48 protein-coding genes and 3 pseudogenes (2 of these 51 running past the window's edge) are annotated in these 57671 nt (G+C 52.0%); 26 read left to right on the forward strand and 25 right to left on the reverse strand.

All coding sequences use genetic code 11. From position 1 onward, the window contains the following. The 4 genes and pseudogenes from Q3Y66_RS17830 to Q3Y66_RS21005 form a co-directional block, all read right to left on the reverse strand. Positions 1 to 577 carry the 5' portion of an NADH:flavin oxidoreductase/NADH oxidase gene (locus tag Q3Y66_RS17830; RefSeq protein ID WP_083832166.1) on the reverse strand. Its footprint begins 599 nt before the window's first position, so 577 of the gene's 1176 nt are visible here — the first part of the coding sequence; its start codon is at positions 575 to 577; its stop codon lies beyond the left edge, outside the window. A gap of 280 nt (positions 578 to 857) precedes the next feature. Then, a complete protein-coding gene (locus tag Q3Y66_RS21000) occupies positions 858 to 1058 on the reverse strand; it encodes a transposase domain-containing protein (protein ID WP_139041494.1) in 201 nt (66 codons plus the stop codon). A 604-nt stretch (positions 1059 to 1662) separates the two neighbouring features. Then, positions 1663 to 1950, reverse strand: coding sequence for a transposase (locus Q3Y66_RS17835; protein ID WP_139041493.1), 288 nt, complete (start codon positions 1948 to 1950; stop codon positions 1663 to 1665). 921 nt (positions 1951 to 2871) lie between these two features. Continuing rightward, positions 2872 to 3351: pseudogene (locus tag Q3Y66_RS21005) on the reverse strand (transposase). 792 nt (positions 3352 to 4143) lie between these two features. Between Q3Y66_RS21005 and Q3Y66_RS17845 the strand changes: the two are divergent. After that, a protein-coding gene (locus tag Q3Y66_RS17845) for an IS3 family transposase (RefSeq protein ID WP_085942797.1) occupies positions 4144 to 5231 on the forward strand; the annotation gives its coding sequence in 2 pieces (ribosomal slippage) (positions 4144 to 4399 and positions 4399 to 5231; 1089 coding nt in all). Here the strand turns inward: Q3Y66_RS17845 and Q3Y66_RS17850 are convergent. The 9 genes from Q3Y66_RS17850 to Q3Y66_RS17890 form a co-directional block, all read right to left on the reverse strand. Further along, the gene (locus tag Q3Y66_RS17850) at positions 5228 to 6199 is read right to left on the reverse strand and encodes an IS110 family transposase (RefSeq protein WP_303319509.1); all 972 of its coding nucleotides are present in this window, start codon (positions 6197 to 6199) and stop codon (positions 5228 to 5230) included. The genes Q3Y66_RS17845 and Q3Y66_RS17850 overlap by 4 nt on opposite strands. Before the next feature lie 401 nt (positions 6200 to 6600). Beyond that, on the reverse strand, positions 6601 to 6894 hold the full coding sequence (locus Q3Y66_RS17855) for a hypothetical protein (protein ID WP_050805291.1): 294 nt from the start codon (positions 6892 to 6894) through the stop codon (positions 6601 to 6603). 509 nt (positions 6895 to 7403) lie between these two features. Beyond that, positions 7404 to 9119, reverse strand: coding sequence for an FAD-dependent oxidoreductase (locus Q3Y66_RS17860; protein ID WP_008957229.1), 1716 nt, complete (start codon positions 9117 to 9119; stop codon positions 7404 to 7406). A 2-nt stretch (positions 9120 to 9121) separates the two neighbouring features. Continuing rightward, positions 9122 to 9892, reverse strand: a complete 771-nt coding sequence (locus Q3Y66_RS17865; protein WP_008957228.1) for an SDR family NAD(P)-dependent oxidoreductase — start codon at positions 9890 to 9892, stop codon at positions 9122 to 9124. A gap of 10 nt (positions 9893 to 9902) precedes the next feature. Beyond that, positions 9903 to 10637, reverse strand: coding sequence for an SDR family NAD(P)-dependent oxidoreductase (locus tag Q3Y66_RS17870; RefSeq protein ID WP_008957227.1), 735 nt, complete (start codon positions 10635 to 10637; stop codon positions 9903 to 9905). 51 nt (positions 10638 to 10688) lie between these two features. After that, positions 10689 to 11807, reverse strand: coding sequence for a C4-dicarboxylate TRAP transporter substrate-binding protein (locus Q3Y66_RS17875; RefSeq protein ID WP_008957226.1), 1119 nt, complete (start codon positions 11805 to 11807; stop codon positions 10689 to 10691). A 68-nt stretch (positions 11808 to 11875) separates the two neighbouring features. Then, positions 11876 to 13177, reverse strand: a complete 1302-nt coding sequence (locus Q3Y66_RS17880; protein ID WP_008957225.1) for a TRAP transporter large permease — start codon at positions 13175 to 13177, stop codon at positions 11876 to 11878. Positions 13178 to 13181: 4 nt separating this feature from the next. Then, positions 13182 to 13691: a TRAP transporter small permease subunit gene (locus tag Q3Y66_RS17885; protein ID WP_008957224.1), complete on the reverse strand. Its 510-nt coding sequence runs from the start codon at positions 13689 to 13691 to the stop codon at positions 13182 to 13184. Next, positions 13691 to 14449 carry an SDR family NAD(P)-dependent oxidoreductase gene (locus Q3Y66_RS17890; protein ID WP_202945533.1) on the reverse strand — a complete coding sequence of 253 codons (759 nt, stop codon included), beginning with the start codon at positions 14447 to 14449 and terminating at the stop codon, positions 13691 to 13693. The genes Q3Y66_RS17885 and Q3Y66_RS17890 overlap by 1 nt, the downstream gene beginning before the upstream one ends. Before the next feature lie 189 nt (positions 14450 to 14638). Here Q3Y66_RS17890 and Q3Y66_RS17895 point away from each other — a divergent pair, with 189 nt between their 5' ends. The 3 genes from Q3Y66_RS17895 to Q3Y66_RS17905 all read left to right on the forward strand — a co-directional run bounded on the left by Q3Y66_RS17895 (position 14639) and on the right by Q3Y66_RS17905 (position 16551). Then, complete coding sequence (locus tag Q3Y66_RS17895) at positions 14639 to 15340, forward strand: GntR family transcriptional regulator (protein ID WP_008957222.1); 702 nt, start codon at positions 14639 to 14641, stop codon at positions 15338 to 15340. Positions 15341 to 15371: 31 nt separating this feature from the next. Further along, the gene (locus Q3Y66_RS17900) at positions 15372 to 15989 is read left to right on the forward strand and encodes a glutathione S-transferase family protein (RefSeq protein ID WP_008957221.1); all 618 of its coding nucleotides are present in this window, start codon (positions 15372 to 15374) and stop codon (positions 15987 to 15989) included. A gap of 250 nt (positions 15990 to 16239) precedes the next feature. After that, positions 16240 to 16551, forward strand: coding sequence for an AAA family ATPase (locus Q3Y66_RS17905; RefSeq protein WP_008957220.1), 312 nt, complete (start codon positions 16240 to 16242; stop codon positions 16549 to 16551). A 157-nt stretch (positions 16552 to 16708) separates the two neighbouring features. Here Q3Y66_RS17905 and Q3Y66_RS17910 read toward each other — a convergent pair. Beyond that, positions 16709 to 17720: pseudogene (locus tag Q3Y66_RS17910) on the reverse strand (IS630 family transposase). Between the two features lie 348 nt (positions 17721 to 18068). Further along, positions 18069 to 20114 (reverse strand): phenylacetic acid degradation bifunctional protein PaaZ, encoded by a 2046-nt coding sequence (paaZ, locus tag Q3Y66_RS17915; RefSeq protein ID WP_008957216.1) that lies wholly within the window; start codon positions 20112 to 20114, stop codon positions 18069 to 18071. A gap of 530 nt (positions 20115 to 20644) precedes the next feature. Between paaZ and Q3Y66_RS17920 the strand changes: the two genes are divergently transcribed. Next, a complete protein-coding gene (locus tag Q3Y66_RS17920; protein WP_035586507.1) occupies positions 20645 to 21259 on the forward strand; it encodes a phenylacetic acid degradation protein PaaY in 615 nt (204 codons plus the stop codon). A gap of 241 nt (positions 21260 to 21500) precedes the next feature. Next, the gene (gene paaX / locus Q3Y66_RS17925) at positions 21501 to 22430 is read left to right on the forward strand and encodes a phenylacetic acid degradation operon negative regulatory protein PaaX (RefSeq protein WP_008957214.1); all 930 of its coding nucleotides are present in this window, start codon (positions 21501 to 21503) and stop codon (positions 22428 to 22430) included. A 116-nt stretch (positions 22431 to 22546) separates the two neighbouring features. On the opposite strand, the gene paaN is transcribed toward paaX, so the two are convergent. Further along, entirely contained in the window at positions 22547 to 24223 is a 1677-nt protein-coding gene (paaN, locus tag Q3Y66_RS17930; protein ID WP_008957213.1) for a phenylacetic acid degradation protein PaaN, read from the reverse strand. Between the two features lie 366 nt (positions 24224 to 24589). Here paaN and paaF point away from each other — a divergent pair, with 366 nt between their 5' ends. From paaF to paaE, 11 genes are all read left to right on the forward strand, one after another. Then, positions 24590 to 25363 (forward strand): 2,3-dehydroadipyl-CoA hydratase PaaF, encoded by a 774-nt coding sequence (gene paaF, locus Q3Y66_RS17935; protein ID WP_008957212.1) that lies wholly within the window; start codon positions 24590 to 24592, stop codon positions 25361 to 25363. Between the two features lie 16 nt (positions 25364 to 25379). Next, positions 25380 to 26171, forward strand: coding sequence for a 2-(1,2-epoxy-1,2-dihydrophenyl)acetyl-CoA isomerase PaaG (paaG, locus tag Q3Y66_RS17940; RefSeq protein WP_008957211.1), 792 nt, complete (start codon positions 25380 to 25382; stop codon positions 26169 to 26171). A 1-nt stretch (position 26172) separates the two neighbouring features. Further along, entirely contained in the window at positions 26173 to 27720 is a 1548-nt protein-coding gene (gene paaH, locus Q3Y66_RS17945) for a 3-hydroxyacyl-CoA dehydrogenase PaaH (RefSeq protein ID WP_008957210.1), read from the forward strand. Then, a complete protein-coding gene (gene paaI, locus Q3Y66_RS17950) occupies positions 27713 to 28180 on the forward strand; it encodes a hydroxyphenylacetyl-CoA thioesterase PaaI (RefSeq protein WP_008957209.1) in 468 nt (155 codons plus the stop codon). The genes paaH and paaI overlap by 8 nt, the downstream gene beginning before the upstream one ends. Further along, positions 28177 to 29382: a 3-oxoadipyl-CoA thiolase gene (pcaF, locus tag Q3Y66_RS17955; RefSeq protein ID WP_008957208.1), complete on the forward strand. Its 1206-nt coding sequence runs from the start codon at positions 28177 to 28179 to the stop codon at positions 29380 to 29382. Before paaI ends, pcaF begins: the two co-directional genes overlap by 4 nt. A gap of 122 nt (positions 29383 to 29504) precedes the next feature. Then, positions 29505 to 30818, forward strand: coding sequence for a phenylacetate--CoA ligase PaaK (paaK, locus tag Q3Y66_RS17960; protein ID WP_008957207.1), 1314 nt, complete (start codon positions 29505 to 29507; stop codon positions 30816 to 30818). A 276-nt stretch (positions 30819 to 31094) separates the two neighbouring features. Next, positions 31095 to 32081 carry a 1,2-phenylacetyl-CoA epoxidase subunit PaaA gene (gene paaA / locus Q3Y66_RS17965; protein WP_008957205.1) on the forward strand — a complete coding sequence of 329 codons (987 nt, stop codon included), beginning with the start codon at positions 31095 to 31097 and terminating at the stop codon, positions 32079 to 32081. 125 nt (positions 32082 to 32206) lie between these two features. Next, complete coding sequence (paaB, locus tag Q3Y66_RS17970) at positions 32207 to 32488, forward strand: 1,2-phenylacetyl-CoA epoxidase subunit PaaB (RefSeq protein WP_008957204.1); 282 nt, start codon at positions 32207 to 32209, stop codon at positions 32486 to 32488. 11 nt (positions 32489 to 32499) lie between these two features. Then, on the forward strand, positions 32500 to 33279 hold the full coding sequence (gene paaC / locus Q3Y66_RS17975) for a 1,2-phenylacetyl-CoA epoxidase subunit PaaC (RefSeq protein ID WP_035586537.1): 780 nt from the start codon (positions 32500 to 32502) through the stop codon (positions 33277 to 33279). A 7-nt stretch (positions 33280 to 33286) separates the two neighbouring features. Then, positions 33287 to 33847, forward strand: coding sequence for a 1,2-phenylacetyl-CoA epoxidase subunit PaaD (paaD, locus tag Q3Y66_RS17980; RefSeq protein WP_035586504.1), 561 nt, complete (start codon positions 33287 to 33289; stop codon positions 33845 to 33847). Positions 33848 to 33877: 30 nt separating this feature from the next. Beyond that, a complete protein-coding gene (paaE, locus tag Q3Y66_RS17985; RefSeq protein WP_008957201.1) occupies positions 33878 to 34957 on the forward strand; it encodes a 1,2-phenylacetyl-CoA epoxidase subunit PaaE in 1080 nt (359 codons plus the stop codon). A 1088-nt stretch (positions 34958 to 36045) separates the two neighbouring features. On the opposite strand, the gene Q3Y66_RS17990 is transcribed toward paaE, so the two are convergent. The 4 genes from Q3Y66_RS17990 to Q3Y66_RS18005 form a co-directional block, all read right to left on the reverse strand. Further along, entirely contained in the window at positions 36046 to 37341 is a 1296-nt protein-coding gene (locus Q3Y66_RS17990; protein ID WP_008957200.1) for a TRAP transporter large permease, read from the reverse strand. Then, positions 37334 to 37876: a TRAP transporter small permease gene (locus tag Q3Y66_RS17995; RefSeq protein ID WP_008957199.1), complete on the reverse strand. Its 543-nt coding sequence runs from the start codon at positions 37874 to 37876 to the stop codon at positions 37334 to 37336. Before Q3Y66_RS17995 ends, Q3Y66_RS17990 begins: the two co-directional genes overlap by 8 nt. 33 nt (positions 37877 to 37909) lie before the next feature. Further along, positions 37910 to 38956: a TRAP transporter substrate-binding protein gene (locus Q3Y66_RS18000; RefSeq protein ID WP_008957198.1), complete on the reverse strand. Its 1047-nt coding sequence runs from the start codon at positions 38954 to 38956 to the stop codon at positions 37910 to 37912. A 412-nt stretch (positions 38957 to 39368) separates the two neighbouring features. Then, positions 39369 to 39881 (reverse strand): MarR family winged helix-turn-helix transcriptional regulator, encoded by a 513-nt coding sequence (locus Q3Y66_RS18005; RefSeq protein WP_008957197.1) that lies wholly within the window; start codon positions 39879 to 39881, stop codon positions 39369 to 39371. 293 nt (positions 39882 to 40174) lie between these two features. Between Q3Y66_RS18005 and Q3Y66_RS18010 the strand changes: the two genes are divergently transcribed. The 7 genes from Q3Y66_RS18010 to Q3Y66_RS18040 all read left to right on the forward strand — a co-directional run bounded on the left by Q3Y66_RS18010 (position 40175) and on the right by Q3Y66_RS18040 (position 47541). Next, positions 40175 to 41143, forward strand: a complete 969-nt coding sequence (locus tag Q3Y66_RS18010) for an MBL fold metallo-hydrolase (protein ID WP_035586524.1) — start codon at positions 40175 to 40177, stop codon at positions 41141 to 41143. 79 nt (positions 41144 to 41222) lie between these two features. Next, a complete protein-coding gene (locus Q3Y66_RS18015; protein WP_008957195.1) occupies positions 41223 to 42944 on the forward strand; it encodes an FAD-dependent oxidoreductase in 1722 nt (573 codons plus the stop codon). Next, a complete protein-coding gene (locus Q3Y66_RS18020) occupies positions 42931 to 43146 on the forward strand; it encodes a DUF2783 domain-containing protein (RefSeq protein WP_008957194.1) in 216 nt (71 codons plus the stop codon). The genes Q3Y66_RS18015 and Q3Y66_RS18020 overlap by 14 nt, the downstream gene beginning before the upstream one ends. Before the next feature lie 19 nt (positions 43147 to 43165). Beyond that, positions 43166 to 44476, forward strand: a complete 1311-nt coding sequence (hmgA, locus tag Q3Y66_RS18025; protein ID WP_008957193.1) for a homogentisate 1,2-dioxygenase — start codon at positions 43166 to 43168, stop codon at positions 44474 to 44476. A 76-nt stretch (positions 44477 to 44552) separates the two neighbouring features. Beyond that, the gene (locus tag Q3Y66_RS18030; protein WP_008957192.1) at positions 44553 to 45572 is read left to right on the forward strand and encodes a fumarylacetoacetate hydrolase family protein; all 1020 of its coding nucleotides are present in this window, start codon (positions 44553 to 44555) and stop codon (positions 45570 to 45572) included. Between the two features lie 21 nt (positions 45573 to 45593). Further along, entirely contained in the window at positions 45594 to 46238 is a 645-nt protein-coding gene (gene maiA, locus Q3Y66_RS18035; protein ID WP_008957191.1) for a maleylacetoacetate isomerase, read from the forward strand. Between the two features lie 112 nt (positions 46239 to 46350). Beyond that, positions 46351 to 47541: a multidrug effflux MFS transporter gene (locus Q3Y66_RS18040; RefSeq protein ID WP_008957190.1), complete on the forward strand. Its 1191-nt coding sequence runs from the start codon at positions 46351 to 46353 to the stop codon at positions 47539 to 47541. 69 nt (positions 47542 to 47610) lie between these two features. On the opposite strand, the gene Q3Y66_RS18045 is transcribed toward Q3Y66_RS18040, so the two are convergent. Continuing rightward, a complete protein-coding gene (locus tag Q3Y66_RS18045; protein WP_008957189.1) occupies positions 47611 to 51126 on the reverse strand; it encodes an indolepyruvate ferredoxin oxidoreductase family protein in 3516 nt (1171 codons plus the stop codon). Positions 51127 to 51303: 177 nt separating this feature from the next. Here Q3Y66_RS18045 and Q3Y66_RS18050 point away from each other — a divergent pair, with 177 nt between their 5' ends. Beyond that, positions 51304 to 51786 (forward strand): Lrp/AsnC family transcriptional regulator, encoded by a 483-nt coding sequence (locus tag Q3Y66_RS18050; protein WP_008957187.1) that lies wholly within the window; start codon positions 51304 to 51306, stop codon positions 51784 to 51786. Positions 51787 to 51887: 101 nt separating this feature from the next. Here Q3Y66_RS18050 and Q3Y66_RS18055 read toward each other — a convergent pair whose 3' ends face one another. Continuing rightward, positions 51888 to 52124: a hypothetical protein gene (locus Q3Y66_RS18055; RefSeq protein WP_008957186.1), complete on the reverse strand. Its 237-nt coding sequence runs from the start codon at positions 52122 to 52124 to the stop codon at positions 51888 to 51890. A gap of 5 nt (positions 52125 to 52129) precedes the next feature. Next, positions 52130 to 53809: an FAD-dependent monooxygenase gene (locus tag Q3Y66_RS18060; protein ID WP_008957185.1), complete on the reverse strand. Its 1680-nt coding sequence runs from the start codon at positions 53807 to 53809 to the stop codon at positions 52130 to 52132. 171 nt (positions 53810 to 53980) lie between these two features. On the opposite strand from Q3Y66_RS18060, the gene Q3Y66_RS18065 reads away from it, so the two are divergent. Next, positions 53981 to 54766 carry a LuxR C-terminal-related transcriptional regulator gene (locus Q3Y66_RS18065; RefSeq protein ID WP_035586521.1) on the forward strand — a complete coding sequence of 262 codons (786 nt, stop codon included), beginning with the start codon at positions 53981 to 53983 and terminating at the stop codon, positions 54764 to 54766. Positions 54767 to 54900: 134 nt separating this feature from the next. On the opposite strand, the pseudogene Q3Y66_RS18070 reads toward Q3Y66_RS18065, so the two are convergent. Together Q3Y66_RS18070 and Q3Y66_RS18075 are read right to left on the reverse strand one after the other, a co-directional pair. Next, a pseudogene (locus Q3Y66_RS18070) lies at positions 54901 to 56361 on the reverse strand (sodium-dependent transporter). 327 nt (positions 56362 to 56688) lie between these two features. Beyond that, positions 56689 to 57671, reverse strand: the 3' portion of a protein-coding gene (locus Q3Y66_RS18075) for a sigma-54-dependent transcriptional regulator (protein ID WP_008957183.1). The gene runs 580 nt beyond the window's last position; 983 of the gene's 1563 nt are visible here — the last part of the coding sequence; the start codon falls outside the window, past its right edge; the stop codon is at positions 56689 to 56691.

Below are 57671 nucleotides of genomic sequence, written 5' to 3' on the forward strand. Positions count from 1 at the left end.
GCTCTATTACATCAACGTCCGCCTGGTCGGCCCTTTTGGCCGCTGCCACGAAATCCTCCCGTATCTCTTCAATCTCACTTTGCGTCAACATCTCGGGTTCGGACCATTCGCCGCTAGCCGCGATGGCACTTGGCCCCACGCGTCGCCATTGAAGGCCGCTGGCATCGAGCGCCTCAATGCTTAGCGCCCTTCCCCCTTCCCATAGCGGCTCTGAAAATGCTTTACGTCCAGCATGAGCTAGTTGGAGGCCGAAGGCCGTATTATTGGCATGGGCAAAATCGCTCAGCCGTTTCAGCCCCGGCACATGATCGTCGGACCAGATACCTAGGTCCGCCACTCCGACTCTGCTGTCGCTTCTGACGGCTGTGCTTTCGGTTAGCACTAGCCCTGCACCGCCCAAAGCGAACTTACCATAATGGACGATGTGCCAGTCCTGCACAGCACCGTCCACCGCCGAATGCTGGCACATGGGTGAGACGGTCATCCGGTTCTTAAGCTTCAATCCCCTTAGAGATAACGGCTGAAGAAGGGACGGTTGATCCTGGGTCGAGACATCACAAGTATCAAGCACCGACATACTGTTTCCTCATTCACATGGCGAAGATTGTCAGTAATTTACTACCCACATGATTTTACATTAACTAATAAAAACACCATTATCAAATTTTAATGCACGTATAAATCACAAGCCTGAGTCTTACCAAACCCTGAGCACCAACATGAGGTTGATGAACAGGAATAGAGAGAACCGCCCTGCTTGCGAGATGTCCACTATAGTGGATAAAGTGGCTATCGAGGCCAACTGGCAGGAAGAGAACTGTAAGAGCCCTTTAATTAGCCCACTTGGCCTGATCGCATTACGACACTTTTTTGTCGGCCTCAAGAATCTCTAGTCGGGGCAGTAACGCTTTCAATGCCTGCAACGTACCCGTCGTGGCAATGTGGGTCAGCACGTGATAGAGGTACGCAGCAGAACCCAGTTCATTGACCTGGGCTGTTTCGACTAAAAAGTAGCAGGTAGCGCTGGAGTGAGCACAGCACGAGATATCACCGAACAGTCATGTTTTGCGCTTAAGGTAACTCTTCCATAACTTAAGTCCTGGGATAATCCTTACCCAGCTGGATAGGGCGCCGGATCTGTTCTAGTTAGCTGGTGTCCGACCGGACGTCCGGGTCTCCAGGTATACCCGGATGGACCCACTCGCTGCTAAGCACGCAGTGAAAGGCTTTGATCAACCTTTCACTGAAAAGCAGGCCACCTTGTTCCAATTGAGCTCGGCACCACTTAAAGAAGTCGCAGACCACCGACTACGGTGTGTTCCCGCCGACGGTACTAGCATTTTATCAACGTTCAGTGCCTTCTCCTTAAGGGTCCTTTCTACCTAGTACAGTGTCGCGAACTGTTGCAGGACCTCTGTCGTCGGCTCCGGCTAATCGTCCAGGGCGTTGACAAAGTAATGGCGGCTATGTACCCAACAATAGGCGTGGGTGATGCTTTTCTTTGCCGCCACATAGCTGGCACATCGACGTAACCGTCGCTGATCAGAGTGCTCGTGAACTAGGCGTTCAATACCTATTCATAATGGGGGCGCCCACAGCTGTTCGAGTAGGTGCAGACCACCTCGCCGGTATCGACGTATAGCGACTAGAACCAGCTGGCTTTCATCTTGCCTTTTTGCGGACTTGTCCGGTCCTGGTGACAGACTTCAATGGGCGCTTCGCCAATGGACAGCATCCGACTGCGCAGGACACTGTCAGTTTGGGCATCCACAATGACCCGCAACAGATCGTGGCCCGCTTGACCAGATTGGTCAGGATGCTGCGGCTGAAGGTGACACCTGCCTGCTGGATGCGATGATATTGGCGATACAAAGGTAGGTGGAACTGGAACTTGTGACGTGTATGGATGAAAGGGAGCGGCCCACCAACAGTCCGGTCAGAGGCTGGCATTAGTCAGGCTGTTGAGCGACGCTGGCGTATTCACCGGCTTCTTGGTTCCTATTTTGCTTCTTGCCGGTACCGTCTTGATAGGCCCGAACCGGGAGTTGTTTACCATCGGCAGGCTTATCGGAGATAAGGACATTTTCTGTCTGGAACAGCGTGTCTTGTCACTGCAGGCCAGCCACCTGCTTCTCCGATATAGGGCCGAAAAGTTGCTTCTTGGACCAACTCATCTTTAGAGTTAGCTAACGAATAGCCATAGTCTAGGCCTCCAGCTGCTCCCGCAACAAGACATTTTTCTTTTGGAGGAAGGTGCGCTGGAATGAGAAACTTAACCCTTTGAATTCATTGTTCATATGATACCAGAAGTCGGTTAAAAATACCTTCGAAAACGCTTGAGCTGGCGGTATATTTACACTTTCATGCCATTGATCAGCAACTGCAGATCCTAGAGGATCAGGGCACGCTGACCGGAGGTGGATAACGATACCCCGAATAAACCCCTGCTACCTCAGCATGATCTTCCAGCCCGACCCAAACTATGGGGACTCGACCATTATTGACGAAAGATTCAGGACACGTGTCTCACTGGCATTCGAAGCTTCATTGGGTGGATCTCGGTCAGCCGCTTTTCCAATTACAGAATCTGGCATAGTTTATGCCTCCCTACTTACAAAACTGTGGAGAGAACAGGCCGCTATCACGCTACTGACTAGCACGGGTAGCCACTGTCTCGGGGCCCGGCGCCTTCTCAATCGGGTATCCTAGCGTTGGAAAATGTGAGATCACTTAAGGGAGATGTTCACCAGGGTGGCAAGACGCCTTGGAATGAAAGCTAACCCTTGAACTTGCGGCGTGCATGAATCCAACACCCAACACGAGTGAAGCCATTGGCATGGCGCACCTGGCGTTACCAGCGAAGCCATCAGCTTACAAGACACCTGAGAAGTCGTCGAGCAGGCACACGGGTATCTCTCTCCAAAGAGACGGATCATACGCAAAGAGCACCGTGCGCTGATTGGGTGGCCCTCCCCGTGTGACCCACATCCAATTATCCAACTTTGCCGATTTGCCGCTTTCCTTGATTACTTGCAAGCGGACTCATCGGCCTAAAGATAAGCGCTGCTGTTCTGTCCCCCTTATCAAGTTGGTCAAGGATCCGAAGCTGTTATCCAGGCAAATGATCTAGGTTACCATCTGAGTACGGCTCACTTCATGCCCCGAGCGCTTTAGTATGCCCTCCAGCCGGTACAGCGGTAAATCGTCGGCGTACTTGGCGGTGATCAGATATGTAAGCAATGACGTTGAGGCGGTATGTTTGCCGAGCATGGACACTGGGCGGGATACGGAATTCATACGCCCGTCGCCGCCTTGCACGAACACGGCCTTTTCCTGCCTGTATTCGAGCATTTTCAGTTGAGCGGGGATCGACTGCAGCTCTTCGCTCACCTAAGCAAAGAACGTTTTGATATTCAATATGCTCTCGCACCAGCGTGTCGGAGAAGCCGTGCTGACGGCGCTAACGGGAGGCACAAGGCGGCTCTCCTTTTCATTTGGCTCGGCAGTTGATCGCGCAGGGCGTCAATCTTAACATCCTCTTTGGCCTCATTGAGCATTGGATCTGGTGAACCAACTTCTCGCTGATAGCCACTTACTGCTGGATCTTTTCAGGAGCGGCAACTCTTCTATAATAGCAAGATCTTGCGGCCTCTCTGATCCTGAATTCAAACATTAAGCACATATATGGTCTCCTCCCGGCTTGCAAGGCCTCAGGCTGAAGAAAGGGACAGGTTGGCTTTCATATATCCGGCCTGTTGTTGAAGCCTGAGGCTTCTGGCCTTGATGAGACATTCGCGCATACCGTCCTTATCAACACCTCGGCATTGGCTGCCGCTGCACTTATCAGGTTTTCAGTATGCCGGTCTGACCTGTTTTTCATCGTGCCTGTTGCCTTCGCAACCTAGACATTGAAGCGCTTTACTTCGCCTCGGCAAATTAAAATACGGGTATGTAAAGGATTTTTTATGCTGCGCTGGCTAGCCTCACGCAGTAATTTTCTCCGCGACTGATGATCACCCAAGCGATTCGAAGTAACTTGTTGGCCAAGGCGACGGTGGCCTTGTTAACACCCCGGTAATCCCCCCGAAAAATAATCGCGGTGATAAGTGGAATTTTGTACTCTGAACAGACAGGAGATTCCACATGCGAAAATCACGTTTTACCGACAGCCAGATCATGGCGATTCTGAAGCAAGCCGAATCTGGCGTGCCGGTTCCTGAACTTTGCCGCGAGCACGGTATGAGCAGTGCCACGTTTTATAAATGGCGTTCGAAGTATGGCGGTATGGACGCGTCCATGATGAAGCGCCTCAAGGACCTGGAAGACGAAAACCGTCGACTCAAGAAGATGTACGCCGAAGAGCGCTTGAAATCCGAGCTTCGCCAGGAGGCCCTTGAGGGAAAGTGGTAAAGCCATCTCAACGCCGAGAGATGGCAAAAAATGCAGTTGATGCCGATCGCTGCAGTGTACGGCTGGCCTGTGTGGCCTTTGGTATCAGTGAGACCTGTTATCGCTACCGGGCAAAGCTGAGCCATGAGAACGCGGTGATTGCCGACTGGCTGGTGCGTTTAACCCATAACCAGCGTAACTGGGGGTTTGGGCTGTGTTACCTGTATCTGCGCAACGTGAAGGGCTTCGGCTGGAACCATAAGCGCATCTACCGGATTTACCGGGAGCTGGAGCTTAACCTGCGGATCAAGCCCAAGAAGCGACTGGTGCGGAAAAAGCCGGAACCCTTGTCGGTACCGCAGGTTCTGAACGGCTGTTGGTCTATGGACTTCATGCACGACCAGTTGGCAGACGGCCGAACGTATCGATTGTTCAACGTGCTCGATGACTACAACCGGGAAGGTCTGATCATCGATGCAGACTTCTCGCTGCCGGCAGAGCGCGTAATACGCTCTCTCACGCAGTTGATCGAATGGCGCGGCAAGCCAAAAGCCATTCGCTGTGACAACGGCCCGGAATACATCAGCGGTAAGCTCGTTACCTGGGCAAGGCAGGAAGGCATTGAACTTCGATATATCCAGCCGGGGAATCCGCAGCAGAATGCTTATGTTGAACGCTACAACCGAACAGTCCGTTATGATTGGTTGAGCCATTATCTTTTCGACTCGATCGCTGAAGTACAGGATTTTGCCACACGCTGGCTCTGGACGTACAACCACGAGCGACCGAACATGGCATTGGGTGGGATAACACCGAAACAGAAGGTGGCCATGGCGGCCTAACCAACTCTACTTATCGCTTCGGTTATAAATGGGGGGATTACCCCCCGAGTAGCCACGAGACGATTGATCCACTGATGAAGAGGGTCGTCTTTTCCTGCCGCACACCTGACAGCAGCCCTGGCACCATGGATAACCAGACCTCGAACGTAAGGATCGCCCCGTTTCGTGATGCCCAGTAGTACATTGCGTCCGCCCGTACTGAACTGCTTAGGCACCAACCCCAAGGCGGCCGATGCATCCCGTCCGCGAACAAACTGCTTGCCATCACCCATCCAGCTTTTCACCGCTTTGCTGACAATGGGGCCAAATCCGGGGATTTTTAGTAACCGTTGGCAGACGGCGTCCTGCCGAGTGTCGTGCTTCAGTTGATCATTGTACCAAGCCAACTCCTCGTCTACCGCGACCAGTCGTGAATACTGGCGATGCAGCAAGGTTCGCATTCTCTCGGTCAAATCATTGCGCGTATCATCCAGGATACCGGGTAGTGCTTTTCTCAAGACGCCATTTCCTTGCTTCAGAACCAGGCCATATTCTGCGAGTAGCCCGCGAACATGGTTGATCAATCGCGTGCGCTCTGCCGACAGATGCCTGCGCATCTGCAAGAAGGTCTGTTCATCTTGATGCTCGATAGTCTTGATGGCCACTGGCCGGATGGCCCCATGTTGGCTGGCTTCGGCAATCGCCTGCGCATCGTTGTAATCGTTTTTCTGACCGCGTAGGTACCCTTTGACATGTTGAGCCGGTAGCAGCTGTACACGATGGCCGAAATGTTGAATCTCACGTGCCCAGTAGTGAGAGGATGCACAGGCTTCCATGGCCACCGTACACACGGGTTGCTGAGCCATGAAATTCAGAAGTTTGGCTCGAGTGAGTTTGGTTCTTCCTTCACGCTTGCCTTGCGGGCTGAGAGTCACCAGGTAGAAGCTGCTTTTGGCCAGGTCAATGCCGATTGTCCTATGCTTATTCATGGTCTTCTCCTGCTCATGCAGATAGTGGATGTCACCTCTATCTTGGCGCACTATGACGCCGGTTTGGAGTGGGAGGAGACCATCTCATCAGTACCTGCGGTCAAGCCTCTTGAGTATTCCCCCTGTAGCACCTGTGCCGATGTTCGATAGCCGCGACGCTTTCTAGGCCGGTCATTTAACTTATTGACCACTCGTCGCACCTCGGCATTCGCGATCTGTTGTAAGCCCGACCCTTCGGGGAATACTGTCGTATCAAGCGGTTCGTATTTTAGTTGGCGCCTCGTTTTCCCGAGCAGTAGCCATCACAGAAGTAAACTAACGCGCTAACGGCCTTGGCAACCTCCTCGTGACATGCAAACTCCGAACCGTTGTTCAGCGTGATGCTCTTCATCGCACCGAGGCTAGAGTAGCCGAATCATGGCCTTCTCGCTCAGTTCTGCTGTTATCTTTGGCAAACGCGCTGTCATTAAATAGCCACTGCGGCGCTCCACCAACGTAACTAAGCCCGACTGGTTATGCCCCTTAAGCAAAGTGTCGCCCTCCCGATGGCCGATAATGAGTCGATCATCGACTTCAGTGGGACGGTGCTCAATACCCACATGGTTGGGATCTTGCTCTTGGCATGAGCACGGTCTTGCTGCGCCGCTTAGGCTGGCGAAGGTACCGCCAGAGACCGCTTCCGCGCGCCTTGTCATTCCAATTCAAGGCGTAGATCCATTGGTAATTGACACCTATGCCGTTCAAAGGCGCCATGAAACCGCTAATCTGCTCAGGACTCCACCCCTCACTCAGTTTCTTAGCGACGATTTTGATCATGCTGGGTAGACCGCTTCGTCCACGTCCAGGCGGTACGTCGCCGGTTGTTGCTACGGTGCTGAGCCAGCTCAGGTTCATAACCGTCAGCGGTCGTGTTACGACACAGTTCGCGGATAATCGTACTGTTATGAATTCCAAGGTCTCTGGCGACCTGTCACTGCTCATTCCTACCCCAATATAAGAGTGAATCTGGTATCGTTGGGTCTGAGTCAGCTATCGGTATCCCATGCTCTGCTTCACTTTGGTCGGTAAAGCAGGGGGGGGTACCGGCGCGGCCCTTCTGCTTCTACCGAGTGGCTCAAAGTGCTGCAGTTATTCTATGAACCCAGGCATACAAGCAATTAAATTAGAACAATAATCACATAGGCAACACCGCAACAACATTAATTTAAACAGCCTCTTCTTTGTAATTTTCTGAGGCTCTTTTAGCTTCAGAAGCATCACGGCCTACAATATAGCCAAATGCCAATGCGGGCCCCAGGGTAATGCCAGCACCTGGGTAAGAGCCTGCCATAATAGAGTTCATATCATTACCACAGGCGTAAAGCCCAGGGATAACTTTATTTTCTTTATCCAGAACCCGTCCTTTTTCGTCGGTTGCAAGACCCATGGAAGTCCCGATATCCCCTGGATATATCTTGATAGCATAAAACGGTGCTTGCTCAAGAGGTTTCAGGCAAGGGTTAGGCTCATGCTCAGCATCGCCCAAATAGGTTTGATAGTCTGTAGAGCCCTTTCCGAATTCTTGGTCAGTCCCTGTGCAAGCATCTAAGTTGAAACGCTTAACAGTCTCAATTAAGTTATCTGAAGGCATGCTTAGCACCTCAGCCAATTCCTCGAGCGATGTTCCCCTCTTCAAGTAACCGGTGCGTAATTGATTCTTGAAAGGGGAAGGGAATGGCCGGACTGGGCCCAAACCATATCTTCTCAATGTCTGATGATCACACACCAGCCAAGCTTCATGAACCTCTTCTTCAATCATGCCAGTCACGAAGTCATGGTAAGACACCGCTTCATTAACAAAGCGTCTACCATCCAAATTCACAGCAATAACACCCGGTTTGGCTCGATCGAGAAACAAATGGGGAAATGGTCGTTCACCGTGCTGACTGGGAATTAGTGATACTGGCGCCCAGAATCCGGCATGTTTATTAGTCTTGACGAAGTGAGCTCCAATGGCTTCAGCGGCTTCAATTGCAGTCCCTATCGCCGGCTTGGGTGACATTGAGTAATGCTTAGAGCCAGCCTGGACATGTGGCATAACACTCTTACTTAAATCACCATTTCCAGGAAATCCTCCAGTGGCAAGCACTACGCCATGCTTGGCGAGAATCTCTCGTCCATCATTGGTATGAAAGCCCACAACTTTATCGGCTTCGACCTTGAGAGAAGCCAGCGCCACTTCGGTGAATATCGGGATTTCTTTTTCTATCGCTGAATAGGCCAGTCGCCCTGCAATCGCCTGACCCAACGTAAGCCGGGTGCCACGTGAATAGAGTAATCGGTCCCGAGCATGTCTAAGGAGAAGGCGGAACGCATGCCACGCCGATGCTGGCTTCCTCGTAATGTTCATGAAGTGACCAATGTCAAACCGGTTAAGCATCATGCCACCGAAAATAGTAAAATCTTCAATTGGAGGCTTAAGGCGATTGAATTGCTTCTTTAAGAGGCGCCCATCAAAAGTCTGCGCATCTAATACTCTACCGCCAAGCGAAGCTCCAGGTTGGTCTGAATGATAATCAGGAGAAAAAGTCCTGTGTTCGAATTTTAGGTAAGTATTCTCCTCCATGAAACCCACCATTTCAGGGCCCGCCTCCAGAAAGGCCCTTACCAAACTAGGATTCAGCAGTTCGCCGGTCTCATTAGCAATATAGTTATAGGCCTCGTCTCGATTATCAGTCATTCCAGCTGCACGCATTTTGGGGTTATCCGGTATCCATATCGCCCCTCCAGATACAGCCGTCGAACCACCAAAGTAAGAATCCTTCTCGAAAACAGCAACTTTCATACCTCCGAAGTGAGCGACTAGAGCTGCAGTCATACCAGCTGCTCCAGAACCGATCACTACTAAATCATATTCGCTGTCTGGAAAGTCATTGCACATGCTCACAGCTCCTCCTCCGGCCTTGGGTATCGACCCATCCCCCAGCCTCCATCAACCCGTAAAATCTCACCATTTATGAAACTGGCATCTTCGCTGGCCAAGAATACTATGGCACGCGCAACCTCATCGGATTGACCGACACGACGAAGAGGCGACTGCTCAACAAAAATTTGCTTGCGCCAGCGTTCCGTACGAATACGCTCCGCTGTCAGAGGAGTCTCGATGAGGCCGGGAGCGACAGCATTGACACGAATGCCACTGGGTCCATAATCGGTTGCCATCTGCCTAGTCAATGACGCAACGGCCCCCTTGGAGGAAGAGTAGGCAGAACTAGAAGTTGCGCCTACTTCCGCATAGATGGAAGCCACATTGACGATGGCACCATGTGACTGTTTTTTCATTTCGGTGATAGCTAAACGACTCAATCTGAAAAGCGATACAATATTAATTTCAAGAAAATTTCTGAGCGATTCATCCGATGTACTGAGAACACTATCCCCGCCTCCCATCCCTGCATTATTGACGAGGATCGACAGCTCACCACCAATGACATGCAGGGCCTCAGCAACCTTGATTTCTAAGTCAGTATCCGTCAAATCGGACTCTAGGGTGTAGATCTTGTCAGCGGAGGAATTTCTCAAAAGCATCAATCCATTTTCGTCACGATCAATTGCAATAACGCTCATTCCTTTATCCGCTAAGAATGATGCTGTCGATTTTCCAATGCCAGATGCTGCTCCGGTGACGATGGCAACTTTATTTTTACTGCTCATTTAAGGTTCCTCATATATTCGTAACGCCGCCAAGAGAACGACCACCATCTACTAACATTACTTGTCCAGTTATGAATCTGGCTTCGTGTGAGGATAGGAAATTCACTGCTCCCGCAATGTCATCCGCAGATCCCAGCTGTCCCATTGGCTGCATGCTCCTCAAGGCATCAAGATCAGTATCCGATCTAGATTTGAGCATATCGGTCTCTATTACTCCTGGGGCTACGGCATTTACTGTTATACTTTTGTTCGCCAATTCAAGAGCCAAAGACCGAGTAAATCCTACGACAGCCGCCTTCGATGATGAATAATGTATATATTCTTTAGCGCCCAACATTGCGCGAGAGGCAATATTAATTATTGATCCACCCTCAGGCATTCTAAATGAAGCCTTTTGAGCCATATCAAACATGGCGACTAGATTAACCTCATACATGGACCTGAAGTCGTTAACCGTCAGTTCAGCAAACTTTTTTACATTAAAAGTCCCCGCATTATTGATAAGGCAGTCCACTTGCGGGATAGAGTTAAAAAATTTCTCTACTGCAATACCATCTGTTATGTCAAGAGCATAGGATTTGCCTTCTCCGCCTGCCTCTTTAATAAGCTGAGCTGTTTCATTTGCTTGATCTTCGTTTAGATCTACAGCGATGACATTGTAGCCTGACCGTGATAGCCGCAATGAAATAGCTCGCCCAATACCGGCGCCACCACCTGTAACCACAGCTGTACCTGGCTTAGACATGCACTCCTCCAATAGTTAAACAGAGGGCCGGCTGATGCCGGCCCTACTTAATCAATAACCGAAACTAGCCAGATCAACCTCATCATAGATCTCAGCACGGATGAGCTGGGCGATAGCATCCGGATCTGTACGGTCGACAGTATCTAGACGCACACTCCATTCTTCCTGCTTGGCGATGAATTCGTCTATGAGAGAAGATGGATCCTCTATTCCTCTTCCTTCCATAGCCATTTGTGGGAGCGTTTCAATAAACGATTTCTGGAACTCAGCAAGTGCCTCAGTGAGGTCTTCATTAGGCGAAAGAATTTCAAGGCCTCGCTCGCGAGAGCCGTCGAGTGCCGCGTCCACATCGGCAGCATAGGTAACCTGGGTGCGAGCAACCCCAGATGCTAAATGATCAAGAAGGATATTTTTTTGTTCTTCATTTAACCCCTGCCAGAATGAAGGATTCATGACATAAGTTGCCCCCATTACCACACCCATAGGTAACGTGGTGACACTTTCAGCAACTTCCCAGAGTTTGTTTCCCTTATCCAGATTAGTAGGATCTGAAAGAGTACAGTCGATAGACCCGCGACTTAAGCCTGAATAGACATCCCCAATCGGAACAGATACCGGTACGCCCCCGAGGCTATTCACCCAATCAGTCTGTGCTCCACCGGCTGTGCGGATTTTCTTTCCCTGTGCATCATTCAGACTGCGGATCGGATCCATACAGATGAAATTATAGACCGGTGTAGAATAGCCCCCTACGAAAATCCCCCCGTTCTCATGCCACTCCTCCCTAACCAACTCATTGTTTATCCCTATGTCCGTATAGGCAATAGCGGCAGCCAAGGCATCACTGGATGTAAAAACCAAATCATTCAGTACATTATTGATAGGTAGCTCGGATGGCGTATAGCCGGGATAAACAACACCTAGCTGCGCCACTCCATCCCTAATACCTTGCATGGTTGTCTTGGCAGGGACCAGAGAGCTACTGGAATATACTTCGAAGGACATTTCACCATTAGTGCTCTCCGATATCTCTTCAGCAAGCTTTTGATATGGCTGTTCATTAAGGATATGAACGGGAGACATCCAATTAGTAGCTATATATGAATTCGCCATTGCTGGAAAGGCTACTACACCAGCCAGTGCGACAGCAGAACAAGTGAGTTTTTTCATTATTATCTCCTGAGTTTACCTGATTAAAACTGCGTTGAATTATACTTATTGTTGCATTACCACATCACTCAACCTGCGATTCCTGGCAACCAAAGCGTTAACACAGGAAAAGCAACCAGTAGAGTTATAGTAAAGGCGTCTGCCAGAATGAACCATGAGACGCCAGAAAAGATAGTTCCCAAAGGTATAGTGTTGCCGAGACTCGATCTAATAACATATACATTCATCCCCACAGGGGGTGTAATAAGCCCAGTTTCCAGTAGCTTGATTGCTAACACACCGAACCAAATCAGATTAATATCCATCCCCGTCAAGAGAGGGGCAAGAACAGGCACTGTCAAAAGAATGATGGATATGCTTTCTAAAAAGCATCCAAGAACTATATAGAGGAGGCAAATTAATATTATCACCCATATAGTATCAAACTCAGCAAGTTGTAATGTTACCCAACTTGGTAAAGTTGACAGCGCAATAAAGCTGGAGAAAAGTGCTGCCGACATGACTATGATAAATATAGTCGCGGTTCCAACTGCCGTATCGATTAAAGCAATCTTCAGAGTATTAGCAGTAAGCGTACGTCGGAATAGCGCTATCACACAGGCCAAGAAAGCACCTATGGCTCCAGCTTCAGTCGCTGTGAAAATCCCGGTAAAAATTCCGCCAAGCACACCTAAAATCAGTACCGGCAGTGGCCAAATATCCCTCACCAACTCCAGTTTCTGCCCCAAAGTGGTTTTCTCATCAACCTTTGGCGCTAAGCTGGGATTCAGAATGCATCGTATAGTGATCATAGCGACGAAAACGAGCGCTGAAAGTATGCCTGGGACAACCGCCGCCAAAAATAGCGTGCTAATGGAAACATCCATCGTCAGCCCATAAACAATTAACAGCACACTGGGAGGAATCAAGGAACCCAGCGTCCCTGCCGCTGCGACTGATCCTGCAGCCAAGGAAGGAGCATAACCAGCTTTCAACATCTCAGGAATAGCGATTCGCGAGAAAGCCGCTGCCGTTGCTACGCTCGAACCACTGGCAGATGCAAACATCGCACTTGAGGCAACACTAGCCGTGGCAAGCCCCCCAGGGATACGATTCAAAAAGACCCTTGCGGCGCTAAACAGGCCACTGCTCAATCCAGCAGAAGATGCGATGTAGCCCATAAGTAGAAACATGGGCACAGCTGAAAGATTCCAATTACCTATGAGGTCATAAGGAATGGCCTTACTGATGCCTATGGCTGGCATGATTCCCATCATGAAATAGATGCCAGCGAATGACGCTACTCCCATTGCAACACTAACCGGGACTCGAATGCCGATCATGATCAACGTTGCTACTATTCCCAAAATACCTATTTCGAGGCGATCCATTTTATTATCCTTTAGTTTCGGAGTCTTCGACAGGTTGGTAGTTACCTCGAGAAATTTCTATTAAACGAATAAGCATTATTAAGCAAGCAAGCGCCAAACCTAGCGGCAATATAAACTTGGTAGGCCAGATAACAACGCGCCACGTCCCTTCTACAACTTCACCAATCTTCCAAGCATGGATAGCGGGTCCTAAGGAGAGCCACGCCAAGCCGCCATAAAATAATGAAGAAAGAGTGGTTGAGACAATAAAAAGTAGCTTCTTAGTCATAGACGGAAATAGGTCATATAAAATTTCTACGACAATAGAGCCTTCGTTAATCTCGACCCAGGCTAAAGGAAGAAATACTGCCGCTACCATGTAATAGCTGGCGACCACTTCAGCAGTGCCTGGTATAGGACTATTAAACAAATACTTGCCTATAACATCTGCCGTGACATGGAGCATCATCAGGCCAAGCGCGAGCGCTGCTACCACAGCAAGTGCATAACTGATATGCTTCGTCAGCTTAATCATTACTGCATCCTATAGCCGCCGTTGACATCTATGACACTGCCCGTTGTATAAGCACTGTCGTTACCTGCAAGAAAAGATACAGCCCCTGCTACGTCTCCGGGTGTGCCGATACGCCCTTGCGGAATGGTTTTTTCCACTTTGCTATCTGCGGAAGGATCAAGAGAAAGACGTAACATCGGAGCGTCAATCAGACCGGGGGCTACCGCATTCACTAACACACCAAGCTCAGCTCCCTCTCGAGCCCCTGCCTTGACCAATCCAAGCACGGCACTCTTGCTAGCAATATAGGCTGCACTTGAACGGTACCCCCCCAACTGCGCAGCCACAGAAGAGAAGGCGATGAATCTAGCACCATCTATTCGCTGGTTAACCCTTAAACGCAAGTAGGCTCGCAACAAGAAGAAAGTCCCACTGCTATTTACCTCCTGCGTCATTTGCCATTCTTCATTCGAAATTTGTGTAATAGGCCGTCTCTGTCCTTCATCGTCGAGTATCAGAATCCCAGCCGCTGCTACTAGGACCCGGATCGGACCATGCTGCTCTTCAATATTTTTCAGAATTGATGCGATACCACTATCATCCCTGACATCCAGTCTATATCCCGCGTGCCCCATGCCAGGCAGCCGAGTTGCCAATTCTAAGGCCGCAACTTCAGACAGGTCGGTTACCACTACCCGGTACCCGTCCCTTGCCAGCCGCTCACATACTGCTTTGCCAATACCACCACTGGCGCCTGTAACGAGAGCTAAATCAGTCACTAGCTTTTCCTTCATCAGATGTCTTTCGTATAGATTGGATAAATTTGTCACCATACGTCAAGATAATTCCGCTAGATTTGACCAAAAGTAGTATCATTGGATAAATTATTTTTTATTGGGGTTGAAAGCGCAGTCGGCTTAGACCATGATTCGCTCTGATAACATCAGAAGTTAATGGAGGCATCGGTGATGCGGGAGAATGGAGCGACTGTCGCCGATGTGGCCAAGTTTGCGCTTAGAGAAATGATTCTGACAGGCGATCTTTGCCCAGGCGATCGGGTACATCAAGATCATCTCTCGAGCCTACTTGGCCTATCAAGAACGCCCGTGCGATCGGCATTGGCAAGTCTTGCTCAAGATGGCCTACTCGACTACGAGTCCAATCGAGGGTATCGAGTCAAGCAGATTTCTATAGGTAATATCAGAGGAGTATTCGAAATACGCTCGACCCTAGAGGCGCTGGCATGCCGTCTCGCTGCCAGGACCGGTATAGCTGCTAGCGTTCTGGATAGGCTTGATGATCTAGTAGAAACTGGTGATAGGCTACTAGCCTCAGGTGAACTCTTGCCCGATGCTCTTCCCGAATATAGAAAGATGAATGTCGAGTTTCATGAAACGATTATGGAATCTGCTCGCAATCCACTTTTAAAAGACTTTGTGGATAGGTCTCATAATGTACCTTTAGTTTCTGACAGAGTGATTCTGTGGGACGATTTCGAAATAATCTATCGCTCCCACAACGACCACCGCCGTATAGCCAAAGCACTCCGACTTGGTGATGGTGATCGGGCCGCCGCTTTAATGCATGAACATGTCTACTTCGCAGGAGAGCTACTTGTCGGACGCTTACAAGAGGACCCTAACCTGCTACAAGACCAAAATCATAACTAGCCCATAGCGAAAAGGATAAAAGGAAATAAATATGAAATTAAAAATTTTTTACTCCTCCGCCTCCCCTTTTGTTAGAAAAGTACTTGTCTCTGCTCATGAAAAAAATGTTTTTGATCAGATCGAAAAACTTCCATCCAAAGCCTGGCCAGTCAAACGGGATCCCAATATTGTTAAAGAAAATCCTTCTGGCAAGGTGCCGACAGCTTTGCTAGATGATGATACTCCACTTTTTGATAGTCGAGTGATATGTGCTTACATAGATACTCTATCGAATTCCTGGTCATTATATCCCGAAAATCTCAAGGACAGATTCTCTGTTATGACATTAGAAGCCTTGGCAGACTCGATTCTCGATGCAGCTCTGCTGTGTCGTTATGAATCTGTGCTAAGACCTCAGGAATATTACTGGGCTCTATGGCACGATAGCCAGATGGAGAAGATCGACAGCGGCCTGGATGATCTTGAAAACCGTTGGCTCAAGTTACTGAAGGGGCCGGCCTCTGTCGGCAGTATTGCGACAGCATGTACTCTTGCCTATCTCGATTTCCGCTTTCCTCAAAAGGATTGGCGAAGTGACCACGACCTACTCGCCAGCTGGTTTGCTGATTTCTCGAAGCGGCCCTCCATGCAAGCTACTCAACCGGAATGAGGTTCGTGACCTGTGTCAGGCCTAACCATGATCATTAAAAACAAAGGCCAAGAGTTAGAAGCCCCCCCTGATCACTAATAGGTTTGTTTAATGCTGGTGTGTAAACCATACCAGCATTCGCCGAAGCTCCAAGGCTGAAAGGATGGTGGAGTGACCCTAGCTATGGACGCCCCTGGTTTCGTAATGTCATTATCGTCGGCTTTGTTCGTATCGATGGACGCCCGGTTCTGTTTACGGTAGCCACTGCGACATGCTAGTTGATGTGACTGCAAACCAGCTCCATCATGGTTTGCTTCGCCAAGTGCACTCCATAGCCAACCAGCGGGGGCTGACCTACAATTACGACAAGCTAATTTTGGATAACTTGTTCAACCCAGAGCTTGCCCGAGAACTCCGAGAGGGATTGAAGAACTTATACAGCGTGTTCAAAGACGTTGACTCGCATCTTCATTTCGTCCTGCTCACTGGTATTTCCAAGTTTAGTAAGGTCAGTTTATTTTCGGGATTGCACAATCTGAACAACATCACACTGGACGCGCCCTTTTCCGCTATTTGTGACTAATCCAGCATCAGCGAGGTACGTATTAACTACTCAGGCTTGATCAAATCGCCAAAGTAGTCACCCCCTTTCGCACCATTGTAGTGATATTAGCCTTGGAATTTTAGAGGTAACTTAGCCAATTCAAATGCCTCTCAGGCCAAATTGGTTTGTTAAGTGGTTATGCAAAAGTTATTGAGTAATCAGTGCCGTAACCATTGCATACTTTTTTGACCGCTTCACAAAGCTTATCGAACGAACTGTAGGCTGTTAATGGTAGCTACCGGTATTTGATTTCGCGCCAAAGGATTTCGATCAGGTTCAGCTCCGGCGAATACGGCGACAAATAGACTAGGTGAATGCGATGTGCCATCCAATCAATAAGTTTGCGCTGGAATGCCTGGGAACGGTGCATTCTGGCATTATCCAGTATCACGACGGCGAATGCGTCAGGGTCTTTATGTGCCGCAAACTGATCAAAGGCTTCTATAACGGTCTCAGTGCTGAGTCGGTGGTCATGTGGTGAAAAAATTCACCTTTTCTGATGAGAAAGCCCAGTACATTCAGCCGTTGGCTGTGTGGGTAGGCAGTTACTTCCCAGGGCTTGGCTATCGGACTCCATGCATAAGGAAGTGACGATGATTGCGAGAAACCGGCTTCATCAAAGAAATAGAGATCGCACTCACCACCATCTTCCCACTCCTTCAACACATTGATCATCTCTTGCGTATGGTGGAAATCTGTTTCGTCACGCTGTGCCCTCAATGAGCGGCGTATCCGCTTACAGCTATAGCCTTTTTTTTAACGCGCGCCGCAACGTGTCCTGGCTGACGACGTTACCTGTCTGCTCCTGAAACTTGGCATGGAGGACAGGCAATTGATGGGGATACTCTTCAACCAGTTGTTCTAACACAGCAAGATCAGCTCTCGCTGAGAAGGTACGGGCGTCCTTCGCGAGGCTTGTCTTGAAGACCTTCAATACCGTCTGCTTCCCATTGGGATAACCAAGTCGATACCGTATCGCGCCTAACCCCAATAATATCGCGAATCTGGTTAATCGTATGGCCCTTGTGATTGAGCAGAATGGCGTGAGCCCGACGACGTAGTGCTCTCTTTTCGCCGTACTGGTAGGCTTCATTTAAGATACGTTGCTGGTCAGGTGTTAAAGAAACGAAACGTAAGCGCCGAGACATGGTTCTGTATTTTACTCTGATTGATCTTTGTTATTTATACGCGATAATTTATGCAGAATCACTTAATAAGGGCCAAAGAAAATGGCGTACTGGTAATAGCCCACAGGGTAATGGGCCGCAGTAGCTTTACTCTCGGCTATAAAAAAGACTTAGGACTTCAAAGCTTCGCGGCACGTTAAACTTAAACGCTGGCCCAACCAAATAATGTTAAGCTAAGGTAGTGAATGCTCGGTTATTTCTATATAGGCACTTAAAGCTTAGTTCATTTATCTTGTTCGCGGCGTTTTTATTCTTGCAATATTTTCACCCTGTGTTTTCAACACAGAGTGAAAATAGAGTCGCTTAAACTTAATCAGGCTTTTTAGCAACAAGTGTTAAAATGTCGTAACTCGCAACCAGTTCGTCGTGCTGGTTCTGAACCTGGACATCCCAGACCACTACTCCCTGAGGGTGTCCGTCCGGTGATGTACGCCCTTGATCAATCTTGCGCTTGCAGCTCAAGCGGGCTCGAATGGTGTCACCTGGTGCAACTGGCTCAATAAAGCGCAGAGTATCCAGGCCGTAGTTCGCCAGTACCGGCCCTTCACCTGGATAAACGAATAGGCCAGCTGCAGCAGAAAGCACAAAATAGCCATGGGCAATGCGCTTACCGAATTGAGATTCCCGCGCTGCAATTTCGTCAAAGTGCATATAGAAGTGATCGCCGGACAGGCAGCCGAAATTGACGATGTCTGCCTCTGTGACTGTGCGACGGTGAGTCAGCAAAGACTCGTTGATCTGTAAATCTTCAAAGTGGCGACGGAACGGATGCACTTCGGTTTCGATCAAGTCGGCTCCACGTACATACTCCCGAGTCACCGCTGCAAGCATGGATGGGGTTCCCTGGATAGCGGTTCTCTGAAGATAGTGATGAACCGCACGGATACCGCCTAGCTCTTCACCGCCACCAGCGCGACCGGGGCCACCATGCTTGAGCATGGGCAGGGGCGACCCGTGGCCGGTGGATTCTTTTGCAGCTTCTGCGTTAAGTAGGTGCAAGCGTCCGTGGAAGGCAGCCAACAGGGGCACAATTTTCCCAGCAATAGCTGTATCACGGGTAGTTAAAGTGGTAACCAGTGAGCCGCGGCCCTTGGCACACAGCGAGACCGCGTCTTCGATAGTGTCATAGGGAATAACCGTTGCCACTGGACCGAAGGCTTCGATGTCGTGGGCGCCACAACCATTTTCCGGGTTCCGACACAGTAGCAAATGCGGCTCAATGAAGGCGCCTTTATCGGTGCCTTCGCCGGTCGGTTTGAAGCTGCTGTCACCGCCGATAACCAGTTCGCTAGTTTTCAGCAGCTCCTGAATATTGGCTTTGACGTCCTCAAGCTGGTCAGTGGAGGCTAAAGCTCCCATGCGAATGCCTTCAACGGAAGGATCACCCACTGTGACTTTAGAGAGCCTTTCTTTAAGTTTATCGCAGACAGCTTGCACCTGGCTCTTTGGCACCAGCACACGGCGGATCGCGGTACATTTCTGGCCAGCCTTGGCAGTCATCTCACGGCTCACTTCCTTCACGAAGATATCGAATTCCTCGTGCTCAGGGGTCACGTCTGGCGCCAGAATGGCACTGTTCAGCGAGTCGGCTTCGGCGTTGAAAGGAATCGAACGATTAATAATGTTCGGATGGTTGCGCAACTTGCGTGCCGTCGCAGCGGAACCTGTGAAGGTCACCACATCCTGCTCTTCAAGGTGATCAAACAAGTCGCCTGTGCTGCCGATAATCAGTTGCAGACTACCTTCAGGCAATGCGCCAGATTCCTGCATCAAGCGAACGGCAAGTTCGGTGACGTAACAGGTTGAGGTAGCTGGCTTCACAATGGAGGGCATGCCCGCCAAAAAGGTGGGAGCGAATTTCTCTAGCATTCCCCACACTGGAAAATTATAGGCGTCGATGTGAACGGCCACACCACCGCGGGGAACGAGGATATGGGTGCCGGCAAAGTGATTGTTCTTGCCTAGAGGTGTTACTGGGCCTTCGTGCACTACGTTACCGGAAGGCAGTTCGCGCCGTCCCATGCTCGCGTAGGAAAACATGGTGCCAAAACCGCCATCAATATCAATGCCATTATCGGCCTTACTTGAACCGGTATGCATCGACAGAGCATACAGTTCCTTCTTATGTTCCTGCAGGTACATGGCCATAGCTTTCAGAGCCAGAGCGCGCTCTTGGAAATCCATGGCCATCAAATTCTTGCCGCCGACCTTACGGCCATACTCAATGGTATTCTTAAAATCGAGAATGTCGTCGTGAGTATGTGCCACGATTTCGCCATTTATGGCGCTGGGTAGGGCCTTTGCGGGTACTTCTCCGACCCACTGGTCGGCAATGAAACTTTTCAGGACTGGCATAGGAAACTCCATTCGTTCATCTGTGGCCTCCAGTGGCGGCCCTGAAGGTTGAATAGGCTCATCTAATCTAAGCCCTAGCTTAGTGATACAAAAGAATAAATCAATAAATAAAAAACGTATCTCTTTATACTTTAGAATAATTTCTAGACACGCCGCCAATTGTTCTGATCAAGCAGTGATGGTGGACTAGACCCCGCTCCGCCTATACGTAGGCATTATTCGATGAGTAGCACAACCTTGCTGGTGGAGAGATAAATTTCTATCGAGACATTTTACTAATCAAGCTGTGCGAAAAAAGAATTGACATAGGGGGCAGCTTGATATTACGTAACACCTTGCTACTCAATATATAAAATTATAGACAAAACTGTATCGTATTTTCTGACTTAATATCTGCCCACAGCATTATCGTGACTAGGTGTGGTATTGAGATTTTTAATGGCCATATGAACCAGGTCAGCACGGCTGGGGACATTTCGCCGCCAGCCTATAAACTATGACACGCTGAAACTTACCAAAGGAGATTTATCGTGCCCTGTTATCGTCTTGAGGGGGTAACCCCAGTCGTTCATCCTAGTGCTTATGTGCACCCCACCGCCGTACTGATTGGCGATGTCATCGTAGGCCCTAATTGTTATGTAGGACCTGGAGCAGTAATGCGCGGCGACTTTGGTCAACTCGTATTGGAAGATGGAGCAAATCTCCAGGATACCTGTGTGATGCACGGCTTCCCTGGATTCGTTACACGAGTCGCACGCGACGGCCATATCGGACACGGCGCTGTACTGCACGGTTGCGTGGTGGAGCGTGATGCCATGGTAGGCATGAATGCGGTGGTAATGGATGGCGCCGTTATCAGCGAACGCTCTATCGTCGCGGCTGCGGCTTTTGTCAAGACGGGCTTCGAATGCCCGCCTCAATCTTTGATATTAGGATCACCGGCCAAAGTCAAGCGAGCGCTCACGGATGAAGAAGTAGCTTGGAAGCAGCAAGCCACCCGGGAGTATCAGCGCCTGACAAACCGCTGCCGTGAACGAATGGAACCTTGCGAGCCACTTAGTGAACTGGACGCTAACCGCCCGCACCTTGATGCTGGCAACACAGCCCCCAAGGGAACGGTAAAAAGCAGCGAAGAAAGCCCATAATCCTGCAGTACATTGATAAGATTAAGAGAGACTCGCTGATAGGCGATGTGGCCAACTATTTTAATAGCTCCCGTCTACTGTGTTGAGCCGCCAAGATTATACTCGCATTGTGCTGCTTTCTCTCACGGAGGAGCAGTGCGATACTAATGTCAGCCTGATATATCTACTTTTGGTAGCATATCTACATAAATCATTAAATACTTTAATGATAGAGAATTGCCGCACGGGAACTCAATACCACATGTCGTTTTCTTCTGATTGCGTTACGAAACTTGTTAATGACTTCCAGGCGCGCCGTCCTATACGCGCAGGCTCACTTATTATTACCGTATACGGGGACGCAATTGTTCCGCGTGGGGGGGCAGTCTGGCTAGGTAGTCTGTATCAATTGCTAGCCCCCATTGGTATCAATGAACGCTTGGTGAGAACGTCAGTTTATCGTCTAACACAAGATACGTGGCTGCAAGGTGAGAAGGTAGGACGGCGGAGTTACTATAGCCTTAGTAATGCAGGCCAGCGTCGGTTTGAGCAAGCATTCAAGCGTGTTTATCATGGCCAACAAGCTCAGTGGACAGGTAAATGGACGTTAGCCATGCTGACGCAGCTGGAACCTGAACTACGTCAAAAAGTACGTGACGAGTTAGAATGGCTTGGCTTTGGCAGTTTTGCTACAGGTATTCTTGCGCACCCTACGCTTAGCTGCAATGACACTACGGCAGTATTACAAGATATGGGAGCTTCTGAAGATACCATTATTATGCAAACAGAATCTTCAAACCCTATGGTGATAAAGCCACTAAGGCTACAAGTAAAAGAGAGCTGGAATCTTGATGAGCTGGCGAAGAGCTACAAATTATTTTTAGAGAAATTTCGACCCTTATGGCAAGCTCTGGCAAACGATGGCGATTTACTAAGTGAAGAAGAGTGCTTTATAGCGCGAGTACTTTTAATTCATGAGTATCGAAAAGTACAACTTCGAGACCCTCAACTTCCAGACGAGCTTTTACCTGCTGCTTGGGAAGGCCGAAATGCCTATCAGTTATCGCGAAATATCTATCGTGCAATTCATCAACGCGCCGAGCGTTGGCTTGATAAGCACCTAGAAACCGCAGAGGGCCCTCTTCCAGCACCCAACACTCGGTTTTATCAGCGCTTCGGCGGGTTAGCGTAAAAAAGCGCATGGCAGCCCATTTATCGGTAACGTGTAGAATTCTGTGTCACTTCGCCTCCTCTTGGAAAGACAAGGTGACACAGGACATTGAACACCTTTATTAAGACCGGTTATTCTCAGTCGGGTTGGGCATGGCGACGGCTTTGCACTACTAAGAAGCGACTGGAGGCAAAGGCTTGGTTGCATAATGAGGCATTGGCCGCAGGGTTACCGCCTGTTGCGTGAAAGTCACTAAAAGCAGCCGACTGATTAACGAATATCCCCCCATCCAAATTCAGCGAGAGCGGGGTTGCCACCTCGATAGCAAGTTGCTCGAACTGATCGACCACTGCTTCATCGGTCGCGTAGGCTCCGAGCGTTATCGCGCCTTTTTCCCGGATCACATCACTTGCCAGCTCAATACTGTGCGCGGTGTTTTCTGTCGCGATAATAAAACTTATCGGGCCGAAACGCTCTTCACTATAGGCAGCCTTCTGTGCTGCATCCACCTTAAGAATAAGTGGCGTGTGTATGCGGGCCTGTGGGAACTGAGTGTGCTCTCGTGGCTCGCTATCTAGCACTATTTCGCCCAAGCCACGGCATTCATCTATTCGTGCTTGCGTCTCCATCGAGTGGAGGGCTCCCAGCACCGTGCAGGCTCGGTCGTTGTCACTCAGAAACGCTTGGACGGCTTTCGCAAGCGCTGCCGCCACGTCGTCAAAGCCCAAATGGCCATCCGATGTTTCAATACCGCTCTTAGGTACGTAAATGGCCTGAGGGGTCGTGCACATCTGCCCGGAATAAAGACTCAACGAGAAAGCAAGATTCGCCGTGACCGATTTAAGACTATCCACGCTGTCGATAATGATCGTGTTGATCCCAGCTTTCTCGGCGAACACCTGAGCCTGTTTAGCATTCTGTATTAGCCAGTCACCAAAGACATTGGAGCCGGTGAAATCGATCAGTTTAACCGCAGGATCAAGCGCCAACTCCTTGGTAAGTGGCGCATCGGCCGTGTCGGGTACTAAACTCACCAAGCTGGGGTCAAAGCCTGCCTCCTCTATCACTTCCTGGGCAACCCGGGTGGTCATCGCTACGGGCAGAATAGCACCTGGGTGCGGCTTAAGAATGACGGGGTTGCCAGTGACCAAACTGGCAAACAACCCAGGATAAGTGTTCCAAGTGGGAAAAGTGGAGCAAGCTACTACCAATGAGATACCCCGTGGCACAATGTGAAAACGCTTATCCATTACTAATGGGTCATGCTTACCCTGGGGCTTGACCCATTGCGCGCTAGCAGGAATCTGCGTCATTGCCTGCCAGGCATATGCCACGGCTTCAAGACCTCGATCCTGGGCATGAGGACCACCCGCCTGAAACGCCATCATCGGGCCCTGGCCGCTGGTATGCATCACTGCCTGAGCAATCTCCGGACTCATGGCGTTAAGACGCGCCAAGATTTCCAGGCATACTCCCACTCGCGCTTCTACTCCGGCATCCCGCCAATCTCGCATTGCCACTTGCATGGCCGCTATCGTCGCTTTGGTGTCTGGCTGATCATAAGTAATGCCGAGCTCAAAACCATAAGGTGACACCTCACCTCCTACTTGCTGGGAGTTACCAACCCCATTAAGCGTAAATGGCTGATTGAGCAGTGAATCGAATTTGGTCGGCGCCGCTTTAACTTCATCCTCGGGATATTTCCGCATGCTTTCTGGATAGGGCGTCCAAAAACTACGGCTAGAGATGGCATCGACAGCTTGGTCAAGGATCTCACGATGTAGGTCAAACATTTGCTGCGCTGATTGCGTCATGGGGCGCTCCTGAACTCACTTATTTTTTGATACGCTATATCATCAAAGATTATCTTTCCCGTAACAAAACATCAAACCCTTTCCCTGGCATCGTTTGCTTAAGAATCAATGAACCAACACTAATTTCCTTACATAAGCTGGCTAAAAATCACTTTATTAGCCACATACTCACTTTTCATACCATGGTCTAATGCTTATCATCTACTTGCCAAAAACTCACATAACATGTTGTTAACAAATAAAAAATAACAAAAACCACCACTAAGCGACACATTAACGTCAATAAAACAATATTGATGTGTATCAAAATAAATCTATACTCGACAGATATTCATCCTGTGCGCCACAGGCCGAACTGAGGTAAAGATGCCCACTACTCTAAAAATAACCCCTCCCCAGGAAGGCGTTTTATGCATCACGCTGAATCGCCCAGAAGCACTGAATGCGCTTAATACGAAGCTTCTCGGCGAGCTTGCCGATACCTTGAGCGCTGCTGATAGTGACGACAAGGTTCGCGCTGTGGTGATTACTGGCAGTACGAAAGCGTTCGCTGCCGGTGCCGATATTAACGAAATGGCTGAACGCGATTTGGTCGGTATGTTGGAAGATCCTCGGCAGCATCACTGGGCCACTATCACGCAATTTCGCAAACCGATTATTGCTGCTGTCAACGGCTATGCCTTAGGCGGTGGCTGCGAACTGGCCATGCATGCCGATATCATTATTGCGGGAGAAAACGCCCTGTTTGGCCAGCCGGAAATCAACCTAGGCATCATGCCTGGCGCTGGCGGCACCCAACGCCTGCTGCGGGCGGTGGGTAAATCACTCGCCACTCAGATGGTGCTTACCGGCGAGCCGATTTCCGCTCGCCGCGCGCTCGAAGCTGGCCTGATTAGCGAGATTACCCAGCCCGAATTAACGCTAGAGCGCGCAATGGCTATTGCAACACGCATTGCCTCCAAGGCTCCGCTGGCAGTGCGCTTGGCACGGGAATCGTTACACAAGGCGATGGATACCGACCTGGCCACCGGCCTGCGCTTTGAACGACATGCGTTCACCTTGCTGGCGGGCACCGCCGACCGCGAAGAGGGCATTCGCGCCTTCCAAGAAAAACGACCTGCCACTTTTCAAGGGCATTGACACAAGGATATTACCCATGAGCCAAGCGCCCCTGCTTTACAGCGTAGAAGACGGCGTCGCCTGTATTACACTGAATCGCCCCGACAGCCTGAACAGCTTCAATACCGAGATGCACTCCGAGATGCGCAAGGCGCTTAAAGCCGTGCGCCAGGACTCTAGCGTTCGCGCTCTGCTGCTGACTGGCAGCGGCAGAGGATTCTGCGCCGGACAGGATCTTTCCGATCGTAGCGTGGTGCCCGGCGAACAAGCCCCCGACCTAGGCGAGTCATTGGAGAAACGCTACAACCCCATGCTGCGCGCCCTCAAAGACATGCCGTTTCCAACCATTTGCGCAGTCAATGGCGTGGCCGCAGGCGCCGGTGCCAACATCGCCCTGGCCTGTGACATCGTTTTGGCGGCGCGTTCGGCTAGCTTCATTCAAGCCTTCTGTAAGATCGGCTTGATCCCAGACTCCGGTGGCACCTGGACATTGCCTAACTTAGTTGGCATGGCGCGTGCCAAGGGCTTGGCGATGCTCGGCGACAAGCTTCCCGCTGAAACCGCCGAACAGTGGGGCATGATCTGGCGCTGCGTCGACGATGAGTCGCTTCAAGAAGAAGCCATGTCCATGGCTCGCCACTTGGCAACTCAACCGACGCGTGGTTTGGCACTCATCAAACGCGCTCTGCATGCCAGCAGCGATAACAGCTTCAATGAGCAGCTCGACCTGGAACGCGACCTGCAGCGCCTTGCTGGGCGCTCCGAGGACTACCGCGAAGGCGTAAGCGCTTTCATGGAGAAACGTCGCCCCACCTTCAAGGGAGAATGAGATGTCAGCTCTTCCCACGAGCGCCGTCATTGGCGTGATCGGCGCTGGCGCCATGGGTGCCGGTATCGCTCAGGTAGCCGCCCAGGCTGGCCACTCGGTGATTCTGCATGACAATCAACCGGGCGCGGCAATTGCTGGTATTGACAATATTCGCCGCCAGCTGGAACGGCGCGTAGCCAAGGGCAAGATGACCCAGGACGATGTGGATAGCATCATCGATCGCCTGCAGCCAGCCGACGCTATCAATGCCTTGGCCGACAGCCGCCTGATTATTGAGGCTATCGTCGAGAACCTCGACATCAAGCGCCAAGTATTCGCCCAGCTAGAAGCACTGTGCTCGACTGATACTTTATTCGCCAGTAACACCTCGTCCCTGTCGATTACTTCTATTGCCGCGAACCTAGAACACCCCGAGCGCATGGCGGGGCTGCATTTCTTTAACCCCGCGCCGGTAATGAAGCTGGTGGAAGTGGTGTCTGGCCTAGCGACTACCGCTGAGGTTGGCGAAACTCTTTACGCCACCGCCAACGCTTGGGGCAAGGTCGTGGTCCATGCCAGCTCCACTCCTGGGTTCATCGTCAACCGCGTGGCACGGCCTTTCTATGCTGAAGGGTTACGCCTGTTGCAAGAAGGTGCCAGCGATGCCGCCACCCTGGATGCGCTGCTACGTGAGGCAGGTGGGTTTCGCATGGGGCCTTTCGAACTGATGGATCTGATCGGTCACGACGTTAACTATGCGGTGACCCGCTCGGTGTTCGACGCCTACTACGGTGACACCCGTTTCGAACCTTCTCTGGTGCAGCACGCTCTGGTCGAAGCCGGACACCTCGGGCGCAAGTCTGGTCAAGGCTTCTTCGATTATCGCGAAGAACAGCGCGAAGGCGCCATCAAGCCTCGGCCCAACATCGCGCCACCAGCGCAAGTTGAATTACCGCCGTTGGTGGTACAGGGCGACCCTGGGGTGATCGCTCCGCTACTGGAACGTGCCCAGGAAACCGGACTTGATGTCGTTCGCCGAGAGTCACTGCAGCAGGACGGCACGACCCGCCTGCGCCTAGGTGACTTGGTTCTCGCCCTCAGCGACGGGCGTTGCGCTGCCGAACGCGCGGTCAACGAAGGGCTCGAAGCGCTAGTGCTGTTCGACTTGTGCTTTGACTACCGCAGCGCCAGTATCATCGCGCTCTCTGCCAGCCACGCCACCTCGTCCGAGGCCCGCCAAATGGCCACCGCCTTCTTCCAGCGTCTGGGAATGGACGCCGTCTGGCTGACCGATACGCCGGGGCTGGTGGTATTGCGCACCGTGGCCATGCTCGCCAACGAAGCCGCCGATGCCGTATTACAGGGTGTCTGCAGTGCCCAGGATGGCGACCTGGCCATGCAGGCCGGAGTTAACTACCCCCGCGGCCCCTTGGCCTGGGCGGACTCGCTGGGCCTGCCCTTCGTACACCGTACCCTCACGCACCTGCAGCAAAGCTACGGCGAGGAGCGCTATCGTGCTTCCTTTCTGCTGCGTCGCAAAGCCCTGAGCGAGGAAAGCTTTCATGAGTGATTCCCCACTGTCCCCGCAACAACTGGCGGAAGCCTGTGCCGAGGCGATGTTTTCCCGCGACCATGCCAGCCAAGGGTTGGGCATGCGTATTACTCGCATGGCACCCGGCTTCGCTGAACTGAGCATGACCGTGCGTCAGGATATGGTGCAGGGGCACGGCAACTGCCATGGTGGTTTTCTTTTTACCTTTGCTGACTCCGCCTTTGCATTTGCCTGCAACAGTTATGACGAAGCCACGGTGGCCGCCGGATGCAGTATCGACTATCTCGGCCCCGGCCAACTGGGCGACGAACTCACCGCTACTGCCGAAGAGCGCAGCCGCCGCGGGCGTACCGGCATTTACGACATCACAATACGCAACCAGCATGGCGATACCATCGCCTTGTTCCGTGGACGTTCCTACAAAATTCGCGGCAGCGTACGCCGCCTAGAAGAGACTGCTGCTGGAGATAACGCATGAAAGACGCCTTGATAATTGATGCCATTCGAACCCCAGTCGGTCGCTACGGCGGCGCGCTGTCGAGCATACGCGCCGACGATCTGGGCGCCGTTCCCATGCGTACCCTGATGGAGCGCAACCCTAGCGTCGACTGGTCAATGATTGACGATATCTTTTACGGCTGTGCCAATCAGGCCGGGGAAGACAACCGTAACGTGGCACGCATGTCCGCCTTGCTCGCTGGGCTTCCAGTCGACGTACCCGGTAGCACCATCAACCGCCTCTGCGGCTCTGGCATGGATGCGATAGGCAATGCCGCCCGCGCCCTCAAAACTGGCGAAGCAGGGCTGATGATCGCTGGCGGCGTGGAGTCAATGTCTCGCGCCCCCTTCGTCATGGGCAAGGCCGAGCAAGCCTTTTCACGTCAGGCCGATATCTTCGACACAACTATTGGTTGGCGCTTCATTAATCGTGCCATGAAGGCCCAGTTCGGCGTCGACTCTATGCCCGAAACCGCTGAGAACGTAGCCGAACAGTTTAGTATTTCCCGAGAAGACCAAGACGCCTTCGCACTACGCAGCCAGCAACGCACCGCCGCCGCCATGGAAGCCGGTCGCCTGGCCGAGGAAATCATTCCGATCGAAATCCCCCGGCGCAAGCAGGATCCGCTAGTAGTGGACAGCGATGAACACCCGCGCGCCTCCACCACCGCTGAGCAACTCGCCAAGCTGCCCACCCCCTTCCGTGAGGGCGGCAGTGTCACGGCAGGTAATGCTTCGGGCGTCAACGATGGGGCCTGTGCACTGCTGATGGCTTCCCCCGAGCAAACCGAACGCTTTGGCCTCAAGGCCCGTGCTCGCGTAGTAGGCATGGCCACTGCCGGGGTTGAACCCCGCATCATGGGATTTGGGCCGTCACCGGCCACCCGTAAGGTACTTGCTCAAACCGGGCTTACGCTCGGCCAGATGGATGTTATTGAACTCAATGAAGCCTTTGCCGCTCAGGCCTTGGCGGTAATGCGCGACCTGGGCCTTGACGATGATGCCGAACACGTCAACCCCAACGGGGGTGCCATCGCCTTGGGCCATCCACTGGGCATGAGTGGCGCTCGACTGGTCACCACTGCCTTGCATGAACTTGAACGTCGGCAAGGGCGCTTTGCGCTATGCACCATGTGCATCGGCGTCGGCCAGGGCATTGCCCTGATCATCGAGCGCTTGTAAGCCTGTTACTCGTGCCATTTTACTCAAGCCATGGTTCATATTTCCTAACTGTTCCAGGAGCCATGGCCACCCTAGCTCAATCATGCTAGCCCAATAACAAGTTGCTTGACCGGAGACTCCTGATGAATCAGCCCGCCACACCTATCGACACTACAACTCTCGATCCTCTGGAAACAGCCAGCATTGACGAGCTGCGAGCCACTCAGGTCAAGCGCTTGAAGTGGAGCCTGAAGCACGCCTACGAAAACGTGCCTTTCTACCGCCAGTCTTTCGACAAGGCAGGGGTGCACCCCGATGATATCCAGTCCCTGAAAGATCTCGCCAAGCTGCCTTTCACCACTAAGGCCGACCTGCGCGACAACTACCCTTACGGTATGTTCGCCACGCCGATGAGCGAAATCGTGCGGATACACGCTTCAAGTGGCACTACCGGACAGCCCACCGTAGTGGGATACACACAGAACGACATTAATGTATGGTCGGATGTCGTAGCGCGCTCGATCCGCGCCGCTGGCGGCAGCCGTAATGACAAGGTGCATGTGGCATATGGCTACGGCCTGTTCACTGGTGGGCTGGGCGCTCATTACGGTGCCGAGCGCCTGGGGTGCGCGGTGATTCCCATGTCGGGTGGTCAAACTGAGAAGCAGGTTCAGTTGATCCGTGACTTTGAGCCGGACATCATTATGGTCACCCCCTCTTATATGCTTAACATTGCTGACGAAATGGAGCGTCAAGGCATCGACCCGCACACCCTACCCCTGCGTACCGGCATCTTCGGTGCCGAGCCCTGGACCGACAGTATGCGTACCGCCCTGGAGAAGCGCCTGGGTATCGATGCATTGGATATCTATGGCTTGTCGGAAGTCATGGGGCCCGGTGTGGGTATGGAATGCCTGGAAACGAAAGACGGTCCAACCATCTGGGAAGATCACTTCTATCCCGAAATTATTGACCCAATAAGTGGCGACGTTTTACCCGACGGCGAATACGGCGAGCTGGTGTTCACTACCCTGACCAAAGAGGGCCTACCGATTATCCGCTACCGTACCCGCGACCTTACTCGCTTATTACCAGGCACTGCGCGACCTATGCGGCGTATTGACAAGATTACTGGTCGTAGCGACGACATGCTGATCATTCGCGGCGTCAATGTATTCCCCACACAGATCGAAGAGCAACTGCTTAAGATCGAGTCACTCTCTCCACATTACGAGATCGAAGTCAGCCGTCAAGGCAACATGGATATGGTACTGGTGCGTGTCGAGGCAAGTCACCATGACATCGCCCGCGACCCCGTGGCCTGCGATCAAGCCGCGAAACAGCTCCAGCATGCCATCAAGACCTATATCGGCATCAGCACTCGTATCGAAGTTTGTGAAGTGGAAGGTGTCATGCGCTCGATGGGCAAGGCCCGACGTGTCAAAGATATGCGCTGACTCTATCCTTCAGACGCTTGATGAAACGCCTTCAACGTTAAAGCTCCTTCGGGGGCTTTTTTTACCTGAATAGCCAATAGTTCCTGAATAATGGAAATATTCAGAATCACTTCTCTTTTCAATACCTTCCTTTATAAACGGCTTATCTAAGCCTCTACTCTTATCACAAAGTATAAAAGTGACACAAAAAATACTTCTTGATAAAACATTTTGTGTCGCTATACTCTAGGTAAGATAAAGTCACATTCCTGACATACCGACGCCGCGGAGGTCTCTATGTACGCGCAGCTCGTTGAAACTGGCACCAGCAAACTTAAGACACTTGATGAAATGAGCCCCGATGAACGCGAGTTCCAGGAGCGCATTAACGACGAAATCAAGATAGAACCCAAGAACTGGATGCCGGATGCCTATCGCAAGACATTGATTCGTCAGATCTCCCAGCACGCTCACTCCGAGATTGTCGGCATGCTACCAGAAGGCAACTGGCTAACGCGTGCACCGACACTCAAACGCAAGTTACAGCTGATGGCCAAGATCCAGGATGAAGCAGGCCATGGCTTATATCTCTATAGCGCGATGGAAACCCTCGGCGCCGATCGCGATGAAGAGATCGACAAACTTCATGATGGGCGTGCTAAGTATTCCAGTATTTTTAACTACCCCACACTTAACTGGGCTGATATGGGCACAGTTGGCTGGCTTGTGGATGGCGCAGCTATCGTCAACCAAGTGCCGCTCCAGCGCACTTCTTACGGCCCCTATTCCCGCGCCATGATTCGCGTATGCAAGGAAGAGAGCTTTCATCAGCGCCAGGGTTACGAAATTTTGCTGACCTTGATGCAAGAAGGTACCGACGAGCAGAAAGCCATGGTGCAAGACTCTATCAATCGTTTCTGGTGGCCCGCGCTAATGATGTTCGGCCCATCCGACGAAAACTCTCCCAACAGTGCCCAGTCCATGGCCTGGAAGATTAAGCGTCACAGTAATGATGAGCTGCGCCAGCGCTTCCTCGACCAAACCGTACCTCAGCTAGAGTTGCTGGGCTGCACCGCACCGGATCCCGACCTCAAATATAACCAAGAAACTGGCCACTACGAATTCGGTGAGATCGATTGGCAGGAATTCTTCGACGTGGTTAAAGGTAATGGCCCCTGCAACCGCGAACGCGTCGAAGCACGTCGCAACGCTATTGATAACGGTGCCTGGGTACGTGAAGCCGCCGTGGCTCACGCAGCTAAGCGACAACGTCGGGCAGCCTAAATCGGTCGGCAACTCAGTTTAATTATGGTTGGTTAAAAGCACGATCCAGCTTTTTAAAACCCGACTTTTGAAAACAACATGGAGCTCCTCAGCGCGGGGCTCTACTGACTACTGAGGTTTTCCCCATGGCTGATTGGCCCCTCTTTGAAGTTTTCGTGCGCAGCAAGCACGGCTTAAATCACAAGCATGTCGGCAGCGTGCATGCTGCCGACCGCCGCATGGCAATAGAGAATGCCCGCGAGCTTTACACCCGCCGTAATGAAGGGGTGAGCATCTGGATCGTCCCAGCCAGCGAAATTACCGCCTCTTCTCCCGACGAGAAGGAGCCGCTGTTCGATCCATCCAATGACAAAGTCTATCGCCACGCCTCTTTCTACAAACTGCCGAAAGAAGTCGGCCACATGTAATGGAGATGGTGATGCATAACGTAGCTCAACAAACACAGACACCATTAACCACCTACCTGCTTCGCCTGGGCGACAGCGCGTTGGTGCTCGGCCAACGCAGCGCTCAACTATGCGGCAAGGCCCCAGCGCTGGAAGAAGAGCTAGCGTTGATGAATGTGGGTCTCGACCTCTTCGGTCAAGCGCGCAACTGGCTGACCTATGCCGCCGAACTCGAAGGCGAAGGCCATGATGCCGACCATTTGGCATTTCGACGTGATGCACAGGATTTTCGTAACCTTTTGATCGTCGAGCAGCCCAATGGTGACTTCGCAGATATCATTGGCCGTCAGTTCCTGTTCGATGCGTGGCATGTTCACTTACTTGATGGCCTGACCCAGTCCAGCGATCCCCGCATCGCCGAAGTGGCCGCCAAATCACTTAAAGAGGCGACGTATCATCTGCGACGCTCTTCTGCATGGGTCATTCGCCTGGGTGACGGCACCGAGGAAAGCCATGCCCGTATGCAGCGTGCCCTAGATAATCTATGGCGCTTTACCGGCGAACTGGTGCAGTTCGACGATGTTGACCAGACTCTGCTTGAGGCCGGTATCGCGCCTGACCCTGACATCCTCGTCACCCGCTGGAAAGCGACAGTGGAAGAAACCCTTGAGGAAGCCACCTTGGTACGGCCCTCCTACGACGCTTGGATGTATACCGGCGGTAAAGTCGGTCATCACACCGAGCACTTGGGTTTTCTATTGGCGGAGATGCAATATCTGCCAAGGACGTATCCTGATGCTACCGTCTGGTAACCCCCCAATGAAACCGCTTGATGAATGGCCTTCCAGTGACCTGATCGGCAGCGACCGCAGCGGCCTGCCTCGAGCAGGTGAGGAAGGCGATATCGAAGCAGTCCTGGCCGTATTACAGGAAGTGCTGGACCCTGAGGTTCCGGTCGTTAGCGTGGTGGAACTGGGTATCGTTCGCGATATCGACTGGGTCAATGGGCAATTAAAGGTGAGCGTCACTCCAACCTATTCTGGCTGCCCTGCAACCGAAGTTATAGAGAAGCATATCCATGAAGCTCTGGTGGCAGCTGGCTACCCTGCCCCATTAATCCAACGTCGCCTCTCACCCGCCTGGACAACCGATTGGTTGACCGCGGATGGACGCGAAAAATTGCGTGCCTATGGCATAGCCCCACCAGTAGGTAGTGCGAACAAACGCAGCTTGATTGGACAATCTGATCCAATAGTTCCCTGTCCCTTATGTGGCAGCGAAGCAACCGAACGCGTCAGTGAATTTGGTTCCACAGCTTGCAAAGCGCTCTATCGCTGTCGCGACTGCTTAGAACCCTTCGACTACTTCAAGTGCCTGTGAAGCACATAACGATTGACGAGACCATTTCCCATGAGCCGATTTCACGCCTTGACCGTCAAAGATGTTCGCCAGGAAACCCATGATGCAGTTTCCATTGCATTCAAAATACCTGACAACTTACTGGACGCCTTTCGCTTCACCCAAGGCCAATACCTGACGATTCGTCGCGATATAGAAGGCGAGGATACTCGTCGCTCTTACTCGATCTGCACTGGCATTCACGAACATGAGTTAAGAGTTGCCGTCAAGCTGGTGCCTGGCGGTAGCTTTTCTACCTTTGCCAACCAAGAATTGAAACCTGGCGACTCTCTGGAAGTAATGCCGCCTCAGGGCAAGTTCTTTGTACCTCTCGACCCCAGTCGCGAAGGGCATTACCTAGCGGTGACTGCAGGCAGTGGCGTTACCCCTATCATGTCGATTGTTTCTACGACTTTAGAAACCGAACCGAAAAGCCGTTTCACCATCATCTATGGAAACCGCTCTACCACCGGCACGTTGTTTCGAGAACGCTTACAGGACCTCAAGGATCGCTATTTAGAGCGTCTTAATATCATTTACGTATTTAGCCGCGAACAGCAGGAAATTGATCTTTATAACGGACGCATTGATGCTGATAAATGCAACGCTCTATTTGATCGCTGGGTAGAGGTACCCAAATTAGATGCCGCTTTCCTCTGCGGCCCTCAGGAAATGACGGAGACAGTTCGAGATGTCCTTACCAAGCATGGATTGCCAAAGGACAAGGTGCATTTTGAGCTTTTCACTACTGGGTTGCCGACGGCAGGCAACAAGCGTCGCCAGGAAAAAAGTGTCGGGCACGTTGAAGCGGAAACCTCGCATATTAAAGTGATCATTGATGGCCGTACCATTGAGTATGATTTGCCCCGTAATACCAAGAGCATTTTAGATGCGGGCAATGAACACGGTGCCGATATTCCTTTCTCGTGTAAGGCTGGCGTTTGTTCCACTTGCCTAGCCAAGGTCGAAGAAGGTGAAGTAGAAATGGATGCCAATTTTGCTCTTGAGGACTACGAGATCGAAGCTGGTATGGTATTAAGCTGTCAGTGTTTCCCCCTGACCAAAAAAGTCACTCTCAATTACGACCACTGAACCCACACAAACCAGAGTATGGCGGCCTGTAACGTGAGATTAAACGGCAAACAGGCTGCTAATGCTTTTTTTGCGCTGGGTGCCGCGAAAGGAGGATGGACGGGTAAGACAATATCGAGCTGATTAACGACTTGCCCATCATCGGGATGTGCCGAAACAATGCCATGCTGACAATCGATCAAACCACCATTTCAAGCGGTAAACGGCATTTACGCAAGGTGGCTACACCGCGTGTTCTAGGCATTCGTCAATCAAACCGGGAGAGGGAACATCCGCGAGGCTGGAGAAGTGTTCTAGTGAAACGCGAGCGATGGCCTGACTAAAATGATCGAGTAGGAAGGAGAGTTACCTCCCCCGTCCTCTCACACCACCGGGCAAACGGATCCGTACCACGGCAGCTCCTGCCCCCACTGTCGGGCTAATTTTCGTTCCGCTGAGCTCGCCCGCCTATGTGCTGTGTGAACGCCTCGACAGTCTTTGGGCTTCCGGCCCGCCACACAGTTATCGAGAACTCTCCGGGGAGACTTCTGCTCGTACACATCAGAGAGCGGTCAACTATCCTTTCGTGACAGGTTCAGCCCTTCAGCTCTTGTATAGAGAGCCTACTATGGCCTCTGCTGACTTCGGCTCGCCCATCCCAACACCTCACGGTGTCGGTAGCCATCGGCAAGCGAACAGGCCTCCCAGGGTAAGACGCGCGACATTCCACCCACCTACCCGCCGGATCTACTATTACATCTTCTTAGCTATTGGGCTTCAAGTTTCATGGCCTTCTCGCCTAAATGTGGCTGCCTCATATGCGGTTCTTGTTTGTCAGGCCAGGAGTTTGCCTCCAGCTTCCTTCAGATTCCGCCTCGCGACGGACACTTCCCGCTATCAGGAGCCGTAAGAGACTCTCACCCCCAGCCACCACGACTGACCGGATAGCGCCTAAACGGCGCTGCGCGCATGCTTGGCGCACCATAAAAATCCGGCACCAGAAAGACACTGATACCGGAATATCGTATTGTCAGCTATTTGATGAAACCCTTAACTGAGTTGCATTACCCTTGAGAGGGGGCATCTATTCACAACCTAATTGTTAAAGACTAATAAAGCAGTTGTGGCAAAAACAGCACGATGCCTGGGAATATCAGCACGAGCACAGCGCGCAGTGTGCCTGCCACCCAGAAAGGCGTTACGCCCCGGAAAATTGTGCCGGTACTGACATCCGGCAGTACCGCCCTCAGCACAAATACATTCATCCCCACTGGCGGTGTAATCAAACTAATCTCAATTACGATTACTACCAGTATGCCAAACCACACCAAATCATAGCCAAGCCCTGCCACGACCGGAAAGAACACAGGCACGGTAAGCAACATCATCGACATGCTTTCGAACACACACCCTAGCAGGACGTAAATTGCCAGGATGACGAGAATAACCACGAAGGGTGCCACGTTTAGCCCATTGACCAACGCTAGAAGATCATTGGGAAGCCCCGCTCGATTGATAAAGTTAGCAAAGATTAACGCCGTTAACACCACCGCAAACAGCATTGCAGTAGTACGCACTGTGTCCATAAGGACATTCATGAGTATGGACGGAGTTAAGGCACGCTTGAGCAGCGCAATTACGAAAGCACCCATTGCGCCAATACCTGCCGCTTCAGTTGGGGTGAAGATACCCAAATAGATGCCGCCGATAACCAATACGAACAGTGCTAGGGTACTACCCACATTTTTTAGGGCAGAAAAGCGCTCGCTCCAGGGTACTTTTTCGGCCGCTGGGCCAGCGCTGGGGTCACGCCATAGAACCCACTTAACCGCACCGAGGTACATCACGATACCCAGCATGCCGGGAATGAAGCCGGCTGCAAATAGTTCACGGATGCTGGTTTCGGTGATAATACCGTAGATCACCAGCATCACGCTGGGAGGAATAAGTATCCCCAGGGTACCGCCCGCAGCAATAGATGCCGCAGCCAGTGAATCTTTATAACCATACTTGCGCATCTGTGGCATAGCCACACGCCCCATCGTGGCACAAGTAGCCAAACTCGACCCACAAATAGCACTAAAGCCGCCACAAGCAACAATGGTCGCCATAGCCTGACCACCTTTACGATGTCCAAGAAAGCCATTGGACGCTCGGAATAGTGCATCCGATAGCCCAGCATGCGAAACCAAATTACCCATCAGAATAAACAGCGGGATCACCGATAATCCGTAATCCATCGCGGTGTCTACCACTCGGCGTGACGCCATAGCTTCGGCTGCGTTCCAGTTACCAGTCAGGTAATAAAAACCGACAAACCCCACAATCCCCATAGCAAATGCTAACGGCACACGCATGAAGACTAATATCAATAGGGCGGCAAACCCATACAGTGCTTCAATCATTCTTTTCTCCCTGACTCACTGGACCACCACACTTGATTACACCCACGCCCTCCAGCAGATAACTCAGTGCACGACCCAATGTGAGTAGAGCTGAGAGGAAAAGCATAATGGAGATTAAATAGATCAGGTAACCATTCGGTATCCGCAGGAACTCAGTGACATCCCCCCATTCGAAAGCACGAACACCTAAAGCCCATACCCGACCAGCGATCACCCATAAAGTTATAGTGATGACCAGATTGACGATCATCTGACGCAGCCATATCCAGCGCGCAGGGTAAATTGCATCAAGGAGATCAACACTAACGTGCTCTTCACGCCAGCAAGCTACTGGCAGCGAAAGGAACACAACGGCGGCCAGCATCTGTTGAGTCAACTCGACAGTTCCCAGGATAGGAAGATTAAAAAAATAGCGGCCTGCTACATCAGCAGTAGTCAGCAGCATCAAAGCAAAGAGGGTAGCACCCGCCACCCCCTCTAACCCAAGCTGCATGACCCTACCGACATTTGACCAGCGAATCGTCAGGGTCTGCATTGTTGCCCTCCACTTGGCGAAGACTAATTATGATTATGGAACCAGAGATGCCACACTTTCTTGTGCGGCAGCTTCTTCGAGCTGTTGGTGGAAGTATTCTAGGGCTGTTTCAGCGTCTACACCGCGCTCACTGACTTGCTCGGACCACGTTTCCACTAAGTTACTGCTAATGCCGCGCAACGTCTCAAGGTCGTCATCGCCAAGTGAAGTAAAGGTATGTCCCTGCTCTTCAGCGAACTCGACCCCCCGCTCATCAGAAACGTCCATCATGTAACCGAACAAGCGTGACAAGCGCTCACCGGAAACTTCTTCCACAGCGGCACGATCTTCTGCGGACATTTCATCCCAGATCATCGGATTGACCACGATAGTGAAGCTCCCACGATAGAATCCCCCATCAACCGTTAAAGTATGAGGAAATATCTCGGCTACCCGAAAGCTTCTCAGGCCTTCTGGCACCAGCATAGCGCCGTCGATTACGCCTTGAGAACCAGCTTCATAGACGCCGGTAGGGGGTAGAGCGACGCCCGTCAGATTTAGTGCGTTGGAAAGATCGCCCATCACCCCACCACCCACACGAATGCGTTCACTTTCGAGGTCAGCAAGAGTCTCATAATGCTCGCTACTAAAAATCCAACCTGGCCCATGCACACCTGCAGCTACGACATCAACGCCGCGGTGCTCATTAGCTTGCGCTAAATACTCCTGATGGGTGTTCCAGTAGGCGGCAGACGCATTCTCTGAGGAGAAGTCTTCAAAGGTAGGGAATTCGGGTAACTGGGTGGCCAAAAAACGGCCAGCATTATAACCATGAAACACCCATGTGGCATCAGCGATGCCATCGGCGACCATCGCCATTTGCGAGGCGGGTGGCCCAAGATCATGCACAACTTCAACGGTCACGCGACCGTCAGTGGCTTCTTCAATCCAGCTTTTCCAGGTCGGCCACACCATCGTGTTAATACCATGGTTGGGGCCTGCCCATGTACTAACAGTAATCGTGGTTTGAGCCATGGCGGTCGTACTAATAGTGGCAGCCGCCACAGCACCTAACAAAAGAGTTTGCTTGGTTTTATTCATTATGCTCATTTTCTTACCTCCGGCGTCACGGTGAGTGACGAACTGGTTGCTGTTGTTATACAGAGAAGGAGATTCCCGTTTGGGGTTGCTAGTCGTACTTATTTTTGGGGCCTAACATGGCACATGAATCGCTTTATGATTCGATACAAAAAATACATAAAAAACAAAATAAAAGGAACGCATTCGATGACACAATGCCTGCAATGCAGCTCTACAAGCAATAACTAAACACCTATTTTTATCTACAACTTAAGTATTAATAGCCGTATGTTATTGTATTGTAAGTATTTTTTTAAAAATAAAATGTTTCCTCAACACCTTCAGAAAAGGGCACGAAAATAAAAAATATTTCGTTACGAAGAAAGATCAAAATACACCTATAAACTGCTTTAAATATTAACTTTTCCATATTTTAAGCCAGTCTCTCAAGCTGACGCTCCAGCTTACGCATAATATGTAATAGATCACGGTACTCAGCGGCTGTCAGGGATGACACCAAACCGGCTTCCCAGGCCTGAGCCAAGGGAACCAGCTCCCCTAGCAGTGCCTCTCCACTCTCTGTTAGGCGCAAATCATGTAGTCGTTGATCTTGTTGTGACTGCGTACGACCCACCAGGTTACGGTCGACTAATGCCTGAACCGCCCTAGACACACGCGCTTTATCCATGCGAGTGGTTTCGCAAATCTCTTTTGCATTGAGTACATCCTTATGGCTAAGCCAAACCAGGACACGCCACTGGGCGACATTGAGTGAAAAGCGCTGCTGATAGAGCTGCGATAGCTCCTCGCTGATGCGATCTGAAAGGCTACTCAATTGATAAGGTAAGAACTGATCCAGATCGAGTTCAGCCCTAGCTCCTCTATCGTCCTTAGCACGAGTCCCTCTCTCATCTTCAGGCATCACTGACTCCAGCTGGCTTCTCATTAAGCACTCTTCTTTTAAAGTCTCTCTTTGCTTTCTTGGCATATAGCCTGCACCCACATTAATTTCTAATGCAACTAATTTAATACTAAAAGGCTTACTACTTAAGTATAAAATGGATTATTTTACTGAATTTTAAGCTACTTAGAGCGGAAATCACACCAGCATTGCTTAATAACACCATCTCTTCCTGGACATATAGTTTCAATAGAAACTATTATCAAGAATCTTTCATGAGTTGGCAGACTATAGAAACGCTGCCTGATTATGAGAGCCATGACGTCATTGGAGGAACCATGAGCAAAAAATTTGCATCTCACGCAGACACAGAAGAGAAGAACATCAGCTTTACCAAACTGGCAGAAGGAGTTTACGCCTACACAGCGGAAGGCGACCCCAACAGTGGCATCATCATTGGCGATGACAGTGTGATGGTCATCGACACCCAGGCCACCCCTATCATGGCGCAAGACGTGATTCGTCGTATCCGCGAGATAACCGACCTACCGATTAAGCATGTCCTGATGACTCACTACCATGCGGTACGCGTGCTAGGTGCTTCAGCCTATGAGGCGGAAAATATCTACGCTAGCCAAAATACTTATGACTTGATCGTCGAACGTGGACAGCAAGATTATGAATCTGAAGTCGGACGCTTCCCGCGTTTATTTCAGGGTGTGGAATCTGTCCCCGGCCTCACTTGGCCCAACATCGTTTTCCAGGAAGAACTGACCGTTTTCATGGGTAATCGAGAAGTACGCATTATCCACTTAGGCCGTGGCCACACAAAGGGCGATACCGTCGTTTGGCTGCCTAAAGAAAAGATCATGTTTGCTGGTGACTTGGTCGAGTACGGTGCCACCCCTTATACCGGTGACGCCTACCACGAAGATTGGCCCGCCACGCTGGATCGTTTACAGGCCATGCAGCCAGAGAAACTGGTGCCAGGCCGCGGTGATGCATTGGAGTCCCAGGATAAATGTTACGAAGCTATCCAAGGCACCCGCGATTTCCTAGCGGATATGTATGGAAGTGTTAAGGCTGGCAAAACCGCTGGCAAGACGCTTTCAGAGTGCTATGCCGAGACCTATGCAAAGCTCAAGCCCAAATATGGTCACTGGGTCATCTTCGACCACTGCCTGCCTTTTGATATTACCCGCTGCTATGACGAGGCAGGCGGTGAGTATCCCGACCCACGTATCTGGACGGCGGAACGTGACACTGAAATGTGGCACTCGCTACAAGAGGTTTTGGATAAACAATAACTATTAGCTTTCCAGGTTTTCCTGGAACATGAAACGTTGCCGAAGCAGCGTTCTTCGGCAACGCAGTGGGAGCATCAAGATGACAACTTACAAGAACCCCATCTATCCCTACCGTCGCCCAGCGGAGCTAGATGTCGATATAACCCATCACTGTCCGGTCATTATCGTCGGCGCTGGGCCTAGTGGACTTGCAGCCGCGATTGACCTAGCGCTACAAGGTATCAAGAGCATTGTACTTGATGATAATAACACTGTAAGCGTTGGTTCCAGAGCAATCTGCTTTTCCAAGCGCACGCTAGAAATCCTTGACCGTTTAGGCACTGCCCAAAAGATGCTCGACAAGGGAGTCACTTGGCAGCAAGGCCGCGTTTTTTTCCAAGACAGAGAGGTTTATAGCTTCAATTTATTGCCTGAAGAAGGCCATCGGATTCCGGCTTTTATTAATCTTCAGCAATACTACTTGGAAGAATATTTGGTCGATCGAGCCATGGAGCTTAGCGATTATATTGACCTACGATGGCAGAACAAAGTTAGCCATGTGGATAGCCTCCCCAGGCAAAGCTTGGTGGATGTAGGCACCAAAGACGGTTTTTACCAGCTGAGCTGCGATTACCTATTAGTTGCCGATGGCGCCAACAGTAAAATTCGGGGCATGCTGGGTCTGGAGTGCAAGGGACAAGTTTTTCAAGATCATTTCTTAATTGCTGACGTGGTTATGAAAGCAGAGTTTCCCACTGAAAGATGGTTTTGGTTCGATCCTCCTTTCCATCCCAACCAGTCAGTATTACTACACAAGCAACCAGATAATGTCTGGCGAATCGATTTCCAGCTAGGCTGGGATGCTGATCCCGAAGAGGAGAAGAAGGAAGAGAATATTCGCCCCCGGGTGCAAGCAATGTTGGGTGAAGATGTGGAGTTCGAGCTGGAATGGGCGAGTGTCTATACCTTCCGTTGCCGAATGATGGATAACTTTATCCATCACCGTGTGTTCTTTGTTGGGGATGCCGCTCACCAGGTATCGCCCTTCGGTGCTCGCGGTGCCAATGGAGCCTTGCAAAGCGTTGATAACCTGGGGTGGAAACTGGCACGAGTGCTTAAGGGTGAAGCATCCTCACTCCTGCTTGAGACCTATAACACTGAACGTCTACATGGGGCTAAAGAAAACCTCCTTAACTCTACCCGCGCCACTGATTTTATTACTCCCAAGAGCCGTATCAGCCGACTATTCCGCGATACTGCTCTAGAACTGGCTGAACAACATCCCTTCGCTCGGACTCTGGTGAATAGCGGTCGGTTATCTCAGCCTTGTCACTATTACGAGTCTCCACTTAATGGTGCTGACGATATGGGCTTTCCCGATGATCTTTGTCCTGGCAGCCCAGCCAAAGACGCTCCAGTCAAGCGCGATGGTATGGAGGCCTGGCTGCTCAATCAGATCGGCAACCGTTTTGTGCTGATGATTGATGGCCGTGTCGACAGTGCTCGTTACCAATCACTTTTAGCAGAGCTCAGTGAGTTGCTTACACGCCACATCGAACTAGACCTCGTGATTATTGGGCCATCACCTCATTTCTTCAGCCAGTTACCGCGATGCACTCTGCTTGAGGATAGTGACGGACTAGTTAGCGAACGTTATGGGCTTACTGGCGATGGTGGATACCTGCTGCGCCCCGACCAACATGTTGCCGCCCGTTGGAAGAAGTTCACTGCACAAAGTGCTAATGATGCTTTAGATCGTGCCCTAGGCAAACACCTTACTGCAAACGCCAATGTTAAGGAGAATTGCCATGTCACGACTTGAACTTAAACCCAACTTTACTCAACCAGATGCCTTCTATGCTGCATTGACCGCCGCTCACCGCGAGCGCAGCGAATCCGAAAGCGAACGTATCAATGCCAGATTGATCTTGTTGCTGGCCAATCACATTGGCGACCAACAAGTCCTTGAAGAAGCGCTAGAGATAGCGAGTCAAGTCGTATCAGCACCTAACCAGTCACAATAATATGTAAGAGGAAACGCTCATGTTAAATGAAACACTTCACTATCAGAGTGGTTTTCGTAATCACTTCGCGACCGAAGCACTGCCCGGCGCTCTGCCGCAAGGACAGAACTCTCCACAACGCTGCGCTTATGGACTATATGCCGAGCAGTACACCGGCTCGGCATTCACCGCACCTCGCCACCAGAACCTGCGTAGCTGGCTCTACCGTATTCGCCCATCGGTAGCGCAAAGCGCTTACCAACCGCTGCCGGATAAAGCAGTAGCGACTGCACCATTAGCCAAGCCCGCCGCTGACCCTAACCAGATGCGCTGGGACCCATTACCGCTACCGACTGAACCAACCGACTTCGTAGATGGCTTGCTGACCATTGCCGTTAATGGTGATGCGGGAAGTCAAACGGGTGTCGGAGTACATGTCTATGCATTTAACCGCGACATGACCGAGCGATTTTTCTACAACGCCGACGGTGAACTGTTATTCGTACCGCAGCAGGGAACACTATTGTTACGTACCGAACTGGGCGAATTAGAAGTCGAGAACGGGGAAATAGCGGTGATCCCACGCGGCATTAAGTTTCAGGTCCACTTAAGCGATGGAGCAGAAGCTGCCCGTGGCTATATCTGCGAAAACTACGGCAGCCCACTGGAACTCCCTGGGCTTGGCCCGATCGGTGCCAATGGTTTGGCTAATCCGCGCGATTTTTTGAGTCCCGTGGCTCGTTACGAGGATCTTGAAGGCGACTACTCGCTTATCGCTAAATTCTCGGGACGCTTCTGGGAAACCAAGCTTGACCATTCACCTTTGGACGTTGTGGCATGGCACGGCAACTATGCACCCTATAAATACAACTTAGCCCACTTCAATACTATCAACACAGTGAGCTTTGACCACCCGGATCCATCAATTTTTACTGTCCTAACCTCGGCGTCCGATACACCGGGAACGGCTAATCTTGATTTCGTTGTTTTCCCACCACGCTGGATGGTCGCCAACGACACGTTCCGCCCCCCCTACTTTCACCGCAATCTCATGAGTGAATTTATGGGGCTGATACATGGCGAGTACGATGCCAAGGCAGAGGGCTTTCTACCCGGCGGCGCCAGCCTTCATAACAGCATGTCGCCCCACGGCCCAGATGCAGATACCTTCGACAAAGCCACTAATGCCGAACTATCTCCCCAGTATCTGGGCGCGACCATGGCGTTCATGTTTGAAAGTCGCTATGTCTACCATCCGACAGAAGCGGCACTGAACGCCGATATTCGTCAACGCGACTACGTCGATGTGTGGTCAACCCTACGCTCCCACTTTGACCCAACCAAGCCGTGAACTATAGTCGCGACATTATTTAGGGTGTGATCCCCTGTAGCGATTGTTTGCCCCTGACAAAAAGGATGGAACACAGATGAAACTCGCCACTCTCAAGAACGGCCGCGACGGAGAATTAATCGTCGTCTCGAAAGATTTGACCCGTGCCGTGCGTGCTTCTGGCATTGCAGCCACCTTACAGCAAGCCATCGAGAACTGGGATGACTTCGCCCCTCAGCTAGAAACGATCTATAGCCAGCTCAATGATGGCAAGGCGGAAAAAGCCTTTGACCTGGATCAGAGCGCCCTCCACTCACCGTTGCCCCGCAGCTACCATTGGGCGGATGGATCTGCTTACCTCAACCACGTCAAGCTGGTGCGTCAGGCGCGTAATGCCGAAATGCCGGATACTTTCTGGACTGACCCCTTAATGTACCAGGGCGGCGGCGATCACTTCCTCGCGCCAACCGAAGACATTGAAGCAGTCAGTGAAGAACACGGCATCGATTTCGAAGGTGAAATCGCCGTGATCACCGACGATGTACCCATGAATATCACTCCTGAACAGGCCGCGGGTCATATTAAGCTGGTCATGTTGGTCAACGACGTCAGCTTGCGAGGATTGATCCCAGGAGAACTCGCTAAAGGCTTCGGTTTCTTCCAGGCTAAACCGGCCTCAAGCTTCTCGCCAATCTGCGTCACCCCTGATGAACTCGGCGATGCTTGGCAGGAAGGCAAGGTGCATTTGCCACTCACCGTGCACCTGAACGGCGAAAAATTCGGCGAGCCGCAAGCTGGCCCTGACATGATCTTCAGCTTTCCACAACTGGTCGCTCACGCCGCTAAGACACGCTACTTAGGTGCTGGCGCTATCGTCGGCTCGGGCACAGTTTCCAACCCCGATCTGGACGGTGGCCCCGGAAAGCCGGTGGCTGAAGGCGGCGTGGGTTACAGCTGTCTCGCAGAAGTCAGGATGGTAGAAAAGATCTTGCACGATGAAATCAAGACTCCCTTTATGCGATTTGGAGACCGAGTGCGCATCGAGATGTTCGACCGCGATGGCAACAACATATTTGGTACCATCGATCAGCAAGTCGTGAAGTACCAGCCCAAATAAAGCCAACACAAGGAAGGCAACATGACGACGCTATACGGCTATTTCCGCTCGTCGGCTGCTTACCGAGTGCGGATCGCCTTAAACCTGAAAGGCCTGGACTACGATCAGGTTCCGGTCAACCTGGTGAAAGGCGAGCAGCGTGGTGGCGAGCATCTGGCGCGCAACCCTCAGGGGATGGTGCCCAGCCTGGTACTGGATGACAACTCAGTGGTTAACCAGTCGCTGGCGATCTGTGAGTATCTCGATGAGGTGCATCCCGAGCCCGCGCTGCTACCGGTTAACGCGTTAGCGCGCGCAAGAGTTCGTGCGCTTGCGCAGTCGGTAGCTTGCGAGATTCATCCACTCAATAACCTGCGGGTACTCAAGTATCTGGTCAGGGAGCTGGGGGTGGATGAGGCGGCGAAGTTAGCGTGGTATCGCCACTGGATTACCGAGGGCTTCGCAGCCCTGGAAGAAACGCTTGCTACTGACCCCAACAGCGGCGACTTTTGCCATGGCGACACCCCAACACTTGCGGATATCTGCCTGATTCCGCAGGTGTATAACGCAGAGCGCTTCGAGTGCGATTTGTCGGCCTACCCGACGATCCAGCGTATCGCTGCCCACTGTCGGTCGCTGCCAGCCTTTGCAAAGGCCGCACCTGAGGCGCAGCCTGACGCCAGCTAAGCTGAAGCCAAGCCATACTAAGCAGGCTAACATAAGCGGGCGTCTTTCCACTCGGGAAGGCGCCCGTCTCGTGTCCGAAGGGGCATCACGTCCAACCATAAGGAGTTAAGGGGTGCTAAAGCTGCCCTCTACCGCCACCGTCGTGGCCCTAGCCGCGGTGACTGCACTCGGCCCGCTGGCGACGGATATGTACTTGCCAGCCATGCCCGCCATGGCAGAAGCGCTGAATACTGGCCCAGACCGAATACAGCTGACCCTTAGCCTCTATATGGCTGGATTCGCTCTGGCCCAACTATTGTGCGGGCCAATCTCTGATCGCTTTGGCCGCCGACCGGTGATGATCGCGGGTTTATCGCTGTTTCTCGCTGCGAGCATACTCTGCGCCTGGGCGCCGAGCGTTGAGTGGTTGCTGGCAGGCCGCTTTCTGCAGGCCTTCGGCGGTGCTGCTGGCCCTGTGCTAGCCAGGGCAGCGGTGCGTGATATCCATGGCCCCATCGAGGCCGGGCGCATTCTCGCCTATATGGCAAGCACTATGGCCCTCGCCCCTGCTCTGGCCCCTGTGGTGGGCGCGGGGTTACTGCTGTTTTTTGGCTGGGAATCAGTGTTCGTGGTACTGGCGCTCTACGCGGCGGTGATGCTGGCAGTGCTGATCTTTATGCTACCCGAGCCGTTGGCGAAGGAGCGACGGCAATCGATTCACCCGAAAACAGTACTGGCTAACTTCCGCTTACTACTGACTCAGCGTGCCTTTATCGGCTACACCTTGGTGAATGCTGCCGCGTTCTCCGGGCTGTTCGCGTACCTTTCGGGCTCATCCTTTGTACTCATCGAGTACATGGGCGTCGCCCCTACCCTTTATGGCGTGCTGTTCACGCTGATTGTCGCGGGCTTCTTCGTCGGGACGCTGGTCAGCGGCCGCTATAGCCACCGTCTGGGTCGTGATCGCCTCATTACCCTGGGCTCCGTAGTCTGCGCGATAGGGGGCGTGATCATGGCCGGTTTGGCTGCCGTTGGTATCCATCTACCGTGGGCGGTGGTGGGGCCCCACATGGTATTTATGCTGGGGGTAGGTATTCTGATGCCGCAAACAATGGCCGGTGCACTGGCCCCCAACCCTCAATGTGCAGGCGCGGCGTCTTCCTTGTTTGGTTTCCTGCAAATGACGATTGCCGCTGTTGTAGGTGGTTTAGTCGGGCAATTCCACGACGGCAGCTCACGCACCATGGCATTGACGATCGGCCTGATGGGACTACTCGCCCTGATAAGCCACTGGCTGCTGGTACGCCGCCGAAAAGAGGCTTAGTGAGTCGTTGTATAGATGCATAACAAAAGGCCACGCATTGCGTGGCCTTTTTTACCTATATGGATCGCCTCAAGCAGCTTCGACAGCGATGGTCTTCGAGCGACCTTCACGTAGCTCCTTCAGCAACGTCTCACGGCGCTCGTTGGCTTTCTCGGCAGCTGCTTCGCGGACTGGCCCGAAGCCACGAATCTCTTCCGGCAGTTTAGCCAGCGCCAAGGCAGTAGCGTGATTAGTGCCATCAAGACGAGCCACTAACTCATCGATAAGCTGCTCGTAATCAGCCAATAAGGCGCGATCAAGTTTGCGGTCGGCGCTGAAGCGGAAAGGATCGAGAGTCGTGTTGCGCAAACCGCGCATCTTTGCCAACGCACCCATTGCCTTCAGCATCCAGGGGCCGAAGCGGCGCTTCACTGGACGCCCCTGAGCATCCTTACGACCACCTATAAGCGGCGGCGCCAAGTGGAAGGTTAACTGGTAATCGCCCGAGAACGTTGCTTTGATCTCATCCAGAAAATCGCTCTGGGTGTAAAGACGCGCCACTTCATACTCATCTTTATACGCCATCAAGCGATAGAGCTGATGGGCGACGGCTTCACTCAATGATTGACCACCGTTTAGCGCTGTTTCTGCTTCACGCACTTTCGTTACCTGAGTAACGTAACGCTCAGCCCAGGCACGGTTCTGATAGCGCTCCAGGTGGCGACGATTACGCACTACCACGTCGTCCAGTGTGGCATTCGCGGACAGTGGCATCGTATCCAGGTGCTGCTGAAGGTAGTCGGGTTCCACCGCTGCCAAGCGCCCCCAGGCAAGTGCTTGACGGTTCTTTTCCACTGCAACGCCGTTGAGCTCCAGAGCCCGCTGCAGTGCCGGTTCAGACAGCGGCACCAGCCCTTGCTGCCAGGCAAAGCCTAGCATCATCATATTGGAGAATACGGTATCCCCTAGCAGCTGTTCAGCCAGGCGATTGGCATCCAGAGAAGCAAAGCGTTCATCTCCCACCGCTTCGCGCAACATGTTAAGGCGCTTGCTGGGCTGCATATCCGCATCGCGATAAAGCACATAATCCGCCGTGGCTAGTTCGGCCAGATTCGCCACGATACGGGTGGTCGGCTGCAGCACATTCAGCGCTTTCTGCGAACTGGCCACGACCATGTCACAGGCAATGACGGCATCGGCCTGCCCCGCTTCGATGCGTACCTGATTCAGCTCGTTGGGCTGCGCTGCCAAGCGAACATAGCTAAGTACCGCCCCGCCTTTTTGAGCAAACCCCATAAAGTCGAGCACGCTGCTGCCCTTGCCTTCCAGGTGGGCTGCCATGGTGATCAGTTGCCCGACGGTCACCACCCCCGTGCCACCGACGCCCCCTACCAGCAGGTCATAAGGAGCATTCAAAGGGGCAATGGCAGGGCTAGGCAAATGCGCTATACGTTTCCAAAAGGCGTTATCTGCCGCGACGCCTTGCCCCTTACGCAGCCCGCCACCTTCCACAGTGACAAAGCTGGGGCAAAAACCACTAACGCAGGACATATCCTTGTTGCAGGAGGACTGGTCGATTTTGCGCTTGCGACCTAGCTCGGTCTCGCGAGGCACCACCGATAAACAGTTGGACTGTACGGAACAATCACCACAGCCTTCGCAAACATGATGGTTGATAAACACCCGGCGGGCTGGATCTTCCAACAGACCGCGCTTGCGCCGACGGCGTTTCTCAGCCGCGCATGCCTGGTCATAAATCAATACGGTGCAGCCTGGGATTTCGCGCAGTTCACGCTGCAGCGTATCCATCTCTTCACGGCCGTGGAAGGTAACCCCCTTAGGAAATTCCTTTTCATGCCCCCGGTACTTATCCGGTTCGTCACTGACCACCATGACCCTGCGAACACCTTCATCCAGCGATTGCCGGGCAATCATGGGCACGTTGATTTGCCCATCCACAGGTTGACCGCCCGTCATGGCGACAGCGTCGTTGAACAGAATTTTATAGGTAATATTAACGTTGGCAGCCACTGCCTGACGCACGGCCATTGAGCCAGAGTGAAACCAGGTGCCTTCGCCTAAGTTTTGGAAAATATGGCCATTGCCGGTGAAGCGGCTCTTGCCCACCCAGTTAACGCCTTCGCCACCCATCTGAATTAACGATTCGGTGCTGCGATCCATCCACGAAGCCATAAAATGACAGCCGATCCCCGCCAGGGCTTTGCTGCCTTCAGGCACCTTGGTCGAGCTATTGTGTGGGCAACCGGAGCAGAAATACGGCATGCGGCGTACACCGCCGAGCTCCTTAACGCCGGCTTGGCAAGCATCAACGGTTGCCAGCTTGTCGCTAAAATCAATCTTGAAAAAGCGCTCTAAACGCTCTGCCACGAAGCCTGCCAAGAGGCGCGGGCCCAGCTCTCCAACAAAGGGAATCAGCGGCTTGCCAGTTTCATCCTGCTTGCCGGTAACAATTACCTCACCAGGGTGGTCGGGCTCCGACATGTACTCCTTCAGCTGGCTTTCGATGATGCCGCGTTTCTCTTCAATGACCAGCACCTCACGCTTGCCATGAATAAACTCAAGGATGCCGGGGCGATGGAGCGGCCACACCATCCCGACCTTGTATATTTCTACTCCCAATTCACGCAGCTTCGCTTCATCCAGCCCCAATAAACGCAGCGATTCAAGTAAATCCAGGTGTCCCTTGCCTGTGGTCACCAGCCCAAACGTCGCCTGTTCTTGGCGAAATAAATACTGATCAATCGGGTTGGCCGTGGCAAACGCCTGAACGGCGGCCAGCTTGTGCTCAAGGCGGGTCTCAAGCTGCGGCCCCGGCAGGTCAGGCCAGCGATAGTGCAGCCCGCCTTCCGGCATTTCGAAATCCGGCGTTACATATTCCGGCAAAGGTGGCACGTCCACCGATGCGCCACTCTCTACGGTTTCAGACACGGCTTTAAAACCCACCCAGCAACCCGAGAAGCGTGAAAGGGCATAGCCCCATAGCCCAAAGCGTTCATATTCCGCCAATGAAGCAGGACTCACCACCGGCATAAACCATGCCATGAAGGCGACATCAGACTGGTGTGGCATGGAGGACGACACGCAGCCATGGTCATCACCCGCGACCACCAGCACACCGCCAGTCGGCGAGCTACCGTAGGCATTACCGTGCTTTAACGCATCGCCCGCGCGATCAACGCCTGGCCCCTTGCCGTACCACATGCCAAACACGCCATCTACTTGCTTATCGGGGTCTGTCTCGACTTGCTGGCAACCCAGCATCATGGTGGCGGCCAGGTCTTCGTTTATCGCAGGGACAAAATCGATGTGATGCTCTTCCATGGCGGCTTTCGCACGCCAAATTTCTTGGTCTACACCGCCCAATGGAGAGCCTCGATAGCCGCTGATGAGTCCTGCCGTGTGGCGGTCATCGCGGCGATCAAGCTCGGCTTGGCGTAAGGCAATGCGCACCAATGCCTGGGTGCCGGTTAGAAAGACACGGCCTTCTCCGCGGGTATAGCGATCAGCCAGCTCATAATCATCAAGTGCAATATCGAGAGTCTGGGTAAGAGAACCAGCCTGCTCAGCGATCGAGGGGGTTGTCATGAGAGTTCACCAGTACGGTTGAAGAGTTATGGTTGTAATACGCTTGAGTCTAGCCAAGAGCGCACTAAAGGTGCTTGCTAATTCACTCTTCAAAAGCCTGGTTATTAATCATTTCTTTCATTTTTTTAGCTTTGACGCAATGATATTCAACAAACCACAAACAAATGAAATAGCGCTATGAAAGAAGTGACGAAAGAAATCACCTTAGACAGGCATGATCAGCGTATTCTTACCCTGCTTCAGCAGCAGGGTCGCATTACCAACAATGAGCTCGCCGAGCAGATCGGGCTATCCCCCGCCGCCTGCTGGCGACGCGTAAAGGCCTTGGAAGAGAGTGGCGTTATCCGCCGTTTTGCTGCATTGGTGGAACCCAGCCTCGTTGGCCAGCCACTATCGGCATTGGTGATGGTGACGCTGGTTCGCCACCACATCGACAACACCGTCGAGTTTGAAAATCGCATCCTGCAATACCCAGAAGTGCTGCAGTGCTATGCCACTACCGGCAACGCGGATTTCGTGCTGCGAGTGGTGATTGAAGACATGGCGGCTTACGACCGTTTTCTGAATGAGAAACTCTTCACCCTGGATGGTATTTCTCAGGTCAGCTCTAATTTCGTGCTACGTAATATCAAAGAAGAGACCGCTATCCCGATTCGTTGAAGCCAGACGAGTAACGTAGCGCTGAAGTAGTGGTGATAGCTAAGCTATTGCAGATTAAAAAGGGGAAGCACTTTCCCCTCTTCACTTGCCTACGCTTCCCTTTAACTGCCCTGCTCATCAAACCGTGTACCCTCGCGTGCCTCATTAATCGCCGCTAATACCTGATCAATATCGGGTATCCGATGGGCAAGTGCCAGCGCCAGTTGGGCAAGGAAGAGCGTTTGCCGCTTCTCAGGCATCGAATCAAGCGTTACGGCTAGCTGTTCATAAACCTGTTCAAGATCGGCAAATGGCAAAGCGGTTTGTGACGGGTCAGTTTGTTTCGATATCACTGTCATTAGCACTATTCTCCCAGAGCTGTCTTGAAGGCGGCACTGATAGAAGCAGCTTCAAGTGCTTTCCACCGAGCCGTGATATGACGGTCAGGTCGCACTAAGTAGGCACTTCCAGGGCTGGCGTCATAGCCATCGAAGCAGGCGCCCTGTTGATCAATCAAGGTGGTAAAAAACGCCGTACTGGCATGGCGAGCAATCACCAGCACATCCAGGCCGTAGTAGTGCTCCTGAAGAACAGCCAAGGCGGCCTGTAACTCAGGCGATACGCTGCCATCCTCACTAAACACCAGCAGGTTAAACCCCGTTCCCAAGTGGTCGAGCAAGAAGTTGTTTTCGCCTAATCGGCGATTGATTAACGGTGCGCCTGGCATCGGGCCAGCGCTAAAATCGGCGTCATCACCTACTGTCACCGGGCTTTCAGCATAGGTATAGGGTGTAACCTGCCTAGGGTCGGCAAAACGGCTTGCGTAGTCGTTACGTAGAGCCAACGATAACGCGGCATCTCGCATCAATCGATACCCCTGACTCGGTGGGGTCATAAAGCGGGTGCTCTTACCAGCATTCGCGAAGACCTCCAATGTGGCACCACGCCGTTCTGGACTATAGCTATCCAACAGTTTCTCGGAAGCCTCGCCTTTGAGCACCCAGGCTAGCTTCCAGGCGGCGTTAACCGCATCGGCCAGCCCGTTGTTAAGCCCACGCACACCAAAAATGGGGACTAAATGGGCACTGTCGCCAATAAACAGTACGCGGCCATGGCGATAATCGTCGAGGGCCAGCGTGTAGGCTTTGTAAAGGCTCCACCACTCAAGCTCCCACTCTCCCTCTTCGCCTAGCATCTCGATGATCATACCAACGCGTTCGCGAATAGCGCTCTCGGTAACGGCCTGTTCGGGGCTTTCATTCGGCAACAGTTGATAGTCGATACGCCAGATATCATCAGGCTGTTTATGCACTAACAGGGTAGATTCGGGCATCACCGAAGGACTAAAAAAAGCCCTGCGCTCGGTCGGAAAGTCAGACGTCATGCGTACATCAGCAATCACATAGCGCCCTTCATAGGACTCACCGTGCAAGGGCAGATTAAACGACTTGCGCACAACACTGCGTCCACCATCCGCCGCCAGCAGAAAGTCAGCCTCCAGTTGATACTCCCCCTCTGGGGTGGAAACACGCAGTGTCACGCCGGTGTCATGCTGCGTGACATCGTTAACTGCCTGCTGCCAGCGCATTTCGATTAAGGGGCTTTCCAGCGCCTTATCGACCAGAAACTGCTCAATATACTGCTGCTGTAGGTTGTACATCGGCAGAAAGCGCTCGTGTTCTGAATGTGGCATCTCAAAACGGTATACCTCCTGATCATGAAAATAAGAGCGCCCTCGCGTCCAGCCAAGCGCTTTGTCGATAAACCGCTGCTCAACTCCTAATTGTTGGAGTATTTCCAAGCTATGACGGGAAAGGCAGATCGCCCTGGAACCATCGTTGAGCGTCGACTTATCATCAAGCAGTACTGACTGAACGCCTTGACGCGCCAGCTCCAGCGCGGCGGCGACGCCAACGGGGCCAGCCCCAACAATGGCGACCCGGTGCTGCTTTCTTTCACCTTTCAATTCAGCGGGACATACAAAGGGGAAATGCGGATAATCGAAATACAACGAATCAAGCTCACCCTTGCCTTCTGGTCGCATGCCTTTCTCCTGCTACTGTTATTTTTAAAATGGGTGTTTTACGGAAGGTACATGGGCCGTATATAGAGCTAGCCTACACTGAAGGTTTCGAGGGGATTGTCCCGTGAAAAACGGGACATGATTGCCTTTAGCATCATCAGCTTTAACTTATCTCGTTCTGGCGGGGGACACATGAACGAAACAGCTAACACCCAGCTAATCGAATGGGGAAACCTTCTGCCAAGCGTAGCGACATGCATAGAGGCTGTGGAAAGAGACAACTTCGAAAGCCAACTGCTCGCGTTACTGCATCAAGCCGTTGGTATCGAGCAATGTATGATCTTTGGCTACTCGATTAGCGGTGACATCGATTGTTTATTGGCCGCCAATTATCAACTCCCACGTGTTGCCGACCGTCTGGCTCAGATCTACGTTAGTGGCCTGTTTCGGCAGGATCCGAATTATCTGCATCTAAGCCAACTGGCAAGCCAGCCGGAAAGTACATCTACCGACGCATTGACCACCATGCAAGTAGAAGCCATGTCACCGGCGTATCGTAGTCACTTGTTTGCGTTTCCAGACCTGGTCGACAAAGTGTCACTCAACATTGCTGCAAAAGAGGGTGCTTATTATCTTAATCTCTACCGAGGCACCCAGAGAGGCCCCTTCACCTCAGCCAATCTGAATTGCTTAAATGGCTTAGCGCCACTGTTATCCAGTTTAATTCGCCGCCATTACAGCAACTCCCCCGCCCAGCCCGAGCAACTTAACTCTCGAGAAGCTGCTGTGCTGGCCTCGCTCTCCGAACGCGAGCGTCAGCTGTGCCTATATCTACTACGGGGCCACACGCTCAAAACGGCGGCGACTAAGCTCGATATCGCTTTTTCAACCACTGAAACCTACCGCAAGCGTGCCTACGCCAAGCTAGGCGTAACGTCTAAGTCAGGCTTAGTCGCGCTTTGCAAAGCCGAAGTTTAGAGGGTTATTAACGGCAATTTATGCTCCCTTTAACGCAAAGCGCTCCCATCCACAGTGGATGGGAGCGCTTTAACACTCTATTCAGATCTACTCTAATTCAGAACTTTAGCTTAGAACTTGTTCCTGAAATTGCGTCAGGAAGCTTGGTGGCGCAGTCGCGGGCTAGCGAACTCTCCCACCACGGTGATAAGCACCAGCAGTGCCAGTAACCACGGCCACTGAGTACCTACCTGGAGCGTCGCTAGGCCCAGTGCATCGATGAAAATTAACACGATGCCTAACGGACTGACGTAACGCACCATAAACAGCCACAGCATATGCTGGGTACGCGTGAGTCCAAGCTCTTCGCTGAATATTTCATGACGAAGTAGGAAACCTGCCATCAGCGCCATCCCCAGGCCGCCTAACGGCATCATCCAGCGAGAAGTCAGGTAATCCAACCAATCGAAGAAAGTGCGCCCTGCAAACGTCCACTCTGCCCCCATATTGAATGACAGCATGGCCAAGGTGCTCACCAACCACAGTACGATACCCACACCCCAAGAGGCCCGCTTACGCGTCATCCCTTTGCTTGCAACAAGCCAGGCGACTGTCGCCTCAATCATCGAAATCGATGATGTAAGCGCGGCCATCGACAGCATCACAAAGAACAAAACGCCAAACAACGTACCAAATGGCATCGCTTGGAAGGCCAATGGCAGGCTCATGAAGATCAACCCTGGCCCCTGACCGGGGTTCATTCCATTAGCAAAAATAATCGGGAAGATAGCCAAGCCAGCCATCAGTGCGACCACGGTGTCGGCAATGGCCACGCTGAACGTTGTGTGTGCAATAGAGTGCCCTGCAGGCAGGTAAGAGCCATAGGTAAGAATCGCACCGGACGCGAGCGACAAGGTAAAGAAAGCATGCCCAAGCGCTGCTAATAGCCCTTCACTGCTTAACCCTTCGGTATTGAAAGAGAACAGGAAAGACTATGCTTCCGCAAAGCCACCGGAAAAAGCACCGTAGCCGATCAATATACCCAGCATGATCACCATGCCTGGCATCATCCAGCTGACACTCTTTTCAATGCCAGCCTGTACGCCTTTGCCGACGATGAACATGGTCAGCACCGTCACTAGCGTACTCCAAGCACCTAGCGTAAAAGGGTTGGCATTATTAGCGGCGAAAATTGCCGCCATGTCATCGACGCTATTGCCTGCCAGTCCGCCGCTCAGCATTTTCCACAGATAGGAAAATGACCAGCCAGCGACCACGACGTAGAACGACAGAATCATAAAACCACAGAGCATGGCCATCCAGCCAAAGATCGACCAAAAGCTACCATGACCCGACTCATGCACCACCCGACGGATAGCGTCGATCGGGCTGCCTCGTCCGCGGCGGCCAAAGCTGATTTCAGCCATCATGATGGGGACGCCTACCGCCAATATGCAGGCCAGGTAGACCAGCACGAAAGCGCCACCCCCGAACTCACCAGTGATGTAAGGAAACTTCCAGATATTACCGAGCCCCACTGCAGAACCAGTGGCTGCCAGTACAAATCCCCAGCGGCCCAGCCACAGCGTATTGGGAGGCGTATTTGTCTTTGTCATTGGGAAACCTTATAAATTTATATTGTTTTTTAGGCTATTTCTGCGCAGCTAGAACAGCTACTTAAGAACGATTAGCGGTCTATAAAAGCCAACCAATTGAGGTCAACCAGTCATAAAGAGCAATCTATGAAGAGTCTACGGGGATAGCTATAGGGCAGGAATGGGATTACATCGCATTGGGAGCGACGCTACCCTCATAAGCGAGCCTCAACTGTAAACTAAACGTTACACCTAAGAGGATATGCAGAGGAGCGGGGTCTTGCCGTTGCTTTTTTCTGACACCCCGTAAACAAATCGTGACAGTTATTTCACCTGCCATGGGTCTTTTTAAGCATCTTCTTGAGTACCAATGCCGTAACGCTTGAGCTTATTGGCAATAGTGGTGTGCGAAACGCCCAACCGCTTTCCTAACTGGCGGCTGGAAGGATACTGCTCATACAGCGTACTTAAGATGTTTCTTTCTACCTCCCCTAGCATGTCACTCAAGTTTCCCTCTAACGGAATGCCAGCAAGCCCAGAGGCAACCTCACTATGAGGAAGGCGCAAATGCAACGGCTGAATGGTCTTCTCTTCACACAGCGACACCGCCTGGAAGAGAATATTTTCCAGTTGACGCACATTGCCAGGCCAGTCGTAGCGCGTGATTTTTTCCAATGCAGCGGGCGAAAGTTCGGGCAAAGGGCAACCAATCTGACGCGATGCACGATCCAGAACATAGGCCGCCAAGTCTTCGATACCGTCCAGGCATTCTCGCAAAGGTGGCACTTGCAGTGAGAGCACGTTGAGTCTGTGATAAAGATCCAGCCGAAACAGCCCTTCGCTACAGAGCTGAGGCAGGTTCTGTTGTGTGGCACAGACCACCCGCACATCAAGGAAGGTTTCCTCGTCGCTACCCACACGGCGGAAGCCGCCATCTTGAAGAAAACGTAACAGTTTCGTCTGCAGCCGCGAGCTCATTTCGCCGACTTCATCAAGAAACACCGTGCCGCCTTCGTTAAGCTCCAGAAGGCCAAGCTTTCCTTCCGGCCGAGCGCCTTCAAAGGCACCGGGTGCGTAACCGAAAAGTTCTGTCTCGGCCATTGACTCGGGAAGCCCGGCGCAATTAAGTACCACAAATGGCGCTTGCCCGCGTGGGCTTGCCAAATGGCAGGCTCTGGCCACCAGCTCTTTCCCAGTACCCGTTTCACCCACAATCAGCAACGGAGCATCCAATGGCGCCATGCGACGCGCTTCGTGAATCACTGCTTCCAACCGCGAACTCGACTGAAAGATGGCCTCAAATCCACGCAACTCCTGGCGCTGCACTTGGT

It is taken from the genome of Halomonas sp. HAL1, from assembly GCF_030544485.1.
Lineage (GTDB): Bacteria > Pseudomonadota > Gammaproteobacteria > Pseudomonadales > Halomonadaceae > Vreelandella > Vreelandella arctica.

Bases quoted from the DNA above. Each gene is read 5' to 3' on its own strand.
- paaD (WP_035586504.1), top strand. From the start codon at position 33,287: ATGAAACCGCTTGATGAATGGCCTTCCAGTGACCTGATCGGCAGCGAC.
- Q3Y66_RS18065 (WP_035586521.1), top strand. From the start codon at position 53,981: ATGAACGAAACAGCTAACACCCAGCTAATCGAATGGGGAAACCTTCTG.
- maiA (WP_008957191.1), top strand. From the start codon at position 45,594: ATGACGACGCTATACGGCTATTTCCGCTCGTCGGCTGCTTACCGAGTG.
- Q3Y66_RS17865 (WP_008957228.1), bottom strand. From the start codon at position 9,892: ATGAGCAGTAAAAATAAAGTTGCCATCGTCACCGGAGCAGCATCTGGC.
- paaZ (WP_008957216.1), bottom strand. From the start codon at position 20,114: ATGCCAGTCCTGAAAAGTTTCATTGCCGACCAGTGGGTCGGAGAAGTA.
- Q3Y66_RS17835 (WP_139041493.1), bottom strand. From the start codon at position 1,950: ATGCCAGCCTCTGACCGGACTGTTGGTGGGCCGCTCCCTTTCATCCAT.
- paaN (WP_008957213.1), bottom strand. From the start codon at position 24,223: ATGACGCAATCAGCGCAGCAAATGTTTGACCTACATCGTGAGATCCTT.
- Q3Y66_RS17875 (WP_008957226.1), bottom strand. From the start codon at position 11,807: ATGAAAAAACTCACTTGTTCTGCTGTCGCACTGGCTGGTGTAGTAGCC.
- Q3Y66_RS17900 (WP_008957221.1), top strand. From the start codon at position 15,372: ATGAAATTAAAAATTTTTTACTCCTCCGCCTCCCCTTTTGTTAGAAAA.
- Q3Y66_RS18030 (WP_008957192.1), top strand. From the start codon at position 44,553: ATGAAACTCGCCACTCTCAAGAACGGCCGCGACGGAGAATTAATCGTC.
- Q3Y66_RS17895 (WP_008957222.1), top strand. From the start codon at position 14,639: ATGCGGGAGAATGGAGCGACTGTCGCCGATGTGGCCAAGTTTGCGCTT.
- Q3Y66_RS17860 (WP_008957229.1), bottom strand. From the start codon at position 9,119: ATGTGCAATGACTTTCCAGACAGCGAATATGATTTAGTAGTGATCGGT.
- Q3Y66_RS18015 (WP_008957195.1), top strand. From the start codon at position 41,223: ATGACAACTTACAAGAACCCCATCTATCCCTACCGTCGCCCAGCGGAG.
- paaK (WP_008957207.1), top strand. From the start codon at position 29,505: ATGAATCAGCCCGCCACACCTATCGACACTACAACTCTCGATCCTCTG.
- Q3Y66_RS17870 (WP_008957227.1), bottom strand. From the start codon at position 10,637: ATGTCTAAGCCAGGTACAGCTGTGGTTACAGGTGGTGGCGCCGGTATT.
- paaB (WP_008957204.1), top strand. From the start codon at position 32,207: ATGGCTGATTGGCCCCTCTTTGAAGTTTTCGTGCGCAGCAAGCACGGC.
- Q3Y66_RS18005 (WP_008957197.1), bottom strand. From the start codon at position 39,881: ATGAGAAGCCAGCTGGAGTCAGTGATGCCTGAAGATGAGAGAGGGACT.
- pcaF (WP_008957208.1), top strand. From the start codon at position 28,177: ATGAAAGACGCCTTGATAATTGATGCCATTCGAACCCCAGTCGGTCGC.
- paaA (WP_008957205.1), top strand. From the start codon at position 31,095: ATGTACGCGCAGCTCGTTGAAACTGGCACCAGCAAACTTAAGACACTT.
- Q3Y66_RS18000 (WP_008957198.1), bottom strand. From the start codon at position 38,956: ATGAATAAAACCAAGCAAACTCTTTTGTTAGGTGCTGTGGCGGCTGCC.
- paaX (WP_008957214.1), top strand. From the start codon at position 21,501: ATGTCGTTTTCTTCTGATTGCGTTACGAAACTTGTTAATGACTTCCAG.
- Q3Y66_RS18055 (WP_008957186.1), bottom strand. From the start codon at position 52,124: ATGACAGTGATATCGAAACAAACTGACCCGTCACAAACCGCTTTGCCA.
- paaC (WP_035586537.1), top strand. From the start codon at position 32,500: ATGCATAACGTAGCTCAACAAACACAGACACCATTAACCACCTACCTG.
- paaG (WP_008957211.1), top strand. From the start codon at position 25,380: ATGAGCCAAGCGCCCCTGCTTTACAGCGTAGAAGACGGCGTCGCCTGT.
- Q3Y66_RS17855 (WP_050805291.1), bottom strand. From the start codon at position 6,894: ATGACAAGGCGCGCGGAAGCGGTCTCTGGCGGTACCTTCGCCAGCCTA.
- Q3Y66_RS17880 (WP_008957225.1), bottom strand. From the start codon at position 13,177: ATGGATCGCCTCGAAATAGGTATTTTGGGAATAGTAGCAACGTTGATC.
- Q3Y66_RS18050 (WP_008957187.1), top strand. From the start codon at position 51,304: ATGAAAGAAGTGACGAAAGAAATCACCTTAGACAGGCATGATCAGCGT.
- Q3Y66_RS18020 (WP_008957194.1), top strand. From the start codon at position 42,931: ATGTCACGACTTGAACTTAAACCCAACTTTACTCAACCAGATGCCTTC.
- Q3Y66_RS17990 (WP_008957200.1), bottom strand. From the start codon at position 37,341: ATGATTGAAGCACTGTATGGGTTTGCCGCCCTATTGATATTAGTCTTC.
- Q3Y66_RS17905 (WP_008957220.1), top strand. From the start codon at position 16,240: ATGCTAGTTGATGTGACTGCAAACCAGCTCCATCATGGTTTGCTTCGC.
- paaE (WP_008957201.1), top strand. From the start codon at position 33,878: ATGAGCCGATTTCACGCCTTGACCGTCAAAGATGTTCGCCAGGAAACC.
- Q3Y66_RS18010 (WP_035586524.1), top strand. From the start codon at position 40,175: ATGAGCAAAAAATTTGCATCTCACGCAGACACAGAAGAGAAGAACATC.
- paaH (WP_008957210.1), top strand. From the start codon at position 26,173: ATGTCAGCTCTTCCCACGAGCGCCGTCATTGGCGTGATCGGCGCTGGC.
- paaF (WP_008957212.1), top strand. From the start codon at position 24,590: ATGCCCACTACTCTAAAAATAACCCCTCCCCAGGAAGGCGTTTTATGC.
- Q3Y66_RS18045 (WP_008957189.1), bottom strand. From the start codon at position 51,126: ATGACAACCCCCTCGATCGCTGAGCAGGCTGGTTCTCTTACCCAGACT.
- Q3Y66_RS17995 (WP_008957199.1), bottom strand. From the start codon at position 37,876: ATGCAGACCCTGACGATTCGCTGGTCAAATGTCGGTAGGGTCATGCAG.
- paaI (WP_008957209.1), top strand. From the start codon at position 27,713: ATGAGTGATTCCCCACTGTCCCCGCAACAACTGGCGGAAGCCTGTGCC.
- Q3Y66_RS18060 (WP_008957185.1), bottom strand. From the start codon at position 53,809: ATGCGACCAGAAGGCAAGGGTGAGCTTGATTCGTTGTATTTCGATTAT.
- hmgA (WP_008957193.1), top strand. From the start codon at position 43,166: ATGTTAAATGAAACACTTCACTATCAGAGTGGTTTTCGTAATCACTTC.
- Q3Y66_RS17885 (WP_008957224.1), bottom strand. From the start codon at position 13,691: ATGATTAAGCTGACGAAGCATATCAGTTATGCACTTGCTGTGGTAGCA.
- Q3Y66_RS17850 (WP_303319509.1), bottom strand. From the start codon at position 6,199: ATGAATAAGCATAGGACAATCGGCATTGACCTGGCCAAAAGCAGCTTC.